This window comes from Arthrobacter sp. AL12 (assembly GCF_029960645.1).
Taxonomy (GTDB): Bacteria; Actinomycetota; Actinomycetes; order Actinomycetales; family Micrococcaceae; genus Arthrobacter.
Genome location: NZ_JASBQY010000013.1, coordinates 1 through 54,692, shown reverse-complemented (window position 1 = coordinate 54,692; position 54,692 = coordinate 1). Strand labels below are relative to the sequence as shown.

Genomic DNA, 54,692 nt, shown 5'->3' with positions numbered 1-54,692 from the left:
CGGAACGACCCGGTGGCCGGTGGCCGGGATCCCCGCCACGGCCCAGGCCCAGGACCGTCCGGGCTCGAACGCCGTCACGGTATACGGCAGCGCCGCGCCCAGGACGGTGCGGACCCTGCCACGGCTGCCCCGAGCCAGCCTCCCGGACGCCGGGTCGGCTCCGGGACCGGCAGCTGGCGCTGATGCGGGCCCCGTTGCTGGACCGGCGGGGATTCCGTCCCCTGCCGGCTCGACGCCGGTGATCGACGGACCCCAGGCCGGCCACTTCCCGGTATCGGTGAGCAGCGCCCAGACGTCCTCCGCCGGCGCGGCGATCCGGCGCGACACGGAGAAGGTCACCGGGGCCGTCCCAGTATGGCGAGGGCGGCGCGGTGGCCGCTGACCAGCGCGCCGTCAATGGACGCCGTCTCCCGGTGGTCCCCGCAGATGACCAGCCCGAACGGGCCCTCCACCGGCTGCCGGGACCGCAGCGGCGGCTGCAGGGGCAGGGCCTGCGGGACCTCGTGGCGCGCCACCAGCTCCCAGCCGGCCGTGGAGGAACCGAAAAGCTCCGCGGCGTGGCGGAGGACGTCGTCGTCGGTCGGGACCGGCCGGCCCGGGCCCAGCAGCGCGGAGGTCTGGATCAGGTGCCGACCGGCGGGGGCGTAGCTCGGCGCCGCGTTGGAGATGACGGCCGCGTTGACCAGCGGACCGCCCGGGTGCGTGCGGGCATCGACGTGGAGCATGTCCACCGCACTGGGAGCCGCGTCGGCAGCGAACCAGTGCGTCAGCACCCCCTTCATGGCCGGCGCAGCGCCGCCGGCCAGCCTGGCGGCGCTGACCGGATCGGCGGCGAGGACGACGTGGCGGGCCCGGAGCCGGGAATCCGCGGCGGTGACCAGGGCCGCGTCCCCGTCCGGAGCGATCGACTCCACCCGGGTCGAGGTGCGGACCGGTGTGGTGAGGCTGTCCGACAGCTGCCGGGGGAGCGCCTGCATGCCGTCGCGCGGCAGCCCGGGCACTCCGGTCGCAAAGACGCGCATCAGCTGCAGCGCGAAGTCGTTGGAGGTGCTGCCCTCGTCCTCGAGCAGGACTCCGGCGAGGAACTGGTCCACGGCCCGGCGGAGCTCGCCGGTGCATCCGGCCCGGTCCAGGGCCCGCCGCAGCGGAACGTCGCTGCCGGGATGCCGCCGGCGGCCGGCGAACGCCGGGGCGGCCCACCGCAGCAGCCCCGCGACAGAGCGGGGATCCAGCAGCCCGCTGCGCAGGGTCTGCAGGATCAGGCCGGGCTCGCGCACGGGGTGGGCGAGGACGGCGAGGGAGTCCTCGCGGCGGACCCGGAGGCCGGCGCCGAAATCCTGCAGCGCCAGGGCCTCGACGTCGACCCAGCGGCGGACCGCGGGGTAGGCGGGATTCAGCACCTGAAACCCGCGGTCCACCAGAAAGCCGTCGACCCGGTCGGTCCGGATCCGGCCCCCGACGTCGTCCGAGGCCTCCCACACCTGCACGTCGAGCCCGGCGGCCTGCAGCTCCCGGGCGCACTGCAGCCCGGCCAGGCCGGCGCCGACCACGAGCACGTCACATGTCACCGCTGCCACGTCCTGCCCTGGCTGGCCCGGACCGGGTGCGTGCTCACTTCCGCAGCGACTGGGCGATCTGGGCCATCACGGTGTTGTCGGCCAGGGTGGTGGCGTCGCCGACTTCGCGTCCTTCCGCGACGTCCTTGAGCAGCCGGCGCATGATCTTGCCCGAACGGGTTTTCGGCAGTTCGGGCACCACGAGGATGGTTTTGGGCTTGGCTATCGGCCCGATCTCCTTGGCCACATGGTTCCGGAGCTCCTGGACGATCGTGTCCCCGGTGTCCACGGCATCCCCGCGCAGGATCACGAAGGCCACAACAGACTGGCCGGTGGTCTCGTCCGCGGCGCCCACGACGGCGGCCTCCGCCACCGCGGGGTGGGACACAAGCGCGGATTCGATCTCGGCGGTGGAGAGTCGGTGGCCGGAAATGTTCATCACGTCATCGACCCGGCCGAGCAGCCAGATGTCGCCGTCCTCGTCCTTCTTGGCGCCGTCCCCGGCGAAGTACATGGTCTCGAAGCGGGACCAGTAAGTTTCCTTGAAGCGCTCCGGGTCGCCCCAGATGCCGCGCAGCATGGCCGGCCACGGTTCGCGGATCACGAGGTAGCCGCCGGAGCCGTTGGGCACGGACTCGCCGAGTTCGTCCACGACGTCCACGGCGATGCCGGGCAGCGGGACCTGGGCGGAGCCGGGCTTGGTGGCCGTCACGCCGGGCAGCGGCGCGATCATCTGGGCGCCGGTTTCGGTCTGCCACCAGGTGTCCACGATCGGGGCCGGGTTTTCCTTGCGCTCGCCGTTCTTGCCCGCGTTGCCGCCGATGACTTCGCGGTACCACATCCACGCTTCGGGGTTGATGGGTTCCCCGACGGAGCCCAGGACGCGGATCGAGGAGAGGTCCGACTTCGCGGGGATCTCCTTGCCCCACTTCATGAACGTCCGGATGGCGGTGGGGGCGGTGTAGAGGATGGAGACCTTGTACTTCTCCACGATCTCCCACCAGCGGCCCTGGTGCGGGGAATCCGGCGTGCCCTCGTAGATCACCTGGGTGGCGCCGTTGATGAGCGGGGCGTAGGCGACGTAGGAGTGGCCGGTGATCCATCCGATGTCGGCCGTGCACCAGTAGACGTCCGTTTCCGGCTTCAGGTCAAAGACGGCCTTGTGCGTGTAGGCGCCCTGGGCGAGGTAGCCGCCGGTGGTGTGCAGGATGCCCTTGGGCTTGCCGGTGGTGCCGGAGGTGTACAGGATGAAGAGCGGGTGTTCCGCATCATGCCCGACGGCGGTGTGCTCGGCGGAGGCGGTCCCGACCGTGTCGGCCCACCAGTGGTCGCGGCCCTCGCGCCAGTCGACGTCCTGGCCGTTGCGCTTGACGACAACGACGTGCTGCACGGTGTGCCCGACGGTGTCTTCCCCATGGGATAGCGCCTCGTCGACCGCCGGCTTGAGGGCACTGGGCTTGCCGCGCCGGTAGGTGCCGTCCGCGGTGACGACGAGCTTGGCCTCGGCGTCGTCGATCCGGGAGCGGAGCGCCTCGGCGGAGAAGCCGCCGAACACCACGGAGTGGATGGCGCCGATCCGGGCGCAGGCCAGCAGCGTGATGACGGCCTCGGGAATCATCGGCAGGTACACGGCCACGCGGTCACCTTTGGCGACGCCGAGGGACTCGAAGGCGTTGGCGGCCCGCTTCACCTCGTCGGTGAGCTGGGCGTACGTGTACGTGCGGGTATCGCCCGGTTCGCCCTCGAAGTAGATGGCGACCCGGTCCCCGTGGCCGGCCTCGACATGGCGGTCCAGCGCGTTGTAGGCGGCGTTGATCTCGCCACCGACGAACCACTTGGCGAAGGGCGGCGTGGACCAGTCCAGGGCCTGGCTGAAGTCTTTGCTCCAGGTCAGCAGCTCGCGGGCCTGCTTCGCCCAGAAGGCGGGCCGGTCGGCGTCGGCCTCGGCGTAGTCCGCGGCGGTGACCACCGCGTTGGCGGCGAACTCGGGGGAGGGGGCGAACTTGCGGTCCTCCTGCGACAGGTTTTCGAAGGCATCGCGCTGGGGAGCTTGCGCTGTAGTGGAGCCGGGGGTCTGCTGGGACATGGTGAACCTCATCATTCATCGATCCGTGCTGCGCGGGGACCCCCGTTCCGCCGCAGCGCCGGGCCGCTTGCGCGTCGTCGGGCGTCGGCTGGTCACGGGCGTACCGCAAAGAGCTGTTCCGAAATACACACTAACGCCTGCGCCGTTCGCAACGTGTGCCGCGTCACACACTGAACCGTGAGCGGTGTTTGTTAAGCGACGAATGGCGGTTCGGCGGACTGCGGGGCCCCGGCACGGCCCGGTTCCGTACCGCCGTCCCCGGCTTGTCAGCTAGTGATCGGCGAGCCACTTGACTAGGCTGAGATGGAATTGTGACATCCGATGGAGGCGACGGGACCGCGCGCGGTCCCGGCTCGGCCTGCCGTTAGACGGCGCTGTCCAGGGTGCCGCCATGCTAAGGAGAACCGAATGAACGAGCAAACAAACGGGCAGCTTAAGCCGCCCGCCCAAAGCCAGGGCAACAGCGGCGCGGACCGGTCCGGCGGCTTCGGGGAGGCGCCCCGGTTCACGGTTGACAAGGCCAGCGCGAAGGCGGCCGGCAAGACGAACCAGGCGGTCCTCGGTCCGTTCACGATCCGTGATCTCACGGTGTTCGGCTCGACGCTGATTCTCTTTGTGGCCTCGCTGATCCCGATGTTTGCCGTCCGCTACAACCTGTGGAACCTGGGGAGCCTGTTCTTCCTGGGCCTCGGGATCGTGTTGCCGGTGATTGTTTCCGCGCTGTTCGTGGCCCGCCGCGTCAGCCCCGGAACGAAAATCCGCATCGGCTCCCTGTCGGTGGACCAGTTCGGCTCCGTGGTGGCGTCCTTCGCTGTTGCGTTCTTCTTCCTGGCCGTCGCGGGCGCCTTTGTCCCCAGCATGCTGCTGGCCCTCGTCGGCGCCCTCGGGCTCCTCGCGGCCACCGTGCTGGGCCGCCTGGTTCCTTTCTTCGCCGGCGACTTCCTGGACCGCGCAGAAGTCCCCGCCCACGTCGTTGCCCGCGAGTCGGCGGTTCCCGTCCGCAAGCCGCAGGCCCCCAAGGCGCCCAAAGAGGCCAAGGACGAAACCGCACCGAAGGCCGTGGGCACCAGCGCCGTCGCCGGTTGGGCGAAGCGGATGACGCCGGGCGGAAAGTCCGGCACCTCGGGCGCTTCAGGCGCAGCTGCTCCCGGCACTGGCGCAGCGGCGGGAGCGGCCGCGGCGACACCGGCCCGGTCGGCCGCGCCCACACCCGTCGTCGGCTCCCCGGAAACCCAGGTCTCGGGCATCGTGCCCAACGCGACCGCACCGAAGCCGTCCGCGGCCGAGGCGACCCAGGCCGCCGTCGTGACCCCCGGCGCCGCTGCCCCTGCGGGCGGACAGCCCAGGGATGTCCGGGCTGCTTCGGCAGCTGAGGAAACCCGGGCCACCGAGGTTCCCGTCACGTCAGGCCACGGTGCCCCCACCACCGTGAACCCGCAGGTGCGCCAGCAGGAACCGATCGGCGCCACCGTCGACCCGGCAAACCGCCCCGAGGAACACGATGTCCAGGTCGTCCACGAGGCCTTCTGGTTCGCCGTCGCCCAGCCCCGCACCGCCGTGGAAGAGCACAGCGGCGTCGCAGCGTTCGTGATCGAACCCGGCGGCTGGGTGCTCGCCCTGGAGGACCGGGGCCACGAATTCCTGGTCCAGCACACCGATGGCCGCGTGGGCGTGCTCCGCGACCTCAGCAACATCGAACGCGGTTAGCCAGCGCCCGTGGCCAGCGAGTCCAGCATTCCAGTGCCCGGCAGCGCCGTTGCCGACACCGCGGGCGCGGGACCGGAAAGTCCCGGCATCAAGAGCACCGGCACTGGGGGCGCGGGCCCGAAAAATCCCGGCATCAAGAGCACCGGCACTGGGGGCGCGGGCCCGAGAAACGCGGGCGCCAAAGGCGCCGGCACTGGGGGCGCGGGCCCGAGAAACGCGGGCCCCAAAGGCGCCGGCGTTCGGGCTGCGGGGGAGTCGTTGCTGGGACTGAAGCGGCGCGCCCGCCGGATCAACAAGGCGCTGGCGGAACAGTATCCCTACGCCCATGCGGAACTCGACTTCCGCAGCCCGTTCGAGCTGGTGGTGGCCACCGTGCTGTCGGCGCAGACCACGGACGTGACGGTCAACCAGATCACGCCCCTGCTGTTCGCCCGTTACCCGGATGCGCGGAGCATGGCGGAGGCGGACCCGGCCGAGCTGGAGGCCATCATCAAGCCGACCGGGTTCTTCCGGGCCAAGACCCGGAACCTGATGGCGCTGTGCAACCGGCTCGTGGATGAGTACGACGGTGAGGTGCCCGGCCGGCTGGAAGACCTGGTGACGCTTCCCGGTGTCGGACGGAAAACCGCGAACGTCGTGCTCGGCAACGCGTTCGGCGTCCCCGGGATCACGGTGGACACCCATTTCGGCCGGCTCGCCAGGCGCTTCGGCTGGACCGAGTCCGATGACCCGGTGCGGATCGAGTCCGACGTCGCGGAACTGTTCGAGCCCCGGGACTGGACCATGCTCTCGCACCGGGTGGTGTTCCACGGCCGGCGCGTTTGCCATTCCCGCAAGCCGGCCTGCGGCGCCTGCGCCGTCGCCAACTGGTGCCCGAGCTACGGGATGGGGGAGACGGACCAGGAGAAGGCCAGGACACTGCTCAAATACGAGCTGGCCCCGGGGCAGGAGGAGCTCTTGTCCAAGCTCCTCTCAGAGACCCACCGAGCCGCGGAAATCCGGATGGAATCCCAGAGGAGGCCGCTGTGACGGCCCGCCAGGACCTCATCGACCTGGTCGCCGCGGTGGCGGCCGGCACGGCGCCGTCCGCCGACCCGCGCTGGCGGGAACTCGTCGTCGAGCCCGGCGAGCGGGTCCGCCGGGCAGCGGTACTGATGCTCTTCGGCTCCCTCGACGACGTGCCGGCGACCTCCGTCAAGCTGCTTGCCCCGGCCGATCTGGATGTCCTGCTGCTGCAGCGCGCCCAGACCCTGGATGACCATCCGGGGCAGGTCGCGTTCCCCGGCGGCGGCATCGACCCGGGGGAATCCGTGATCGCCGCCGCCCTGCGGGAAGCGGAAGAGGAAACCGGGCTGGATCCGGCCGGCGTCGAGGTCCTCGGTGTGATGCCGGAACTGGCACTTCCCCGCGGGAACTTCCTGGTCACCCCGGTTCTGGGTTGGTGGGCGTCCCAGTCGCCCGTGCGGGTGGTGGACTACGGCGAATCCGCCCAGGTCTTCCGCGTCCCGGTCCGGGACCTGCTGGATCCGGACAACCGCGTGATGGCGACGGTGACCCGGGTGGGGCAGACGTTCCAGAGCCCCGCTTTCACCGTCAACGACGTCGTGGTCTGGGGCTTCACCGGGATGATCCTCAACCAGCTCTTCGACCAGCTGGGCTGGGCGGTGCCCTGGGACCGGGACAGCCTGCTCGACATCGACACGTGGAGCAGGCTCGACGGCTGAGGCGGGACCTAGCTGCGGGCCAGCCCGGCGCCGGGCCCCGTGGCGGCTTTTGTAGGTCCTTGCGGGCTGCGGTCCCGGGACTTGTCGACGATCAGCCCGGTGGCGGCGTTCTCCCGCACGGCGTTGATGCCCGCAGCTGCGCCCTTGATCGTGTTGAACAGTGGTGAAACGGCGACCACCGTGCCGTCGGGTGCCGTGAGCTTGAAGAAGTACTTCTTCCCGCCGGCCTTGGCGATCTCAAAAATTCCAGCCAATTGTGCGGCCTCCCCAAGAAACTATGCGTCGTTGCATGGCCGGGATTGTCGGATTAATGCCCGGCCTTTTCGAGGGTAACGGCGATCGTACGCGGCGCACAACGCTACCGGCGGGTACGTTACGGCCGGCTGCCCCGGACGATTATTTGGCGTTGTCGTAGGAGTCCACGACCGCGACGCTGACCGGGAATTCCACCGGGATCCTGCCGAACAGCAGTTCCTTGGCGGCGTTCGCGGCTTCCTCGATGGCCCGTACGCAGTCGTCGACCGCTGCCTCGGGGCAGTGGACCATGACCTCGTCATGCAGGAAGAAGACCAGTTCCCCGGCGGGGCCGCCGTCCGCGCGCATGGCGCGGAGCCGGCGTCGGAGTTCGGCCAGCCAGCAGGCCGCCCAATCGGCCGCGGAACCCTGCACAACGAAGTTGCGGGTGAACCGGCCCCGCGAGCGGGCGATCGAGTCCGCCCGGCGCTGTTCCTCGGCGCTGGTCGACTGCTGGCTCTGCCGCCAGCGCTCGGACGGCGGCGGGCTGCTGCGGCCCAGCCGCGAGGTGACCGTCCTGCCGGCCTCCCCCTCGCGGGCTGCCTGCTCCACGAAGCCCACGGCGCGCGGGTAGGTGCGGGTCAGTTGCGGCATCAGGCGCCCGGACTCGCCGGTGGTGGCCCCGTAGATTGCGCCGAGCAGCGCCACCTTGGCTTTGGCGCGGTCCCCACCGAAACCCTGCGCGGCGATGCCGGCGTACAGGTCCTTGTCCCGCGCGGCCTCTGCCATCTTGGAGTCCTGCGCGAGCGCCACAAGGACGCGGGGCTCGAGCTGAGAGGCGTCGGCGACGATCAGCTTGTAGCCCGGATCGGCATGGACGGCCCCGCGGATCTGGCGCGGAATCTGCAGCGCCCCGCCGCCCCGGGAGGCCCACCGCCCGGAAACGACACCGCCGACCACGTACTCCGGCTGGAACCGGCCGTCCTTCACCCAGGCATCCAGCCAGACCCAGCCGTTGGCGGCGTGCAGGCGGGAGAGTTTCTTAAAGGCCAGCAGCGGCTCGATCGCCGGGTGGCTGGATTCCTTCAGTTCCCACTGCCGGGTGGTTTTCACCTCGATGCCGTTCCGGTGCAGGGCCCGCATGAGCTCCTGCGGGGAGTCCGGGTTCAGCGACGGGGAATTCAGCAGCTGCCGCAGCTCGGCGGTGAGGGCCTCCAGCTTGGCCGGACGGTGTCCCACAGGAGGCCGGGGGCCAAGGTAGTCCGTCAGAATCCGCTCATGCAGTTCCTCGCGCCACGGCACCCCGGTGTGCTGCATCTCCGCCGCAATCATGGCGCCCGCGGACTCGGCCGCGAGCAGCAGCTGGAGGCGCTGCTTGCGGTTGTCGCCTTCGCGTTCGACGCCGGCCCCGCCCGCCTGACCGAGCGCCTCCTGCTGGGCGGCGTATTCGGCGCGGAGGTCCTCGGGGCTGTGGCGGGGTGTCTTACGCAGGCCGGGATCATCGAACAGGGCACCCTGGTCAGCCGGCGGGGGAGGGGGCTGCAGCGCCCGTGGCGGCGGCTGCAGCTCATCGTCCTGGACCAGCTTTTCCGCGTCCTGCGCGTACGCGGTGTGGGCGCTGAACTCCGAATGGGCCAGGATCGCGCCGCACAACGTGAGGTCGTAACAGCGTTCCAGCTCGACCCCGGCGGTGAGTAGGGCGGGGTACCAGTCCTGGGTGCGGTGCCAGATCCAGCGCGGCCTCCGTTTTTCGAGTTCACGCACGACGCCGGCGAGCTCGGCGGCGCTCACGGTCCGCGGTTCCGGTGTGGCCGGGTGCGGAGCGCCGTCCGCGGTGAGTTCCTGCAGGGCTGCGCCGTCGGCGTGGGCGGCGAGCAACAGGTACATAGGGTCAATTCTGCCCTGCGGTGCGTTGTGCGTGCACCTGCCCCGCCCCGGCTTGTCCACATAGCAGCCGGAGCGGGTTACGGCAGGTTCCGGGGCCGGGAAGAGTGGGCGCATGAGCAGGCACGAGCTACCGCCGTCCGGTCACGGGTCTGGCACCGGACCCGGGGCAGGGGCTCTGCTGGGCACCGGTACCGGGCCAGGCACTCGGCCAGGCACTGGGGCCGGTGCTGGGACCGGGGCCGGTGCTGCGCCGTGGGTGCCGGACGGGTCGGCGGAGACGCTGCTCGTGACGGGGTCCGACGTGCTGCGCGGTGAAGTGGAACGCGTTGTGGCGGCGTCCGGCGGCCAGCTGCGCACGGTGGCGGACATCCGGCAAGCGGCGCCCTTCTGGGGCACTGCCGCGGTGGTGCTGCTCGGCAGCGACATACGTGAGTTGCCGCCGCGGGGACGTTCACCGGCCGTGCTCGTGGGCCTCACCGGGGACGGCGACAGCCTGTGGCACCTGGCCGCCGTCATCGGCGCCGAACGCGTCGCAGTGCTGCCCGAGGCCGCATCCTGGCTCGCCGAGTACCTCAGCCGCTCCCGTGCTCCCGAATCCGGCGGGTTCGTCCTCGGGATTGTCGGCGGTTGCGGCGGCGCCGGCGCCAGCACGGCAGCTGTCTGGCTGGCCCATGCTGCCGCCCGGGAAGGTCTGCGTGTCCTGCTGGTGGACGGTGACCCGTGGGGCGGGGGCCTGGAACTGGCGCTCGCCGCGGAGGAAACGCCCGGTCTCCGCTGGCCGGATCTGGCGGATGCCAGCGGCACGATCGACCCCCGCCAGCTCGCCGACTCGCTGCCGCTGGCCGGGGGATTCCCCTTCCTGTCGTGGCCCGGGAACAAGGAGCGCCACAGCGGCGTGGAGCAGACGGTCGTGGCCGGGGTGCTTGACGCCGCCCGGCGCGGCTTCGAGCTGGTCCTCGTGGACATTGGCCGGGGTCCGGAAGCGCTGCGGACTTTCGCCTGGGACTGCGACCGGATCATTGTCGTTGCGCCTGCGCTGCTGCGGGCGGCCGTGGCCACGGCCCGGCTCCTGCAGGACCTCCCTGCGGTGGAGACGGTGCTGGTGGTGCGCGGCAGACCCGGGGCCTCGCTGGACGCAGGGCTGATTGCCGAGTCCGTCGGGTTGCCGCTGGCCGGGATCATGCCGGATGTCAGGCGCGCCGCGGCGGCCACGGAACTCGGGCGTCTGCTGGACACCGGACGGCAGCGCAATGTCCGGCGGTTCGCCGGCATGGTCCTTGACTTCGGCGCCGGAGCCACCGGATGAGCGCCCACTCGGCACCGGGCCCGCCGGATGCCGGTGCCGGTCCGGGAAGCCTGCGCTACCGGCCGCCGGGCAGGGCCTCCGTCGACGCACGGCTGCTGGAATCCGTCCGCGAATCCGTGCTGTCCGACGCCGGGCCGGTGACCCCCTCCCGCGTGGCGGCCGCCGTGCAGGCGAGCGGACGCCTGCTGGGAACCGCCGGAGCGCTGGCCGCGGTTGAGGGGATCAGCGCGGAACTGAACGGCCTCGGGCCCCTGCAGGTCCTGGTCCGGGACCCAGCTGTGACGGACATCTTCGTCAACGGACCGGGCTCCGTCTGGCTGGACCGCGGCGGCGGACTGGAAAGGGCGCCGGTGGCGTTCTCCGGTGAACCGCAGGTCCGGGCACTGGCAGCGCGACTCGTATCGGCCGGCGGGCGGCGTCTGGACGACGGTTCCCCCTGCGTTGATGTCAGGCTCGACGGCGGGTTCCGGGTCCACGCCGTCCTTCCGCCGATCTCCACGGCGGGGACGCTCCTGAGCATCAGGATCCGGCGTGAACGGGTGTTCTCGATGGACGAGCTGCGGCGGAACGGGATGTTCGGGGCCGTGGTGCAGACCGTGCTGGAGCGGATGGTGGGACGGCGCCTGAGTTTCCTGATCAGCGGCGCCACCGGGTCGGGGAAAACCACACTGCTCGCCACGCTCCTCGGCCTGTGTCCGTCCGGCGAGCGGCTGGTCCTAATTGAGGACGCCTCGGAACTGAACCCGGTCCACCCGCACGTCGTCTCGCTGGAGGCGCGGCACGGCAACCTCGAAGGCGGCGGCGCCGTGGATTTGGGCGAGCTCGTGCGGCAGTCCCTGCGGATGCGGCCGGACCGGCTGGTCGTGGGGGAGTGCAGGGGTGCCGAAGTGCGTGAGCTGCTGGCTGCCATGAACACCGGACACAGCGGGGGCGGCGGGACCATCCACGCCAACACCGCGGCCGACGTGCCGGCCCGGCTGACCGCGCTGGGTGCCCTGGCCGGGATGGGGCAGGACGCTGTCCGGCTGCAGGCGGTCAGCGCGCTCGACGCCGTGGTCCACGTGGAACGGATGAACAACGGGCGGACCGTGGCCTGCGTCGGAGTGCTCGAAGACAGCCCGGCGGGCCTGGTGGTCGGTTCCGCGCTGGACATTTGCGCCGGTGATGTCCGCGGCGGGCCGGCCTGGCGGCGGCTGGCACTCCGCCTCGGTCTCGACCCGTCCCTGGTGGAGCCGGCATGACCGCCCTACTTGCCGGAGTGCTGGCCCTCGCCATGATCCTGGCTCTCTCCCCGGCCGGTGCCCCGCGTCACCGGATTCGCGCGGCGCTGGCCGGTGCACGGGGCTGTCCGCCGACAGGCTCTCCTGCGCGTGCGGGCGGTGCGGGCGGCGTGGCATGGTGGCGGAGACGGAGCGCCGCGACGGTTTCGATGACCCTGCTTGTGCAGCAGATGGCGGCTTTGCTGACGGGCGGCCGTGCTCCCGCGCGGTTGTGGGATGAACTGTGGCTCCTGCACGGGGGCGATCCTGCCGCAACCGTGTCCGGGGCCGTGTCCGGGACACGAACTGCCGCCCGGGGTCCGGTGCTGGCCCCGGGATCCGGGCCGATACTTGCCGCGGCCCGCGCCGCCGCGGTGCGCGGGTCACCGGTCGGAGCGGCGATCCGGTCCGCCGCGGCCAGGCCCGGGGGAACGGAGTCCGGTCAGAGCCGGGGAAACGGTGCCGGCGAACGCATCCGGGCGCGCCGCGTCTGGTTCCAGCTCGCCGCGTGCTGTGACGTTGCCGAGGCCAGCGGCTGCCCGCTGGCGGAGGTGCTGACGCGATTTGCCGCCCAGCTTGAGGCCGAGGACGACGCCGAGGACGCCCGGCAGACGGCATTGGCCGGGCCCCGTGCGACCGTCCGGCTGCTGACGTGGCTTCCGTTCCTGGGTCTGGGCCTGGGCGTGTTGCTGGGCGTCGATCCTGCCGCGGTCCTGCTGGAAACCCCGCTGGGTCTGGCGGCGCTCGCGGCGGGCCTCGCCCTCACCGCGGCCGGCCGGATCTGGTCGTCACGGCTTGTCCGGATGGCTGAGGGGTCTCGGCCGTGACATCGGGCGCCGAGGGTCTTGCGGTGCTGGCGGTATTGGCAGCCGCGGCCCTGACTGCGTGTTCGGGCCGCGGCATGGCCAGGCGGAGACTCCGGCGCCAGACGCTGCCCGCCCCGGACGCCGGAAACGGTCCAGAACGCAGCCTCGAGCGGGCCGGGGAGGCCGGCGGACCGGGCCTGGGTGACACGGCAATGCTGCTGGAACTGATTGGCGCGATGCTCGAGGCGGGGGCCGGACTCGGCCGTGCCCTGGAGCTCGTCGCCGAACTGGCAGCGCCCGAAATCCGTGGTCCGCTGCGGCCGGTCGTCGCGGCGCTCGCCGTTGGCGCCGATTGGGACACCGCCTGGGCCAGCTCCGATGTCCGCACGCCGGAACTCCTGGCCGTGCGCGATGCGCTGGGTTTCGCCGCGCTCACCGGGGCCCCCTCGTCGGCAATCCTCTGCGCTCAGGCTGCCCGCCTGCGGCGCGAGCGGTTCCGGACCGCGGAGAAACAGGCCGCAGCCCTGGGCGTGAGGCTCGTGGTGCCGCTCGGCTTGTGTTCACTGCCGGCCTTCATCTGCCTGGGCGTCGTGCCGGTGCTGCTGGCGCTGCTGCCGGGCTGACCCCGGTGGCGGAAAGGCGTTGGCGGCGGCGCCCTTCCTCCACAGTCCGCGTGGGGCGGCAGTTTTCCACTTGGCTGGATGGACGCCTTACGGGGCGCGGTCCCAGCCGGAAGAGTCTAGGAACAGCCGGCGGTCCCGCCGGAACCTAAGGAAAGGAAAACCATGTCACGCCATCCTGCTACGACTGCCGGAACCCGCGAGACGCTGAATGTCCATCCCGAGGCGGAGGACGCTGAGATCCGTGAAATCTATCCTGGAGCCAGTGCCGCCAGCCCGCTCAGAGTGCGGACCTCGAGAACGCCTCGATGGCTGAGGAGGCTGTTCGGCTCGGAGACAGGAATGGCGACGGCCGAATATGCCATTGCCACACTCGCTGCCGTGGGGTTTGCCGGCATCCTCGTGTTCATCATGCGCAGCGACGAAGTCCGGGGATTCCTGTTGAACCTGATCCGTTCGGCGCTCGCCTTGCCATGAGCTGCCGGCGGCCGCCGGGGGGCGTGAACGGGGCAGCGTCACCTCCAGCCGCACGGCGCCCCCGGCGGCGGCAGGGCGCGGACACATGCCGCGGCGTCGTAACTGCCGAATTCGCAGTGGCGCTGCCCGCCGTCCTGCTCCTGCTCGCGCTGCTTCTGGCCGGCTCGGCGGCGGGAGTCACCCAGCTGCGGCTGGAGGAGGCGGCACGGGCCGGTGCCCGGGCCCTGGCCCGGGGCGAGGATGCCGCCGCCGTGGATGTGATCGTCCGCCGGCTCGCGGGCGCCTCAGCGGCGTCGGCGGTGGCATCCGACGGCGGATGGCTCAGCGTCACAGTATCCGGCAAGGTTCCGGGTGCCGTTGGCGCGCTCCTTCCCTGGACTCTCACGGCCCGCGCCTGGACCAGGGGCGAATCGTCCGTGCCCCCGGCCGCGGCCCGGGTCCCCCCGGCCTGGCGCCATCAGCTGCAAGGCCCGGCCGCATGAGCCGCCCTGGCAGCCGCAGCACACGCCCGGGCGGGGAGCCCGGGGAATCCGGGGAGCGCGGCGCCGGCACAGTCCTGGCGCTCGGGCTGGGGCTGCTGGTCGTGCTCGCCGCGGTCCTGCTCGCACTGCTGGCCCAGTCGGCCGCGATGGCGTCCCGGGCGGCGGCTGCCGCGGACCTGGCGGCCCTCGCCGCCGCGGATGCGGCCCGGGGCATCGCTCCGGGCGAGCCGTGCGCGGTCGCCGTGGACGTGGCACACCGGAACGGGGCCCGGGTCCTGAGCTGCGCGGTCGGCGCCGGGTTCACGGTCCAGGTCCGGACTGAACTCGTCGTCCGCATTCCCCTGGGTGCGGCCACCGGTCTGGCCAGGGCCGGGCCGCCGCCGCCGTGAGCGGGTGGCCATGGCCGTGGCCGGGGACACAGCCGCGGCTACGCCTGCAGCGGCGTCGCGGCGTGGTCCGGCCGCCCGGTGAGCATCTGGTCTGTCGCGTCCTGGAGCAGCACGTCGATAAGGGTCACGGCGGCGTCCTTGTCGAGGGGATTGTTCTTGTTGCCGCACTTGGGCGACTGCACGCAGGACGGGCAGCCGGACTCGCATTCGCAGGCCTTGATCGCGTCGCGGGTGGCGGCGAGCCAGACCCGGGCCTTGTCGTAGCCGCGCTCGGCGAAGCCTGCCCCGCCGGGGTGGCCGTCGTACACAAAGATGGTCGGCACGCCGGTGTCGGCGTGAATGGCCGTGGACACTCCGCCGATGTCCCAGCGGTCGCTGGAGGCTACCAGCGGCAGCAGACCGATGGCTGCGTGCTCTGCGGCGTGCAGGGCGCCCGGGAACTGGGCCTCGATCAGCCCCGCGCCGGTCAGCGAGCGGTTGTCCATGACAAACCACACTGCTTTGGTGAACAGGTCCCGGGCGCCCAGCTGCAGCGGTTCTTCGCCGAGGATCTCATTGGAAATCAGCGCCTTGCGCTGGAAAGAGACCACCTGCGTTGTGACCTTCACGTCGCCGAAGTGAACGGCCACATCCCCCCACTGGGTGGTGCGCTGCGTTTCGAGCACCTCGATCTGCGTCACGTCCCGTGCGGTGGTGTAGTAGTCGGGGTTCGCCCGGCGCACCATCACGCAGTGATCGTCCTCGTTCAGGTCCTCCACCACGTAGCTCTCGCCCTGGTGGACGTAGATCGCACCTGTGTGGGCCTGGTAATGCGTCTGCGGGGAATCCATGGTCCCGAGCAGGGACCCCGTGTCGGCGTCCACGATGCTCACCGGGCCGCCGCCGTCGGCCCTCAGGTTAACCATGGCCGCGGCGCTTTGCGGGTGGGTCCAGAACCACCCCGCCGGGCGCCGGCGCAGGTATCCCTGGGCCACGAGTTGGTCCAGCAATTTCTCGGACGTCGCACCGAAAAGGCCCAGTTCGGCGTGCCCGATCGGCAGTTCGGCGGCGGCGGCACACAGGTGCGGACCCAGCACGTAAGGATTGGAGGGATCGAAGACCGTGGCCTCCACCGAGACGTCGAAGATCGCCTCGGGGTGGTTTACCAGATAGGTGTCCAGCGGGTCATCGCTGGCGACGAAGGCGGCGATGGCATCCTGCCCGGCCCGGCCGGCCCGGCCGATCTGCTGGAACAACGACGCGCGGGTCCCGGGCCAGCCGGCCACGAGCACGGCGTCGAGTCCGGAGATGTCAATTCCCAGTTCCAGGGCCGAGGTGCTGGAGACGCCCAGCAGCTCGCCGGAGCGCAGCGCTTTCTCCAGGGCCCGGCGCTCCTCCGGCAGGTAGCCCGAGCGGTAGGCCGCGACCCGTTGCGGCAGGCTGGGATCGACCTCGTCGAGGAGGCGCCTGGTGATGGTGGCAATGGTTTCTGCGCCGCGCCGGGACTTGATGAACGCAATGGTCCGCACCCGCGACGAGACCAGATTGGCCAGCAGGTCCGCGGTTTCCGCGACGGCCGTGCGCCGCTCCTTGGCGCCGTTCTCGCCGCGGACCTCGGTCAGGGCAGGCTCCCAGAACGCGACGGTCGTGGAGCCGTGGGGCGAGGAGTCCTTGGACACAGCCCGGACCGGAGCGCCGATGAGCCGGCCGAAGGAGGTGCCGGGCTCCGACGCCGTGGCGGAGGCTGCGATGAACACCGGTCCGGACCCGTCCGGGCTGTAGTAGGCGCAGATCCGGCGCAGCCGGCGCATCAGGTTGGCCACGTGGGATCCGAAGACGCCGCGGTAGCTGTGGGCCTCGTCCACGACCACGTAGCGCAGCCGGCGGAAGAACCGCGCCCACCAGGCGTGGTTGGGGAGGATACCGAAGTGCAGCATGTCCGGGTTGGCCAGAATGAAGTTCGCGTGGTCCCGGATCCAGCGGCGGGACGCGGGGTCGGTGTCGCCGTCATAGGTCTCGGCCCGGACGGTGGGGAGTTTCAGCGCCCGGATGGCGGCCAGCTGGTCGGCGGCCAGGGCCTTGGTGGGCGACAGATACAAGGTGACGGCGCCGTCGTCGTGGATCTTGCCCGGTTCGGCAAGGACCCGCAGTTCAGAGCGGTGGATCGCGTCCAGCGCCGGCAGCTGGTAGGCCAGCGACTTTCCGGAGGCGGTGCCGGTGGCGATCACCACGTGCTCGCCGGCGTGGGCGAGGTCGGCGGCCTGGATCTGGTGGCGGTACGGCTCGTGGATGCCGAGCGAACCGTAGGCGATCACCACATCGGGGTGGGTCCACTCAGGCCAGGGCGCGTGCACGGCCTCGCGGGCGGGAATGGTGCGCACATGGCGGAGCTGTTCCGGGTCCGGGCCGCGGCCCAGCAACGGAATCAGGGACTCATGTGGGTTCACTCGTACATTCTTTCACCCGGCCTCAAATCGTCCGGGGCGCGTGACCCTCCGGCCCAGGGCCTCAGCCCACGGACAGGTCCGAGCCCTCGTCGGAGGCGGAGAGCATCAGCACGCGGCTGACCGTGGTCCAGCCGAGGTGAGAGTAGAGCTGCTGCCCGTCGAGTGAAGCGAGCAGGAGCCCGGTTTCGACGTCGTGCTCAAAAGCCTGGGCGGCGAGGGCGCGCATGATGAAGCTGCCCAGACCCCGGCGCTGGTACCCGGGCTCGGTGACGATCTTGTCGAAGATTGCAGTGTGGCCCACCACGAACAGGCGCCCGCTTGCCGCCACCTCTTCCCCTGCATACACCACGGCATGGTGGACCCCGTCGATCCGGGACGGAACCCACCGGAGATCATCATCCGGAAGCCAGGGATCCTCGGCGTCCTGGGTCTCCATGTCCACGATCATCATCGTCTGCGAGGCGGACGTGACGTTGAGCCTGTGCTGCTGGGCCAGGAAGTGGTACCGCGCCACGTTATTCGTGAGGACCGTGAGGATCCGGGCGGGTACCTCGGCGGTGGCAGCGGCCAGGGCCGCGAACTCCGCATCGGAGGGATCATGGGCGAAGTATTCCCATTCGTGGGTTGTGTCCCCCCTGAACGCCGCCGGGAAGCGGCCCTCCCTGCGTGTCTCATATCCCCGGCAGCCGGCCCAGCCGGTGACCCAGATTTCCAGCAGATGAGTGGTGTCTTCCACCATGGCCTCAAGACTCATGTGATGAGCGTATTCCAGCCCCGCCGCAAGCAACAGTGGCCGGGTCCGGGAACAGGTCTTGCTTACGGAATTGTGACCGGACCGCCGCCCCCTGCGTCGGCGGGACGGGCGTCTGGACCGCTGCCACGGGTCCGCAGAACGGGCGTCCCCGCGCCCCGGCCCGCTGACCGGGGCTTCCAGTGACACCCGGTACCCTTAAAACGTGGCTTTGAACAGAATTGTGCTCTTTTACGGCTTTACCCCGCTCCCGGACCCGGACGCCGTCCGGCTCTGGCAGCGTGCGCTTTGCGAGAAACTCGGCCTGACCGGCCGCATTATCATCTCCAAGGACGGCATCAATGCGACCGTCGGCGGTCAGCTAAACGCGGTCAAGCAGTACGTGAAGACCACCCGTGAATACAAGGGATTCCACGGGATCGACGTGAAGTGGTCCGACGGCGGCGCCGCCGATTTCCCCCGGCTGAGCGTCAAGGTCCGCGACGAGATTGTCTCCTTTGGCGCCCCCGGAGAGCTCAGGGTCGATGCCGGCGGCGTCGTCGGCGGCGGTACCCGCCTTTTGCCCGAGGAACTGCACGAGCTCGTGGCCGCGCGGAAGGAGGCCGGGGAGGACGTCGTGTTCTTCGACGGCCGCAACGGCTTCGAGGCCCAGATCGGCAAATTCAAGGACGCGATCGTCCCGGATGCGGCCACCACCCACGACTTCATCAAGGAACTCGACTCAGGCAAGTACGACGCGCTCAAGGACAAACCGGTCGTCACGTACTGCACTGGCGGCATCCGCTGCGAGGTGCTGTCGAGCCTGATGGTCAAACGCGGCTTCAAGGAGGTCTACCAGCTCGACGGCGGGATCGTCCGCTACGGCGAAACCTTCAAGGACCAGGGCCTCTGGGAGGGGTCCCTCTACGTGTTCGACAAGCGCATGCACCTTGAATTCAGCGAGGACGCGAAGACCATTGGCGCATGCGTCCGCTGCTCTGCGCCCACGAGTAAATTCGAGAACTGCTCCAACGCGTCCTGCCGCACACTCACGCTCTATTGCTCGGACTGCGCCGCCAGCCCAGAGACGCTCCGCTGCCCAGACGGCTGCGCGGCCTGAATCCGTCCAGCCAGGGGCCAGTCCGCCTGAATCCGGCCAGCCAGGGGCCAGTCCGCCAGTTATCCTGCGGTCTGGGTTCGCAGACCGGCGTGTGGCCTCAGATGCGGGTTACCCGGTAGGCGAAGTTGGCTCCGGCGACGGCTTCCACCTTGATGGTGAGCACGGCGTCGGCGCTCAGATACACGACGTTTACGCGTGGGGTTTCGCAGCGCAGGTTAAGGTCCACCAGTTCCTGGTCCCCGTGTTCGATACTGAACGAGACCCGTCGCGGGCTCCGGCAGGCGAGGGTCAACGAATAGGTGCCGCTGGGCAGCTGGGCAGTTGTCTCCTCCCGTTCCTCATCTGCCTCAAGGGTGCCGTAGCCGGTGTGGAGCACCTCGCCTTCGGTGGCGGGGAGAACCAGGGACAGCCACGCATCCAGTTCGGCGCCGGAGACAGGCTGTCGCGTCGCCGGATCCCCTGGCAGCGCCGCATCGGTGGACCCCGGGGCGGATGCAGACTCCGTCCCGCTGGCAAAAGCGTCTTCGTATTCGTAGGCGCACCCAGCCAGGGCCATTGCCGCGGCCAGAATCAACGAAAGTCCCAAGGCTGATGCCTTGCGACTCCGTGCCACGCCCGTCACTGGAACAGTGGGCATAGCCAGACTGTAACCCCGCCCCTGCCTGAGCGCCAGAGTCTAATGGCGGGTGGAATTAGGGTGCCGCCGGTGTCTACTGCCCCGACTCGTTGAAGCTGATCCGGACACCTGCAACGGCGCCGGTCCGGGGCTCTGGACCGCCGTCGCCATACCGGATGAGGTGAGCCGATGCGGTCCCGGGTAGCAGGTCGATCAGCGCTTCCGCCACGCTCCCGCAGTCGAAGTTTCGCTCCAGGAGCGTGCCGCCTTGGCGGGCGCCCTGGGTGACGGACAGGTGCGCATCGGCTGCCCCGACGCAGGCTGCGGTGACTTTGTACTGCCCGGCCCGAGTGATAATGCCCGACGTCGCGAGTCCTCCGCTGCTGGTGTCGCCGATCCCGCCCGATCCGCCGAAGAGAAGGCCCTCCGGTGAGCCGAGCACGGCGTCCAGCTCCAGCAAGTTGCGGGCCTGGGCGGCAGCGAGTTCCGGGTCCAGGGCGGGCAACGGTGCCCTGGCAGGGTACGACCGGGCGGACGGCCCGGCCGCGGCCGGTGAGAGTCCGACGTCGTCGGCGACTTCACATCCGGCCAGCGACGCTGCAGTGGCGGCCACCGCCAGCAACAGTGCGGCCCGAACCGGCCGGTGCATACCCCCAGTAGCAGACATGAACCGAGCCTAGCGGCGGGGGCGATGAACACAAGTCCCGGCGCCACTGCCGTGTCGGATGCAGGCTGCTACGCCGCAGGCACCAGGTGGTAGGCGTAAATGAGCGGAGCATCCACACTTGAGGCGCCGATCTGAAGGGTGCCCGCGGCAGGTACTTTGATGCGTACTGTCTCGCGGCTGCCGTTGCAGGCCGCACCGGCTTCGGTCAGCCTGGTGCCATCGAGGGAGACGTCGAAGAAGGCCTTGCCTCCGCCCTCACAGGTGATGGTCAGGACGTAACTGCCCGCCCCAATCCCGGGTGCGGTCTTGACGACCGGATCGCGGTTGAGGATCTTTCCCGCATCCTCGACCACGACCCCCGCGGCGGCGGGAAGCGCCGTCGCCTTCCACTCCGGCACATCGGCCGCCTCGATGGAACCGGCCGGGGAGCACGCAGCTGCGGCCAGGACGACGGCGGCGCCCGCCGCCAGCGCGTGCGCGGTGCGCCAGATGGGCCGGGCTGTGTGCCGGATGGGCGGGGCGGCGCGCCGGATGGTCCGGGCACGCCGGGGGCCGGGGGAAAGGAAAAGCATGCCTCCAACTTACCGCCGTTGCGGCCGGCAGCTGATTCCCCGGCTGCCGCCCCGGACCGGCCCCGCGGCCCTAACCGGCGATCAGCTCGAGCACTTCGCCCCGGTGCAAGGCAAGGTAGACGCGGTCGCGCAGGCGGTTGGCCTCCCCGTCCGTCAGCGTCCGGTCCAGCGGCTGCAGCACCAGCCGCAGCAGCACGTTCAGCTGGCCCGGAGCGAGCCGGAGCCGTTCGACGGCGGCGGGCGGAAGTCCCGACGCCGGGGTGACGGCCCGAATCTCCAGGGCGGCCAGCGAATCGGACTCCGCCCCGAGGGCCGTGCGCGCACGGTCACCCAGCAGTTCGACGTCGGCCTCCGCCTCGGATCCGAGCACGAGGGACAGATCGCGCCTGACCTCCGGCATGACCGATACGGGCCGGTAGGGGTCCAGGTCCAGCAGCTGGGCCTGGACCTCGGGGTTCTCCGAGCGCAGGAGCCGGATGTCCCGGATGCCTTTGCGAAGCATCAGGGCACGGTCCAGCCCCAGTCCCAGGGCGAGGCCGGACCAGCGGCGCGGATCCAGGCCGGAGCCCCGCAGGACCTGCGCGGCGACGAGGCCGCATTCGGCCAGTTCCAGCCATTCCCGGCTGCCGTCGGGCTGGCTGACGAGCACGTCGAGCTGCCTGCCGGTGTCCGTGTAGTGGTGCCGTGCCTCGGTCGCGCGCCACTGGACGTCGGGGTGCAGGGCGGCCGGCAGCACGGCCTCCACGACTGCGGCCATCATCCGGTCCAGCTCGGCGGAACCCAGCAGGCCACGCGCTTTAAGCCGCCACAGATCCAGCTGGTGCGGGGCGCCCACGTGGGTGCGGTCGATCGAGTCCCGCCGGTACACCAGGCCCGGAAGCGCATGCAGTCGGTCGTAGTGGCCCATTTCCTGGCGCAGCGAATCCAGCAGGGCCGGGACACCCGACGAGGTGTGGCTCCGCAGCATCACCGTGGGGCTGACATGTCGGGAGTAGCGAGAATCGCGCGTGACGTCGTCGGGGGAGTAACCCAGTCGGTCGTAGTTGTCGGCTGTGGCGACGAGGGGGCTGAGCCGGTGCGCTGCAGTTCCGATGCCCCAGAGGTCTTCCAGGGCCGCGGTGACGTCCGCCAGTAGCAGGGACATCGCGTGCGGGCCCTGGGCCGGATCGGACAAATCGCGGAGCGCGAGGGCGGTCTGCAGTTCAATTGGGGTCAAATAGGTCTTCATGAGGGGTCCTTGGTCTGGAGTGCGGGAGGGGGAACTTCACCCTCAGCCGCTGCACCGGACGGACCCCGGCGGCTGCAGTTATGCGCCCGACAAGAAGCCCGTGCGGCCGGAAAGCGGCCGAGGGCTGATAAATCGCTGCTGCGTGTACATACGGCCAATGCTACGGCAGTCGGCCGGCGTCCCGGCGGAAGCGCCAGGTCCCGGCTGACCCCGCTCGTCCCGGCTGACCCCGCTCGTGCCGGCTGAACGCCAGGTCCAGGGGCGGGCCTTGACCTTGACGTAGCGTCAAGCCCTAGCATCGGGTTACCGGCCCGGACGCGGCCGGTTCCGGAACGTAAGGGGGCAGCCACATGGAATGGTCCGTGCAACAGATCGCCAGGATCGCCGGGACCACGAGCCGGACACTGCGCCACTACGACGACGTCGGGCTGCTCAAGCCCAGCCGGACCGGCGACAACGGCTACCGGTTCTACGACCAGGCCTCCCTAGTGCGGCTGCAGCGCATCCTGCTCCTGCGGGACCTGGGGCTGGGGCTCCCGGCCATCGCCGAGGTCCTCGGCCACGAGCCTGATGCCGTCAAGGCACTGGGCCGGCACCTGGGCTGGCTCCGGCAGGAACAGGACCGGCTGGCACGGCAGGTCGCCTCGGTCCGGCAGACGATTGAAGCACTCAGAGAAGGAGGACAGATCATGGCGGAGATAATGTTCGACGGCTTCGACCACACGCAGTACAAGGATGAGGTCGAGGAGCGCTGGGGCAAGGACGCCTACGCGCAGGGCGATTCCTGGTGGCGCGGGATGGGCCCGGCCGGGCAGGAGGCCTGGAAGCAGCGTTCCCGGCAGCTGGGCAGCGACTGGATCGCGGTGGCGGAGTCCGGTGCCGCCGCGGACAGCGCCGAGGCGCAGAAGCTGGCCCGGCGGCAGGTTGAATGGCTCACCGGAATACCCGGCACGCCCGCCTCGGCCTCCGCCGCCGGCAGTGACGGCGACGTGAGGGGCTACGTCACCGGCCTCGGCGAGATGTATGTTGCCGATCCGCGGTTCGCCTCGAACTACGGCGGCGAAGCCGGGGCAACCTTCGTCCGCGACGCCCTCCGGATCTACGCCGCGAAGCACCTCTAGGCCGAGGCCTCCAGCCCCTGCCCGGCGGCCCAGGGGCCGCCCCCCGGCCCCACGCCCCTGCCGGCGCCCCCGCGCGTCGGGCCCGCAAGCCCCGGGGCCGCCAGGCCGGGACTAAACTTGTCCGGTGACTCCCTCAACGCATTTCACGGCCGGCAACACCCCCGACGCCCCGCGCAGCGACCTCCCCGGACTGCTCGAAGCCCTGGCCGCGGACCTGCGCGGCATCGGCTACACCGTCGACGGCGTCGCCGGACTCCTCGGCGACGCCGCGCACAGCGCCCTGAGCCGGGACCAGCTGGTTCCCGCGCTGATCGCCACCGAGAGTGCCCGCCGCGGGGAGCGGACGACGGCGGCGCTCGCCGCCGTCGTCCGCTTCTGGCTGCTGGCCGAACCGCAGCCCGCCGCCACCCTCGACGCGGCGCTGCCTGGCATCCGCACCGCGGGCCTGCTGGAACTGGGCCTCGTGGAGCCGTCCGCCGACGGTCTGGTCCAGGCGAAGGTGGACCTGCGGCCCTACGGCTGGAACGGAACCGCCGGGGAAGGCACCCAGGGGGAAGGCGCCCAGAGGGAAAACACTTTCAGCAGCGGCGGCGCGGAGCTCTGGGTAGCCAGCGATCTCGCCGCCCACCAGCGCCCCGGAGTGCTGCGCCACGACCACGTCCTCGGGATCGGGCAGGCCTCCGCCACGCTGGTGCAGGTCACCGCCCGCCGGCACGTGGCCCGGGCGCTGGATCTCGGCACTGGCTGCGGCATCCAGACCTTCCACCTGCTCCACCATGCCGAGCACGTGACGGCCACCGACATCTCCGACCGCTCCCTCGCGTTCACCCGCTTCAACCTGCTGCTCAACGCCGGCGAACTGCACCTGGACCCCTCCGACCCGGAAGCCCGGGTGAGCCTGCGCCGGGGCTCCCTGCTCGATCCGGTCGCGGGCGAGGAGTTTGAGCTGGTGGTCTCCAACCCGCCGTTCGTGATCACGCCGCGCAGCCTTGGGGAGGCTGCCGCGGACCAGTTCACCTACCGCGACGGCGGCCTGCCGGGCGATGACATCGTCGCGTCGCTGGTCCGGGCCCTCCCGTCGGTCCTTGCCCCCGGCGGGACAGCCCAGCTCCTGGGGAACTGGGAGATCCCGGCGGGCGCGGCATGGGACGAACGGCCGCAGGGCTGGGCCGGCCCGGACGCGGACGCATGGTTCATCCAGCGCGAGCAGGTCAGCCCGGAACAGTACGCCGAGACCTGGCTGCAGGACGCCTCCGAGGCCCGCGACCGGCTCCTCTACCAGTACTCGTACGCCGCGTACCTGGACGATTTCGCATCCCGCAACGTCGAGGCCATCGGTTTCGGGATGATCTGGCTGCGGCGGCCGGCCCAAGGCGCCACTCCGGTGCTGAGGCGCTTCGAGGAGATCACCTATCCGATCGAGCAGCCCGCCGGCCCGCACCTGGGTGCCGCCGTGGAACGCGCCGACTGGCTGGCCGTCCATGACCTGTCGGCCGAGCACCTGCTCGTGGCCGAGGACGTCACCGAGGAGCGGCACCAAAGACCGGGAGCCGAACACCCCGGCGTCATCCTGCTGCGCCAGGGTGCGGGTCTGCGCCGCACGAACCTGCTCAGCACCGAACTGGCCGGCTTTGTCTCAGCATGCGACGGAGACCTGTCCGTCGGGCAGATCACCGGCGCCCTGGAGGCGCTCCTGGGCGGGGGCGAGGACTGGGACGCCGGGACCTTCCGCGCCGGGCTCCTCCACGAGGTGGCGAACCTGGTCCGCGACGGCTTCCTACTGCCCGCCTGACGCAGCGGCCGGTGCAGCACCGGCTGTGCCCAGCGCGGCCGGAGCTGCGGACTCCGCGGCCGGTGCAGCACCGGCAGCGGGGACCGCGGGAGTCGCCGCGCCCTCGCGGCCGTAGCGCGGCAGGACATACGCGGTGACGGCCAGGGCCGCCAGGACCCCGCCCACCCCGGCGACCAGGAAGCTCACCCGGATGGGGAGCAGCGCGCCGAGCAGCCCGCCCAGCGCGAGCGCCCCGATCGCGACGGCCCGGGTCATGCCGCCGATGATCGCCATGGCCTGGCCGCGGCCGCTTTCCGGGATCCGCATGATCGCAATCGCCCCGAAGCACGCATTCAGCATCCCGCAGCTTGCCCCCATGGCGGTGTAGGCGACGAACAACAATTCCATGTTCGGCACCAGGGACATGATCCCCAGGAAGGCCGAGGTCAGGGCCATCGAAACCAGCAGCGCGCGCAGCCGGATGGGATGGGTGGTGATCCGGCTGGCCAGCCCCGCCCCGGACGCCATCCCAAGGCCGAACGACGCGGCCAGCAGCCCGTACTGCGTCTCGGTGGCGCCGAGCTCGTCGCGGGCCAGAAACACCTCAAGGACGTTGGTCGCCTCGCCGACGGTGATGAAGAACAGCGCCCCAAGGACCAGAGCCCAGACCAGGCCGTCGCGCCGGATCAGGCGCAGCCCGTCCAGCAGGGCCGGAGGCTCCTTGCCGACCCGCTCGGCGGCCGTGCCACGGCGGGTCCGGATCAGCATGGCACCGGCGGCCATCGCCAGGTAGCAGCCGCTGGCCACGACAAACACCAGGCCGGATCCGCCCCAGCCGCTGAGCAGCCCGCCGGCCACCGGCCCCACCATGCCGGCGATCATGATGGTGGCCTGCATGGTGCCCAGCGCCCGCGGGGTCCGTTCCTCGCCCACGATCCGGGGCAGGAGGGCCTGCCAGGTCGGCCCGGCCACCGCCTGGGCGGTGTCGAGGAGGAAAGTCATGGCGAACAGCACCGGCAGGTAGTTGTCCAGATACTGCATGCCCAGCCCCATCCCGGCGACCGCCGCGGCACTGACCACGGAGGACGCCGTCGCCAGCGTCCTGGAATCCCGGGTGTCGGCCAGCCGGCCCGCCCACGGCGCCAGCAGCACCAGCGGGAGGGCCGAGGAGAGCAGATAGGCCGCGACGAGCCAGGGTCCGGCGACGGACGTCTGGCCGGCGGCGGCGAGGTTCTGAAGGTGTAGCATGACGCTGATGATGACGGCGCCCATGCCGGCGGTGGCAATGAAACGGGCACTGCTGGCCAGGACGAAGTCCCGGTTGCGCCAGAGGGGCTGCGCGGGCGGGGCGGCACCCGGCGCCGTATGAAATGCCTGTTTCATAAATAGCAAACTACTCTCCGGTACATTTTGGTGTCAAGCATTTCTTTCATAGTTTGCTGAAGCTCGGTAGACTGGTGGTGTGAATGCAGAAACCCCAACGGCGGAGTCACCGGTCCCGCCGGCGCCCAAACGCCGGCAGCGCCCGGAGAAGAAAGTGGAGATCACAGACCCGAAGGCGATCAGGGCGCTGGCCCACGCTGCCCGCCTGGAAGTCATCTCCGAACTGTATTCAACCCAGGTGAGCCGGACCGCCACCGAACTCGCCGCGCAGACCGGCCTCACCCCGAGCGCCATGAGCTACCACCTGCGCGCGCTGCAGAAGTGGGGCATCGTGGTCCCGGCCGCCACCGCCGGCGACGCGCGGGAGCGCCGCTGGAAAGCCGCGGGCACCGACTTCACCATCAACTCGGGCGGCGGGGTGGCGAGCCCAGAATTCGCCGTGCTGGACCTTGAACTGGACGCCTACCGCCGGCGCGTCAACGCCTACGCCAAGACCCGGGACGAGCAGCGCCAGCGCGGCGAGGCCGTGGACGGGCCCTCCTCCGTGGTGCTGGCCAGCAACCTGCTCTATCTGACCCGGGACCAGCGGGAGGAGCTGAACAACCGGCTCTTCGAGCTGCTGCGGGACTACGAGCTGGAGGATCCGGACCAGGTCCCCGACGGGGCGGAGCGGATGGCGACCCTGTGGTCGATGATCCCGGATGACCGCGGAAAGCCTCCGGCGAAGCCCTCCGGCAGCCCCGCCTGAGAGCGGCGCGGGCCGCCCTGGCCGGGCCCTGCGGAGGCCTGCCTGACGGGGGTTCATTACGTCCTCAAGTCGTGCCCGGGGCCCCTCCGTTTGGGGCTGGATGCGCGGTAATCCGCAAAATATGGTGAACTAGGCGGGTATGGGCGCATCTGCCCGAGCAACCTTTTTCTGTAGGAGCACCGTGCCAAGCAAGGCCAAAACCGGTAAGAAACTCGTGATTGTGGAGTCTCCCGCCAAGAGCAAGACCATCGCCAAATACCTCGGCGAGGGCTTCATCGTTGAGGCCTCCATTGGTCACATCCGCGACCTCCCGCAGCCGTCGGAACTGCCGGCGGAACTGAAGAAGACCTCGGTGGGCAAGTTCGCCGTCGACGTCGACAACGACTTCAAGCCGTACTACGTGGTGTCCCCGGACAAGAAGAAAAAGGTCGCCGAACTCAAGGCCCAGCTCAAAGACGCCGATGCCCTCTATCTCGCAACCGATGGGGACCGCGAGGGTGAGGCCATCGCGTGGCACCTGCTGGAAGTGCTCAAGCCCAAGGTGCCGGTCTACCGGATGACCTTCGGTGAAATCACCAAGGAAGCCATCCACCGCGCCATGGACAACCTGCGCGACGTCGACCAGGACCTGGTGGACGCGCAGGAAACCCGCCGTGTGCTGGACCGCCTCTACGGCTACGAGATTTCCCCGGTGCTCTGGCGCAAGGTGGCCCGCGGCCTCTCCGCCGGCCGCGTGCAGTCCGTCGTGACGCGCATGGTCGTGGACCGCGAGCGTGAACGGATGGCCTTCAAGTCGGCCTCCTACTGGGACCTGACCGGCCAGTTCGGCGCCGGGTCCGGGACTGCTTCTTCATTCAAAGCGAAGCTGGCCATGGTCGACGGCGCCAAGGTCGCCAGCGGCCGCGACTTCAACGACAGCGGCGAGCTCACCTCCCGCAACGCCGTGCACCTCAACGAGGACCTTGCCATCTCCCTCGCCGCCGGCCTGCAGGACGCCGATTTCCGCGTCCGCTCCGTCGACACCAAGCCGTACACCCGCCGCCCGGCCGCGCCGTTCACCACCTCGACGCTGCAGCAGGAGGCCGGCCGCAAGCTGCGCTTCTCCTCCAAGAGCACCATGCAGGTGGCGCAGCGGCTGTACGAAAACGGCTATATCACCTATATGCGTACGGACTCCTCCGCGCTGAGCAATGAGGCCGTCACGGCCGCGCGGCGCCAGGCCTCCGAGCTGTACGGCCCGGAATACGTTCCCGCCTCCCCGCGCGTCTACAGCGGCAAGGCCGCGAATGCGCAGGAGGCCCACGAGGCAATCCGCCCCGCCGGTGACTCCTTCCGCACCCCGGCCCAGGTGGCCAAGCAGCTCTCCGGCGACGAGTTCCGGCTCTATGAGCTGATCTGGAAGCGCACCGTCGCCTCGCAGATGGCCGATGCCAAGGGCTCGACCGCCACGATCCGCCTCGGTGCTATCGCTGTGGACGGCCGCGACGCCGAGTTCTCGGCCTCCGGCACCGTCATCACCTTCCCCGGCTTCCTCGCCGCCTACGAGGAGGGCAAGGACGAAAGCCGCGGCGACGACGAGTCCGACGAGGCCCGCCGGCTGCCGAACGTGGCGAGGGACGATGTGCTCACCGCCTCGGAGATTGCCGCCGTCGGGCACGAGACGTCCCCGCCGCCGCGCTTCACCGAAGCGTCGCTGACCGCCGAGCTGGAAAAGAAGGGCATCGGCCGTCCGTCGACCTATGCCTCCACCATCTCCACCATCCAGGACCGCGGCTACGTCCGGAAGCAGGGCTCCGCGCTGGTCCCGAGCTGGATCGCGTTCTCCGTGATCCGGTTGCTCGAACAGCACTTCCACGACTACGTGGACTACGAGTTCACGGCCGACATGGAAGCGGACCTGGACAAGATCGCCAACGGCCAGGCCCAGGGGCCCGCCTGGCTCAAGCACTTCTACTTCGGCGAGGATTCCAACCCCGGGCTGCTGAGCATCGTCAACAACCTCGGCGAGATCGACGCCCGCGAAATCAACTCCATTCCAATCACCGAGGGCATCACCCTGCGGGTCGGGAAGTTCGGCCCGTACCTGGAAAGCTCCGTGCCCACCGTTGATCCGAAGACCGGCGAAGTGGTTGAGGCCGCCCGCGCCAACGTCCCCGAGGATCTGGCCCCGGATGAGCTCACCGCGGCCAAGGCGGTCGAGCTGATGGAAACCGCCGCCCCCGAGGAAAGGGTGCTCGGCGCGGACCCGCACACCGGGCACACCGTCGTCGCGAAGAACGGCCGCTACGGCGCTTACGTCACCGAGGTCATCCCGGAGATGACCGAGGAACAGCTCGCCAACCAGCCGGTCGAGTACTACAAGAACGGCAAGCCCAAGCCGCCGAAGAAGCCGGTGAAGGCCAAGCCCCGCACCGGGTCGCTGTTCGCCTCGATGAGTGTGGACACCATCACCCTGGACGAGGCGCTGCAGCTGATGAGCCTGCCCCGGGTGCTCGGCCCGGACGCCGAAGGCACCCCGATCACGGTGCAGAACGGCCGTTTTGGCCCGTACCTGAAGAAGGGCACGGACTCCCGGTCCATCGGCTCGGAAGAGGAAATCTTCACGATCACCCTGCAGCAGGCCCTGGAGATCTACTCCCAGCCGAAGCAGCGCGGCGCCCGCGCCGCCGTCGCGCCGCTGGCCGAATTCGGTCCGGACCCGGTCTCGGAGAAGAACATCGTGGTGAAGGAAGGCCGCTTCGGCCCGTACATCACCGACGGCGTCACCAACATCACCGTGCCGCGCTCCACCTCGCTGGAGGAGCTCACCCGGGAACAGGCCGTCGAACTCCTCGCGGAGAAGCGCGCCAAGGGCCCGGTCAAGCGCACGACGACGGCGCGCAAGGCCCCCGCCCGCAAGGCTGCCGCCAAGAAGTAGGCCCGCCGCGCCCGGCCGCCCCCATGCGCGCCGGAGTCGCCGGCAGGAGTAGCCCTGGTGCGCCGGAGTCGCCGGAAGCGTGCGGAGTCGCCGGCAGGAGTCGGCCCTGGTGCGCCGAGGTCGCCGGAAGCGTGCGGAGTCGCCGGAAGTTTCCGGCGAATCCATGCGTTTCCGGCGATTTCGCGTTTGCGGACCCGGGCGCAACGTGATCGAGTAGAGACATGACTGAACAGCCCGATCACTTGGACCTCCGGCCGCTGAACGACCTCGAAGAGCAGCTTGCCAAGGGGGAGGATCCCGACGCCAACCCCGTTGACGTCATCCTGGCCTTCCTCAACAACGAGGTTTACATCGTTAGCTCCGACGCGCTCGAAGGCGCCGATGACCAGGTCGAGCCGCTGGTGCTGGCCAACTCCGCCGGCAAGCCTGTCCTTGCCGTGTTCTCCCACCCGAGCCGCGTCACCGAGCAGTACCTGGCCGCCGCCCCCAACGTGCTCGGCACGCAGGGCGCCGCGATCCTGGGCAACCTCGGCGACGACCTCGGCATGGTCATCAACCCCGGTGCGGCCTTCGGCTTCGAAATCGATCCGGAAGGCGTGGCGAACATCCGCCGCGACTTCAAGCCCACGGACGACGCCGAAGACGCCCCCGGCCCGGAACACCAGGCCTGAGCCGATGACAGGGGCGCTTCCGGCCCGTTAGGCGGGCCGTGTGCCCCGGGGCAATAATGGCACTATGCGTCTTGGCGTCCTCGATATTGGATCAAACACCGTCCACCTCCTGCTCGTGGATGCCCACCCCGGTGCGCGCCCCGTGCCCTTCGCCTCGCACAAGCGCCCGCTCTCCCTCGTGCAGTTCCTCGAGAGCGACGGCAGCATCAACGACGAAGGCCAGCATGAGCTGATCGAGTTCGTCCTCGAAGCGTGGGAATTCGCAGCCAAGCACAAGGCCGAAGACCTGCTGGCGTTCTGTACCTCCGCCATCCGCGAGGCAACCAATGGCCCGGCCGTGCTGGCGCGGGTCAAGCATGAGACCACCGTGACGTTGCGGGAACTGACCGGCAGCGAAGAGGCCTCGATGACGTTCTTCGCCGTCCGCCGCTGGTACGGCTGGGGCGTCGGCCCCATCCTGAACCTCGACATCGGCGGCGGCTCCTTCGAGATGGCCTACGGGGAGGATGAACTCCCCGAACTCGCGACCTCCGTCCCGCTCGGCGCGAGCCGGCTCACCCGGGACTGGCTGCAGGAAGACCCGCCCTCGGCCAAAAGCGTGAAGGAACTTCGCCGCTATATCCGGACCACGCTCAAGCCTGTGGTGCGCGACTTCGCGAAGCTGGGCACGGCAAACCACGTCGCTGGCACCTCCAAGACCTTCCGCTCGCTGGCACGGATCGCCGGGGCCGCGCCCAGCGCCGCGGGCCCCTACGTCAAGCGTGAACTGTTCGCCACGGACCTGGGCCTCTGGGCGCAGCGCATCTCGGCCATGGAGGTGGAGGACCGGCTGAACCTTCCCGGTGTCTCGGAAGCCCGTGCCCCCCAGCTCCTGGCCGGGGCCCTGGTGGCCGAAGCGGCCCTGGAGATGTTCGAGTTCCCGAGCATGGAGATCTGCCCCTGGGCACTCCGCGAAGGCCTGATCCTCCGCCGGCTGGATCAGCTGGTCTTCGAGGGGCCCCTGGATCCCGCACCCCACGTGACCCAGACCGACCATCCCGCGAGGCCGCAGTCGCCCGATACAGAGGCATCGGACGCATCGAAATCCCAGTCAGCCGGCGCCCGGTGACGGCTTCCCCGGAGGCCTGACTGCCGGCAGTGATTTGTAGATCCGGGGGCAGGCCGTTCGTCTAATGGGTGAGAGGCCGGTACTGGACCGGCCGAATCGTCAAGGAGGACAGCACCATGGCACAGTACCTGCTCAGCGTGTACCAGCCCGTTGGCCCGGCCCCGGCCCCGGAGTTCCTGGAGCCGATCATGCGGGACGTCGAGGCCCTGAACGGCGAGATGAAGGAAGCCGGCGCCTGGGTGTTCGCCGCCGGGCTGCATCCCGCCGAGGCCGCCACCGTCGTGCGGCAACGGGGCACCGACGTGCTCATTACCGACGGTCCCTTCGCCGAAGCCAAGGAGCACCTCGGCGGGTTCACCATCATCGAGGCCGAGGACCTCGACGCAGCCCTTGGCTGGGCCGAAAAACTGGCCCGCGCCGCCACCCTTCCCATCGAAGTGCGACCCATCCAGCACTAGGCACGCCCCGGATGGTCAGCGAAACAGCGCCTGCGCCGCCGCCGGAACACACCGGGGCGCCAGTGCCCGCCGGGGGAACGGCGACGGAGGCGGACATTGCCGGCGTCTTCCGGAAGGAGTACGGGCGGGCCGTCGCCGTCCTGACCCGCGTCCTCGGGGAAATCGACGCCGCCGAGGACGCCGTCCAGGAAGCCTTCACGCTCGCCGTCCGGCACTGGCCCTTCACCCGGCCTCCCGCCGAGCCCCGCGGGCTGGATCATCACCACGGCCAGGAACCGGGCGACCGACCGGCTGCGCCGGGAAGCCGGGCGCGGCGACTCACGGCCGCGCGGCTGCAGGCCGCCCGGTCCCCGGCGCGCCTTCCTGGTGCCCGAACCCACCATGGCCCAGCGCCTGGTGCGGGCCAAGGCGAAAATCCGGGATGTCAGGATTCCGGACGGGGTGCCGGGCGGGGCGGACCTTCCGGCGCGCCTGCCGCCGGTTCTCGCGGTGGTGTACCTCATCTTCAACGAGGGTTACTGCGCCAGTTCCGGCGGTCCGCTCATCCGGGAGGACCTCTGCCCGGAAGCGATCCGGCTGGGCCGGCTGCTGGCCACGCTGATGCCGGACGAAGCCGAAGTTATGGGCCTGCTGGCACTGATGCTGCTGACCGAGTCACGGCGCGCCGCGCGGGAAGCCGGCGGCGGCCCGGTGCTCCTGGCGGACCAGGACCGACGCTTGTGGGACCGTGCCCTGATCGCGGAGGGCCAGGACCTGGTGCGGCAGTGCCTGTGGCGGAACCAGCCCGGACCGTACCAGCTCCAAGCAGCCATCAGTGCGGTCCACAGCGATGTGCCCGACGGCGGCGCCACGGACTGGCGGCAGATCCTCCGGCTGTACGACCGGCTCCTTGAACTCGCGCCCGGAGCTGTCGTGGCCCTCAACCGGGCGGTCGCACTGGCCGAGCTGGAGGGCCCAGAACCTGCCCTGCGCCTCGTCGACGCGCTCGGGCTCGAGGGCTACTCCCCGTTCCACGCAGTCCGGGCCGAATTCCTGGCCCGGCTGGAGCGCAACGGTGAGGCGGCCGCAGCGTACGACGCGGCGCTGCAGCTGGCCGGAAACGCCGCCGACAGGACATTCCTTGAGTCCCGGCTGCGCGATTCCCGGCAGCGTGAGTCCAGGTTGCGCGGGGCGAGGCCGGACCCGGACTGAATCGGTCAAGCGCCGAAAACTCAGGGCTTCCGCAATGGAGCCGTATGTCTGCCGGGGAGGCTGCCGCAGGACTGCCGGGGTGGCCGCCCGTTAACGGCGAAGGCACCGGCGGTCCGCTGCGGGAAAATGGGGGAAACCCGCTGCAGACCACCGGTGCCGGGCAGACATCCGCATGCCTGCCGCATCACTCGCACCCTCAATGAGGTAAGCACTACGTTAGTTCCGGAGTTTGTGAAGACCCTGACCCGAAGATGGGAGCTGGCTGGGAATCGGGCCGGACTGCAATGATGGGGGCATGAGCAACCGAATCGCATTCCTGGGCTGTGGATCAATGAACGAGGCCATCCTGGGCGGCCTGATCGCCGGCGGCACCGACCCGGCGGACATCGTCGCCACGGTCCGCCGCGCTGAACGCGCCGACCAGCTGGCCAAACGGCATCACGGCATCACGGCCATCGCCGGCGCCGAAGAGCCGGATAACAATAGACAGGCGGCCACCGGCTCCGGCGTCGTGATTCTGGGCGTCAAACCCGTGGGCATCGCGGATCTGGCCCGTGAGATCGGCGGCTCGCTGGCACCGGACACGATCGTCATCAGCGTCGCCGCCGCCGTGTCGCTGGAGCAGCTGGAAGCGGCCCTGCCGGCAGGGCAGCCCGTGATCCGGAGCATGCCCAACACCCCGGCGCAGCTGGGCCGGGGTGTCATCTCCGTGTCGGCGGGCACCCACTGCTCCCCGGCCCAGCTCCAGCTCGCCAAGGACCTCCTGGCCTCGGCGGGCACCGTCGTCGAAATTCCCGAAGACCAGGTCGATGCGCTGTCCGCGATCAGCGGCTCCGGCCCGGCATACGCGTTCTACCTGGTCGAAGCGATGGCCGACGCCGGCGTCGAACTCGGACTGGACCGTGAGCTGTCGCTGCTGATTGCCCGGGAAACCGTCGCCGGGGCGGGTTTCATGCTGGCCGAAGCGGGTGCGGATCCGACGGCGCTGCGCAAGTCCGTCACCAGCCCCAACGGAACCACCGAACGGGCCATCGCGACCTTTGACGCGCGCGGCCTGCCCTCGATCATCGCCGACGGCGCCCGCGCCGCCGCCGAAAGGGCCGCGGAGATCACCAAGCAGCTCGGCTAACGATGGCGCCACCGATGACGCACAGCGGACCGGATGGCAGGATGGGACGCATGGAACTGCACATCACAGGGGACCCCGCGGCCGACAAACTACTCAGCGACGACGCGTTTGCGCTGCTCACCGGCATGCTGCTTGACCAACAGGTGACCATGGAATCGGCCTTTGCCGGTCCGGAGAAAATCCGGACCCGCATCGGCTCCATGGATCCGGCCGCGATCGCCGGCTACGATCCGCAAAAGTTCGTCGAGATGTTCAAAGAGAGCCCGGCCGTCCACCGGTTCCCCGGATCCATGGCCGGCCGCGTCCAGTCCCTTGCCGAGACGGTGCAGAACGAATGGGGCGGCGACGCTACTGCCATCTGGACGCAGGGTGACCCCGACGGGCCGGAGGTGCTGCGCCGGCTCAAGGCATTGCCCGGATTTGGCGAGCAAAAAGCGAAGATCTTCCTGGCGCTGCTGGGGAAGCGGTGTGGCCTGAGGGCTGAAGGCTGGCGCGAGGCCGCCGGGCACTATGGTCAGGAGAACGCCTTCCTGTCCGTCGCTGACATTGTGGATCCGGAGTCGCTGAGCAAGGTGCGGGCCAGCAAGCAGGCGGCCAAAGCTGCTGCGAAGGCTGCGAAGACCGCCGGGCACTGACAGCGGGGTGGCTCGTGCCCCGGACAGCGCAGCGTCCACTCCGCGGAAACGACGCGGCGAAGTCGACGCGCAACCCGTCTCATGACGCGCGACCCGTCTCGATGCCGACGTGCGTCGGTCTTCCCGCACGGTACGGCGCCGCTACGGCCGGGCGGCGAACCTCTCCAGCAGGTCCACGTGCCCGGAAACAATGAGCATGTCCCGGGAGGACACCTTCGTCTCCGGCCGGGCGTAGGTGAAGTCCTCGCCCGGGGACTTGACGCCCACGATCGTGACGCCGTACTTGGACCGGACCTTGGATTCGTCCAGGGTGAAGCCCACGGTTTCGCGCGGCGGATACATTTTCACGATCGCGAAGTCGTCGTCGAACTCGATGAAGTCAAGCATCCGGCCGGAGACCAGGTGCGCGGCGCGGACACCGGCGTCGGCCTCCGGGTAGATCACGTGGTTGGCGCCGATCCGGGTCAGGATCTTGCCGTGCGAGGGCGTGATCGCCTTGACCCAGAGGTGCTCGATGCCGAGGTCCACGAGGTTCACGGTGATCAGCACCGAGGATTCAATCGAGGTGCCCACCCCCACGACGGCGGAGCTGAACTCCTGCGCGCCGAGCTGGCGGAGCGCATCGATATTGGTGGCGTCGGCCTCCACGACGTGGGTCAGGGTGCTGGACCACTTCTGCACGAGGTTCCGGTCGCGTTCGATGGCCAGCACCTCGCGGCCCTGCTTGACGAGCTGTTCGGCGGTGGAGGCGCCGAAACGGCCCAGCCCGATCACCAGCACGGGGGCATTGTGGGCGGGACGGTTGACGGCGCCTGAGGAACTAGCCAATGATCGGTCTCTCTTCCGGGTAGTGGTACAGCTGGCTGCGCTGGCGCAGGGCCAGTGCAGCGGCAAGGGTGACGGTCCCGACACGCCCGGCGAACATCAGGGCGGTGAGGACGTAAACGCCCGACGGCGGCAGCTCGGCACTGAGGTTCGTGCTGAGCCCCACCGTGGCGAAGGCGGAAATGGTTTCAAAGAGCACCCGGTCCAGCGACGCGCCGCTGATGTGGAGCAGCAGCATGGCCGAGACAGCGACGAGGGAGGCGCCGGCGACAATAACCGAGATGGCCACCCGCATGGTGCCCTCGGGGATGGTGCGGCCGTAGACCTTCACGTCGGAGTCGCCGCGGGCCTCGGCCGCGATAGCCAGGAACATCACGGCGATCGTGGTCACCTTGATGCCGCCCGCCGTCGACGCCGAACCTCCGCCGGCGAACATGAGGGCGTCGGTCAGGAGCATGGTGGTGGAGTCCAACTGGTTCTGGTCCACCAGGTTGAAGCCGCCGGAGCGGGTCATCACGGAAGCAAACAGCGAATGAGTGATCTTGTCCCCGACGCTCATGCCGCCGATGGTCCGCAGGTTATCCCATTCCATCAGCCCCCACAGCACGGTCCCGGCCCCCAGGAGGATCAGCGAGACCTGGATGGTCAGCTTGGTGTGCAGGTTCCACTTCTTCCAGTTCAGGCCGTTCTGCTGCAGCACCATCACCACGGGGAAGCCCAGGCTGCCGAGGAAGACGCCGAGCATCAGCGGGACGAGGATCCACAGATCGGTCTCGTACGGGACGATGCCGTCCGAGTGCGGGGTGAACCCGGCGTTGTTGAACGACGAAATCGAATAGAACACCCCGTGCCAGACGGCCTGGCCGAAGCTCTCGCCCAGCATCAGGAACCGGGGGACCAGCGCCAGCGCCAGCACGGCCTCGATCACCACCGAAGTCACGATGACGATCCGCAGCAGGGTGCCCACTTCACCAAGGCGGCCGGCGTTCATGGCCTCCTGGGCGATCAGCTTGCCGCGGACACCCAGCTTCTTGCTCACCATGAGGGCCAGCAGGGACGCCAGGGTCAGGGTGCCCAGGCCGCCCACGAAGATGCCGACCAGGATGACGAGCTGGCCGAAGAAGGACCAGTGCACCGCCGTGGACACCACGGTCAGCCCCGTCACGCAGACGGCGGACACGGCGGTGAACATGGCCTGGTGCAGCGGGGTGAAATCACCGGTGGCGGAGGAAACCGGAAGGGACAACAGGGCAGTAAAGACAAGGACCACCGCGCCGAATGCGGTCAGGGCGAGGCGGGCCGGGGACGTGTTGGCGATGTTGTCGACAAAGTCGCGGAGGCGTGTGAAGATCCACAGGCCTTCCCGCTCCGGAGTGCCCGGCTGCCAGTTGGCCGGGCTCTGGGACCTCGACTGGCTCTGCGTCATGTGTGGCTTTTCCTCGCTTGAGACTGCTTCCTTCAGTAGTAAACCACTAAACCCCCCGCAATGACTGGGGGACGGGACCCCGCGCTCGGGTAGCCTGTGATTGATGACATACCTTCCCGGGCTCGCCAAGGCCGCACTGCCAACGACGGTGGTGTGGGATCCCTCCATGACCGCCTACAACTTCGGCCACAGCCACCCGATGGCCCCGGAGCGGATGGAGCTCACCGCCAGGCTGGCCGGAAGCCTCGGTCTGCTGGACCTGGAGCACGTCTCAGTCTCGGCCCCGCACGTCGCCAGCGACGCGGAACTGGCCACCGTCCACAGCCCCGAGTTCGTCGCGGCCGTGCGGCGCGTCAGCGCGGATCCCGGCACCCCGGACCTGGAACGCGGTCTCGGCACCGAGGATGACCCGGCCTTCGCCGGGATGCACGAGGCCAGTGCCCGGCTGGCCGGCGGCTCCCTCCTCGCCGCCGCCGCCATCCTGGACGGCAGTGCCGTCCGGGCGGTGAACTTCGGCGGGGGCATGCACCACGCGGCCCGCGAGCGAGCGAGCGGCTTCTGCATTTACAACGACGCGGCCCTCGCCATCCAGCGGCTGCTCGACGGCGGTCTGCAGCGCGTGGTGTACATCGACATCGACGCACACCACGGCGACGGAACCCAGAGCATCTTCTGGGACGACCCGCGCGTGCTGACGATCTCCCTGCACGAGACGGGGCTGACCTTGTTCCCGGGCACCGGCTACGCCAACGAGATCGGCGGGCCCAACGCGCAGGGCAGCGCCGTGAACATCGCCCTGCCGGCCGGCACCGGGGACGGCGGCTGGCTGCGCGCCTTCCACGCCGTGGTGCCGCAACTGGTGGGCTCCTTCGAGCCCGAGGTCATCGTGAGCCAGCACGGCTGCGACTCCCACCGGCTGGACCCGCTCACCCACCTCAACATCAGCGTCGACGCCCAGCGGGAGGCCGCCACCGCGATCGGCAACCTCGCGGCCAGGTACTGCGAGAACCGCTGGATCTCCACCGGCGGCGGGGGCTACAACGTCATCACCGTGGTGCCGCGGGCCTGGAGCCACCTGATCGCGATCGCTGCCGGGCGCCCCGTCCCGCTGCGCACCCCGGTGCCGGAGGACTGGCGCAGCTACGTGAAGGAAAAATACGGGGACAAGTACGGGGTCGCCGCGCCGGAAATGATGGGCGACGACGTCGATCTCTGGTGGCGCTCCTGGGAGGTCGGCTTCGACCCGAACGACGAGGTGGACCGGACGGTCATGGCCACCCGCAAGGAGATCTTCCCGCTCTACGGGCTGGACCCCTGGTTCGACTAGCGGGCTGGCCGTTGCGGCCGTTATGAGCCCTGAAAACGGCCCCTGCTGCGAGTTGGATGGGTACCCGGCTAGCCGGCCTCGGACGCCTGCGGGCTGGGCTTCTCGGTTTGGAACACCACGCCGGCCGCCCCGATGATCCAGCCCAGCAGCGAGAGTGAGAACGCGCCGATCAGGTCGGTTGAGGCGGTGCCTTTCGCCAGCCACACGCCGAGCACCAGCAGCCCGACCACGAGGTACACGATCAACGCTGCGATGACCCGGCCCGACAGCTTTGAAGTGAACCCGCTGGCCTCGAAGACGCCGGCCCGGGCCTGGCGGGCAGCCTCCGCGTTGCCACTCTGCTCCTCCCGACGCACCTCGGCCATGGTGAAGCCGAGTGCCGAGGCGGTCAGTGAACTAAGTGAGGTGGACAGTGCCCCGGCGGCGCAGACGACGGCGCCGTTCAGCGTGGGCGCCGTGTCCGGGACCTCAGGAACGAACACCCAGACCTGGACCAGCACGCTGCCCCAGACGATCACGAACAGGGCCAGGAACACGGCAGCGATGATGTTGAACAGCTGGTTACGGAAGAAATCCCCCATGGTGGTCCACTCCTCTGCGTCGGTAGGCTGCGGCCTGACCTGCCGGGTAGGCGGTGCGTCCGTTTTAGCACCGAGCCCGGAAGGGGGCAATGCCCGCCGCTCCAGCCGGGGTCATAATTGGTGGATGCCATCCGGCGTATATGTCGCTAGTGTGGAGGGCATGGTGACAGACGACGTATTTGCCGTCATTGCTGAGGCAACCCGGCGTGACATTCTGGTATCCCTCCGCAAGGGGGACAAGGCAGTGGGGGAGCTGGTCCAGGAGCTCGAGGCCAGCCAGCCGACCATTTCCAAACATCTGAAGGTACTCCGCGAAGCGGACCTGGTCAGCATGCGCGCCCAGGGCCAGAAGCGCTACTACACGCTCAACCCCAAGCCGCTGGCCGGGATCGCCAGCTGGCTGGAGACGTTCGACGTCGGCGCTGCCGCCACACCGGAACCGTCACCGACCAGGACGGCGGAACCACGGCTCCAGCCCGTCCCCGACACCCTCGCCGCAGCCGCCACGGCCACCCCGCCCACAGCACCAGCCGCGCCCGCCTCGCCGTACTCCGGCCCGGCGTCGCAGCCCGCCGCGGCGCTCGCCGGACGGCCCGCCGGAAGCCCGCTGAGCCCCGCCGTCGTTCTTCCGGTCGGCACGGCGGGCGAGGACAAAATGCCGCAGCAGATCGGCCGCACTGTCGGCCGGGCCGCCACTCGCGCCGCCGACCTTCTGGCTAGCCTGCCGAAGTTCGGCCGCAAGAAGTAGCCCAGGCCGTTCCGGGCCCGCCAGCTCGGGTGTGTGCCGCGCCACATCGCTCTTTGCTCGCCCAGGGGCTCATTTAGGACCCGACTCCGCCAAGGGCGCCGAGTGGGCAGTTCGCGGCGGTGTTCCGGTCGAACACCGCCGCGAACTGCCCACTCGCGGAACTGCAGGCTACTCGGAGAGGAGCCGCACGTGGTCCGGGGTCAGCTCCGAGATCCGGCTGACACCGAGCAGGGCCATGGTGCGGAGCATGTCTTTTTCCAGGATCTCGAGGGCCCGGTCCACGCCGGCCCGCCCGCCGGCCATCAGGCCGTAGAGGTAGGCGCGGCCGATCATCGTGAAGTCCGCGCCCAGGGCCAGAGCGGCTATGATGTCCGCGCCGCTCATGATGCCGGTGTCCAGGATGATCGCGGCGTCGCTGTTGTCAGCCCTCAGCGCAGCCTTCACGTCGGGGAGCAGGTGGAACGGGATCGGGGCGCGGTCCAGCTGGCGTCCGCCATGGTTGGAGAGCACCACGCCGTCGGCCCCGTGGTCCACAACCCGGCGGGCGTCCTCCACGGTCTGGATGCCCTTGACCACGAGCTTGCCCTGCCAGGTTTCGCGCAGCCAGTCGAGGTCATCGAAGGTCAGGGTGGGGTCGAACATCGAGTTGATCAGGTCCGCGACGGTGCCGGTGTAGCGGGACAGCGAGGCGAAGGTCAGCGGCTCGTGGGTGAGGAAATTGAACCACCACTCCGGCCGGTAGGAGGCATCCAGCACGGTTTTGATCGTCAGCGCCGGGGGAATGGTCATGCCGTTGCGGACATCGCGCAACCGTGCCCCGGCGACGGCGGTGTCCACGGTGACCATCAGGGTGTCGTTGCCGGCCCTGGCGGCGCGTTCGATCAGCTCCAGCGAGCGGTCCCGGTCGGTCCACAGGTAGAGCTGGAACCAGTTCCGGCCGTCCGGCGCGGCGGCGGCCACGTCCTCGATGGAGGCCGTGCCCATGGTTGAGAGCGTGTACGGGATGCCGGCAGCCGCGGCGGCCTGGGAACCGGCGTATTCGCCCTCGGACTGCATCATCCGGGTGAAGCCGGTGGGTGCGATGCCGACCGGCAGCCGGGACGACTTGCCGAGGATGTCGGTGGTCAGGTCTATTTTGGAGACATTACGGAGGATGCCGGGCCGGAACTCGATGTCCAGGAACGCCTCGCGGGCGCGGCGCAGGGTGATCTCCGCTTCGGCCGCGCCGTCGGTGTAGTCGAACGGGGCCTGCGGGGTGCGTCGCTTGGCCTGGTCGCGGAGGTCCCAGATGGTGCTGGCGCGCCGCAGCCGGGCGGCGCGGCTGAATTCGGGCTTCTTGAACTGCATCAGCGGGGCGAGGTCCGAGTACTTGGGGACGCGGCGCTTGAGGGCCGCCGGAATGATCCCCGGGGCGGCTGCGGCGGAGCGGGTGCCCGCGACGGTGTCTTCGGGTTGCGTGGGCGCCTCGGGGTTGCCGGGCTCGATGGTCTGCGTCATTGCTGCCTCCGGGCAGGTCTCATGTTCCTGGATGTCGGAATCCCCGCCGGACTCAGAACAAAATGCAGCCGCCGGGGTGTGGTCCAACCACAGTCTAGGCGTGTGGTCCAACCACATCAAGTAGGATGTGCCCATGCGTACGCACCAGCTTGTCCTGCAGTGGATCGAGAGCCAGCTCTCCAGCGGGCAACTGGCCCTCGGTGGACGGCTTCCGGCCGAGCGTTCCCTCGCCGAGCAGCTCCAGGTCTCCCGCACCTCCGTCCGCGAGGCCATCCGCGTGCTGGAGGCCATGGGTGTGCTCCGGGCCGGGGTGGGGTCTGGCCCGGAGGCGGGGACCGTCGTGATTGCCGACCCGACGGCGGCGCTGGGCTCGGCGCTCCGGCTGCACGTCGCCACCTCGCACCTGCCCGTCAGGGACATTGTGGAGACACGCGTGCTGCTCGAATCCTGGGCCGCTTCCCGGGCACGCCCGGAGTCGCCCGCGCTGGCCGAGGCGGCCCGGCTGCTGGAGCAAATGGACAGCTGCGCCGAGACGGAGGCGTTCCTGGCCCTGGATGTCCGCTTCCACCTGGCCCTCGCGGACGCCGCGGGCAATGCCGTCGTCAGCGCCATGATGGGCTCCCTCCGCGAAGCCATCCAGGATTATGCCGGACGGCTGACCGGAAACCTCCCGGACTGGGAGGCCACGGCGGTGCGGCTCCGGGCCGAACACCGGGGCATCCTGGCAGCCATCTCCGACCACGACGGCGGCCGCGCGGCGCAGCTGGTGGCGGACCACATCGAGGGCTACTACGCGGAAGCCGGGCTGGGGTCCGGGTCCTGATCTGCACGCTGCCCCGCGGCTGGTCTCCCGGCCAGGGACGGAATGTTACGACCCGGATTTTGCCGGGAAGACAACCGCCGGGCTATCGTCACAGCATGACAAACCGTTGGTATGCGTATTTTTCGTTGGCTCTGGAGGGGCCCGCGTCTAGCTGACACGCATCCAACCTTCCTTCAGAGCCAACAGGGCAGAGATCATTCTCTGCCCTTCGCCATTTCCCGGCGGGTTCTGACCAGGGCCCGCTCCGCACCCCGGAACAGGACCCCCATGAGCATCGAAGCAGCCCCCGCATCCCAGCAGTCCACGTCCAACCTGCGCGTCAGCGAGTTCACCCCACTGCCCACCCCGCAGGAAATCGTCGCGGAGCTGCCGCTGGATCCCCGCCTGGCCGAGACCGTGGCGCGGGGCCGGGACGAGGTCCGCGCGATCATGGACGGCGTCGATGACCGCCTGCTCGTCGTCGTGGGCCCGTGCTCCATCCACGATCCCAAGGCCGGCCTCGAATACGCCCGCCGGCTGGTCAGCCAGGCCGAGAAGCACAAGGAAGACCTGCTGGTGGTGATGCGGGCCTACTTCGAAAAGCCCCGCACCACGGTGGGCTGGAAGGGCCTGATCAACGACCCCCGGCTCGACGGCAGCCACGACATCGCCGCCGGGCTCCGCGCCGCGCGCCGCTTCCTGCAGCAGGTCACCGCACTCGGGCTGCCGGCCGGCACCGAGTTCCTGGAACCGATCAGCCCGCAGTACATGGCGGACCTCGTCTCCTGGGGCGCCATCGGTGCCCGCACCACCGAAAGCCAGATCCACCGCCAGCTGGCGTCCGGGCTGTCCATGCCGATCGGGTTCAAAAACGGGACCGACGGCGACCTCCAGGTCGCGCTCGACGCGTGCAGCGCCGCCGGCGCAGCCCAGGCATTTCTCGGCATCGACGGCGAGGGCCGGGCCGCCCTGGTCTCCACCGCCGGCAACCCCGACACACACATCATCCTGCGCGGCGGACGCAAGGGACCGAACTACTCCGCCGCCGACGTGGAAGACACCACCGCCAAACTGGCCGCCAAGCAGCTCAACCCGCGGCTCATCGTTGACGCGAGCCACGCCAACAGCGGCAAGAACCACCACCGGCAGGCCGAAGTGGCCTTCGAAATCGGTGCGCAACTGGAAAACGGCGGCACCTCGGCAGGTGCCATCGCCGGCGTCATGCTGGAGAGTTTCCTCGTCAGCGGGGCGCAGAACCTCGACGTCGCCGAGCACGCCGCCGGAACCGATGATCTGGTCTACGGCCAGAGCGTCACGGACGCCTGTATGGACTGGGATGTCACGGCCTCGGTCCTCGCACAGCTGGCAGCCTCCGCACGTGTCCGCCGGACCCGGGGCTAGGCGAAACTGCGGGGCCCGTGGTGCGGCGGCCCGAGTGGTGAGGCGGGGGTGGTGCGGCTAAAGCCGGTGCGGGGCCCGGGGGATTCCTGCGCAACTCTTTCACATTGGCACCATCAGCCCCTAGAGTATCTAACACATGGTTGTTTGATGGCTCAGCATCGGCACACCGCCATGTCTTTCAGATGAGGCTGCCGTTCGCTTGAGCAAAGGAATAAGGAAATGTCTTCGGAGGCTAACTTCTCCAATGCGCGCTTCTTGACCGTGGCGGAAGTCGCGGATGTGATGCGCGTGTCCAAAATGACCGTGTACCGACTAGTTCATTCCGGCGAGATGCCGGCTGTCCGTTTCGGTCGCTCCTACCGGGTGCCGGAAGCAGCCGTCGAACAGTACCTAAAGGGTGCTGTGGTCGACGGGAACACGGAAACAGGCTGAGCATCCACCGTCTTCTGCGGACGGAATTAGGATCTGCAGGCCCGGATGGTGCCTGCGGTCGTGGTGTGCCCCCGATAGGCGGTACCCTGTTAAGGAACGTTTTACGTCATTGTAAGAACCTGTCAGTTGTACAGTCTGCTGCTTAGCCCGCGGACCCTTTCCAACAGGCAGGGACTGCATCTAGCCGGTAAGGAACTTTCGTGGGTTCAGTTATTAAGAAGCGTCGCAAGCGTATGGCCAAGAAGAAGCACCGCAAGCTGCTTCGCAAGACGCGCCACCAGCGTCGCAATAAGAAGTAGAGATACTTCGCATCATGTGAATGCCCGTTGCCTTTCCGGCAGCGGGCATTTTCTTTTGGCATTTCCGCGCCTGGTTCGGACCGGCGACGCGCTTTCGGAACGGCGACGCGGGTGGGGACGGGCGCTACGCGGATCCGCGTAGCGCCGGACCAGAAACGTAGCGCGGAGCCGTAAGTGTGGCGCTGGACCGGAAACGCAGCGCTGAGCCGTATGCGTGGCGCCCAGCCGTAAGTGTGGCGCTGGACCGGATAGGTGGTGCGGAAGGTGGCGCTTGGGGTCAGACCGTGGGGCCGCGGAAGCGGGAGAACCCGCGCCAGAGGCCGTAGATGGCCCCTCCGACGGTCGCGGCCTTGAGCCCCAGGGTGGCTGCGCGGCGTCCGGCGCGGAAGTCGTAGACCGGCCAGTTGTTGTCGCGGGCGTGGCGGCGGAGACCGGAATCCGGGTTGATGGCCACGGGGTGCCCCACCATGCTCAGGAGCGGGATGTCGTTGCGCGAATCGCTGTACGCCCAGCACCGGGCCAGGTCCAGGCCCTCGGCCTCGGCCATTGCTTGGACGGCCACCGCCTTGGCGGGGCCGTGCAGGATCTCGCCGACCAGCCGGCCGGTGTAGGAGCCGTCGATGATTTCGCCGACCGTGCCGAGCGCGCCGGTGAGGCCCAGCCTGGTGGAGATCACCGTGGCCACCTCGATGGGCGTGGCGGTCACGAGCCAGACCCTGCGGCCCACCCGGAGGTGCTGCTCCGCCAGTGCCTTGGCTCCCGGCCAGATCCGGGATTCAATCATTTCGTCATAAACCTCTTCGCCGAGGACTTCAATGTCCTCAACGGTGAAGCCGGCGGCCAGGCCCAGGGCGGTGTCGCGGACGGCATGGACGTCATCCATCTTCTCGCCGCGCACCACGAACATGAACTGCTTCCAGGCAATACCGAGCGCCTGCGGAATCGTGAAGGCCCCGCGCTGGTGCATCTTGCGGGCCACGTGGAACAGGCTGGCCCCCCGCATGAGGGTGTTGTCGACGTCGAAGAACGCGGCTTCGCCGTGCTGCGCTACTGCAACAGGCTGTGCAGCAACGGGCTCGGTGACCACAACGGCGTGCTTCTCTTCGGGCATGGCACGAGTCTAGTCAACCCCGGGCCCGGTTCCCGTCGCGGGCCCGCGGCGGCGGCGCCGGACATCTCGAGGGCTTCGACGCGGGAGGGGCTGCCGGGCTACCGTGGAGTCATGCCCAGCCCCGACGTCGTCCTGATCACCAAAGCTGACTGCCATCTGTGCTCTGCGGCACGCGCCGCCGTCGACCGTGTCACCCAGGGTCTCGGGATCAGCTGGCGTGAGCAGTCCATCGATGACGACGCAGACTTGCGCGAACGTTTTGCGGAGGAGATCCCTGTGGTGCTGGTGGACGGCGTCCAGCGGGACTTCTGGAAGATCGACGAAGCCCGGCTGGAGCGGACGCTGCGGCGGGCGCTGGGCCAACAGGCTTGAGGCGCGGCGGCTTTGTTCGCTGAACTGCCGGGGCCCTAGAGTGGAGGTCATAACGCGACTCAATGGAGCTGATAGTGACTTCGCTGGATTCATCCCCTGACGCGATGCCCGGGGGAGCTGGGACTGCCGCCAAGCAGATCCCGCCCGCGGCCGTGGCCCGGCTGACCATTTATCTGCGCGCCCTCAGCATCCTGCTTGCCGAAGGCATTGATAGGGTCTCGTCCGAGTCCCTGGCCGAGGCCTCCGGGGTCAGTTCGTCCACGCTCCGCAAAGACCTGTCCTACGTCGGCTCCTACGGAACCCGTGGCGTCGGCTACGAGGTGCAGTACCTTAACCGGCATATCGCCGCTGCGCTGGGCCTGACTCGTGACTGGAAGGTCGCCATCGTCGGCGCCGGCAACCTCGGCAAGGCGCTGGCCCGGTACGGCGGATTCGAATCCCGGGGCTTCGACATTGTGGCGATCTTCGACGCGGACCAGATGGTGGTGGGCAGCGAGGTGGGCTGGCTGCGTGTCAGTGACGCTGCCGATCTCGAACCGGTGCTGCAGCGGACCGGCGCCAACATGGTGGTGCTGGCACTGCCGGCCGCCGTGGCGCAGGACGTCTGCGACCGGGTCATTGCCGCCGGTGTGCGGAGCATCCTCAGCTTCGCCCCGGTGATGCTGCAGGTGCCGCCCGGGGTGAACCTGCGCAAGGTGGACATGGCCACCGAACTGCAGATCCTTGCCTATCACGCACAAAGGGCGCAGGAGCCGGAGGATGCCGACTAGTCAGTCGGCCACTCCGGCTCCCGCGCCCGCTGCGCTGGTGCCTGCGGCTTAGTACGGTCCGCCCGGCTGCCCGTACGGGTTGGCGAACGGCTGCCGCTTGGCGAAGTACGGCGACGTGGCCGGCAGGTACAGCATGACAATGCCTGCGATGCCGAGCAGGACGGCCAGCGTGCCGAGGCTCAGCGGAGCGATGCTGAGGAGGGACAGGGCGGCGAAGACCGTCCCGAGGATCCGCGCCCAGTTCTTGCCTTTGCGCACGTTCAAGGCCACGAGCGCGTAGAGCCCGGCGCCGATCACGGCGAAGACCACGATGCTGCCGACCAGGAATCCTTTGACGTCTTCGTACCTGATCTCAGCGCCGCTCCCGGCCATCTGCTCCTCGAACTGGGCCCGCATCGCGGGGGAGTCGATCATGCCGATCGCCATCAGGAGCGACAAAACCCATACCGCGCCGGCAGCGACGATGAGCCAGAAGGCCGTGTTGACGAGCTTGGGCGTGCCAGCCGTGCCCGCCATGGCCTGCGGCTGCTCGGACGGGAACTGGGCGTAGGGGGACTGGCCGTACCCGGGCTGGCCGTACTGGGGAGCCTGCTTGTTGTACTGCGGCGGGTTCTGGCCGTACTGGGGAAGCTGCGGGGCGTTCTGGCCGTACTGCGGAGCCTGCTGTCCGTACGGCGGCGCGGACGGGGCCTGGCCGTACTGCGGCGCGGAAGGTGCGTTCTGGCCGTACTGCGGGTTCGACGGCGGCTGCTCGCCGTACTGCGGCGCGGAGGGTGCGTTCTGGCCGTACTGCGGGTTCGACGGCGGCTGCTCGCCGTACTGCGGCGCGGAGGGTGCGTTCTGGCCGTACTGCGGGTTCGACGGCGGCTTTTCGCCCGGCTCGGGGGAGTCCGGGTTCGACGGCGGGACTGGGGGGATGCTCATGGGCGTTCCTTTGCGTGGCGGTCTGATTCGGATACCGGAAACAGCTTCCTGCCCTGCCCCCAGCATGGTTTACGTACACCGTACCGCGGGCGGTCGCCCGCGCGGATCATTCCGGAGAGGTATTCTCACCGGGGCCCCGGCGCCGATCAGGGGGCCGGTTCCCCGGGCAGCCTAGATTGCCCGGAACCTGCTAAGGCGCAGGTCAGGTCCGGATCAGGCGCAGGTAGGGCGCAGGTCAGGCCCGGCCCCGCAGCGAGGAGAACCACGCCTGGGAGTTGGGCAGCCACATCAGCACGGTGGCCACCAGACTGATGGTGAAGCTCGGCCAACTGCCTGCTCCACGGCCGTCCGCCGCGCTGGTGTTGAGGACCGCAAGAATCAGGGAAATGCCGGCGACAATCGTGAGCGCGAAGCGGGCCCACTCGCGGCCCTCCTTCATCTTCATCGCCAGGATGACCTGTGCCCCCGAAAGGGCCAGTGCCACCAGCACCAGCAGGAGCACCAGGAAGCCCAGGCCCGGAACGACTGCGAGGAGCACGAACGCCTTGAAGAGGCCGACGACGCCGCCCAGCAGGCCCAGCAGTCCGCTGACGAGCCAGATCCAGTAGGCGATTTTGAGCTCGATTGGCAGCCAGCTGACCGTGAACATGCCGGAGAATCCGCCGTGGGGCATCACGTCATTGAAATTTCGGGGCCGGTCCGTCGGCATCTCAAAGCGGAATCCGCCAATCGTCTTGCCCGCAGGCTGGCCCCGCGGCCGGTTCGAGGACTCCTGGCCTGGTGCCGGCTTTCCCGGCGTCGGGTCGCCAGGATGCTGCGGCTGAGGTACCTCACGGGGGTTGCTCATGGCTCCCACTTTAGACCGCGGGTACGCCGGTCTGGAGGGAACTTCGGCATGTTGCGGGGCATGTCGGGGCGCCCTCAGCCGCGGGCAGTCCGCGCTCCGCGGGACTTGCATTTCCGGGGCGCCGCCGCCCCGACGCCGCAGCTACGACGCCGTCGTTCCCCGGCGCCGACTCCCGGGTCCGCCCCGCCGCCGCCGCGCTCCCCGGAAAACCCCCGGATTAAGTACAGCACCCCGCTCCGTCACACGGACGGAGCGGGGTGCCGGCGGCTCGAGACCGCGGGTCCGGCCAGCCCCTGGGGCCGGCCGGTCAAGCGTTGGGTGACTAGGCTGCGGGAGCGATGAAGGCCAGCTCGAGGTTGACGGCAACCTTGTCGCTGACGAGCACGCCGCCTGCTTCGAGGACGGCGTTCCAGGTCAGGCCGAAGTCCTTGCGGCTGATCGTGGTCTCGGCGGACAGGCCGGCGCGGGTCATGCCGAACGGGTCCACGGCAACGCCGTTGAACTCGGTCTCGAGGGCCACCTGGCGGGTAACACCCTTGATGGTCAGCTCGCCCTGGAGCTCGTAGCTGTCGCCCTTGGGGACGATGCTGTGGGAGACGAAGGAGATTTCCGGGAACTTCTCGACGTCGAAGAAGTCCTCGCCGCGGACGTGGCCGTCGCGGTTGGCGTCGCCGGAATCGAAGCTCGCGGTCTGGATCGTGGCGCTGACCTTGGAGTCGGCCACGTTCTCGGCGAGGTCCAGGCTAGCCTCGGCGTCCTTGAACTGACCGCGGACCTTGCTGATGCCAGCATGGCGGACGGTGAAGGCGATCTCGCTGTGCGAGTTGTCGAGGGTCCAGGTGCCGGTGGTGACGTTAGCGGGAAGTGCCATGGTGTTGCTCCTTGAGTCGGGTGGGTCGTGCGGGTGGTCTAATCGTCAGTTGAAGCATCATTTGTTGAAGTCTCAACTAACTGCTTCACCCAGTATAAACATGCATTTGCATCTTTTATTCCAACTCCGGGGAACATTTCTTCAAACTCTTCAGTTCTACTTCGTGTAGAAGATTTCGTCATTGCCCCTGCCCTTTGAGAAACTGGTACACATGCCCCAAGCCACTGTTCATTTGCTCCGCCACGGCGAGGTCTACAATCCCGACGGCGTCCTGTACGGCAGGCTGCCCGAGTTCCATCTCTCCGAACTCGGCCAGGAGATGGCCCGGGTGCTTGCGGAGCACTTCAGCGCGCGGGCCGCTCAGGGGGCCAACATCGTCCACCTCGCCGCCTCGCCGCTGACCCGAGCGCAGGAAACGGCGCAGCCCATCGCCGAGGCGCTCAGCCTCGGGATCACCAGCGAGGACCGGATCATCGAGGCGGCCAACTACTTCGAGGGCCTCCACGTCAACAAGGGCGAGATCCTCAGGCCCAAGCACTGGCCCATGCTGCGCAACCCGTTCCGGCCCTCCTGGGGCGAGCCCTACAAGGACCAGGCCGCCCGGGTCATCGCCGCGGTGCAGGACGCCCGGCTGCGCGCCATCGAGCTCGGCGGCGACGGCGCCGAGGCCATCCTCGTCAGCCACCAGCTGCCCATCTGGGCCACCCGGCTCAGCGCCGAGGGCCGGCCGCTGTGGCATGATCCGCGCCAACGCGAATGCACCCTCACCTCGGTCACTTCGCTGGTGTTCGACGACGCCGGGAACCTCCTGCGCGTCGAGTACAGCGAGCCTGCTGCCGCCCTTCTCCCCGGTGCCTCCAGCACCCCCGGAGCCTGAGCATGACCGCAAACCACGGCAACGCATTCCCGGTGTCCCGCCGCAGCGTCCTGACGGCGGGCGGTGCGGCGCTCGCCGTCGTGCTGGGACTCTCCGGCTGCGCCCAGGAGGACGCGCTGGCGCAGCAGGCCAAGGCCGGCGACAACAAGAACTACGTGGCCGGGGACGGTTCGGTGACCGAGTTCGCCGCCGCGGACCGTAAGAGCGCCATCCCTATCGAGGGCACGCTGTTTGACGGCACCGCGGTGACACCCGAGGCCTTCCAGGGCAAGGTGACCGTGCTCAACTTCTGGTTCGCGGCCTGCGCGCCCTGCCGGGTGGAGGCGCCCGAGCTGGAGGCCCTGCACCAGGAGTTCAAGACCCAGGGTGTGCAGTTCTTCGGGGTCAACCTCCGCGACGAGAAGGCCACGGCGGAAGCGTTCGAGAAGAGCTTCAACCTGACCTACCCGAGCTTCAACGACAAGGACGGCGCTGTGCTGCTGGCCGTGTCCGGGCTGGTTCCGCCGGGGGCCGTGCCCACCACGCTGGTGCTCGACAAGCAGGGACGCGTGGCCTCCCGTGTCCTCGGCGAGATCCAAAGTGGGACCCTGAAGTCCCTCATCGCCGCTGCCGTGGCCGAGTAGCGGACGGACAGCCACCGTGAACAGCCCCTTCGCCGAAGCCATCCTGAGCGGATCGCTGCTGCTGGCCATCCCCGTGGCACTGCTCGCCGGCTTCGTCTCTTTCCTCTCGCCCTGCGTGCTGCCCCTCGTGCCGGGGTACCTGGGCTACGTCACGGGACTGACCGGCGTCGACCTCCAGAAGCAGAAGCGCGGCCGCATGCTGGCCGGCATCGGGCTTTTTGTCCTGGGCTTCTCGGTGATTTTTGTGCTGCTCGGCGGGGCTTTCGGGCAGCTGGGGACGCTGATCACCGGCTCGCAGAATGCCTGGATCACCCAGGTCCTGGGCCTCCTCGTGATCGTCATGGGCGTGGTGTTCATGGGCGGCTTCGGCTGGCTCCAGCGTGACGCCAAGATCCAGTCGAAGCCGCCAGCCGGGCTGTGGGGCGCGCCGCTGCTGGGCATCACCTTCGGCCTCGGCTGGGCGCCCTGCATCGGCCCGACCTACTCCGCCGTCCAGCTGCTGAGCCTCTCCGGCGGGTCCTCGGCCGCGAAAGGCGCGTTCCTGGCCTTCGTCTACAGCCTGGGCCTGGGCATCCCGTTCCTGCTGATCGCCCTGGCCGTGCGCCGCGGGATCGGCGTGATGTCCTTCTTCCGCAAGCACCGGCTCGCCATCCAGCGCATCGGCGGCGGCATCCTGGTGGGGCTGGGCCTGCTGATGGCCAGCGGCGTCTGGGGAACCTGGGTTTCCGAATTGCAGTACTGGTTCCAAACCGATGTGAAATTGCCGATCTGATGAGCGAGCGAGTGAACGAAGAGAAGAAGTCCCCGGCCCCCGGCGCCACGTCCGGCGGCAGCCAACCCGACGGCGCGTCCGCCGGGAAGTCCGGCACCAAGTCCGGCTCCATGTCCGGCGGCAGCCCTGTGGCCGCCGCCAAGGCTGAAGCTGTCCTTCCCACGCTCGGGCCGCTGGGCATGCTCCGCTGGGCCTGGACCCAGCTGACCAGCATGCGCACCGCGCTGTTCCTGCTGCTGATGCTGGCGGTCGGCGCGGTTCCCGGTTCGCTGTTCCCGCAGCGGCCCGCGAACCCCTCGATCGTCACGCAGTACATCAAGGACAACCCGGACTACGGCAAAATCCTCGACTCGCTCCAGCTCTACGACGTGTACTCCTCGGCGTGGTTCTCGGCGATCTACATCCTGCTCTTCATCTCGCTGATCGGCTGTGTGGTCCCGCGCGCCATCGCGCACTACAAGGCCATGCGCTCCCAGCCGCCGCGGACGCCCGCGCGGCTGTCCCGGCTGCCCGAATACGGCACCCTCGTGCTCCCCGCCGGGGCCGGGGTCCCGGCGTCGCGCGCCATTGACGACGCCGCCGGGCTGCTGACGAAGCGCGGCTACCGCGTCGACGTCCGCGACCGCGACGGCGCCCGGCCCTCGATCGGTGCCGAGCGCGGCTTCCTGCGCGAGGTCGGCAACCTGGTCTTCCATACCGCCCTGATCGGTGTGCTCGTCTCGGTCGCGGTCGGCGGGCTGTTCGGCTACAGCGGGCAGCGGATCCTCGTGGAGGGCGACACCTTCGTGAACACGCTCGTCGGCTACGACCAGTTCACCCCGGGCAGCAATTTCCAGAGCAGCCAGCTGGAGCCGTACTCGGTCCAGCTGGACAAGTTCCAGATCACCTTCGACCGGGAGTCCCAGGGCAAGATAGGCCAGCCCATCGACTTCCAGGCCGACGTCACCACCCGGGAATCCCCGGACGCACCCGCCCGGAAAGAGGTGCTGAAGGTCAACGACCCGCTCACCCTCGGCGGCACCAGTATGTACCTCACCGGCAATGGCTACGCCCCGGTGGTCACCATCCGCGACGGCGCCGGCAACATCGCCATGCAGGGCCCGGTCGTGGCCAAGCTGCAGGGCGACAACTACTACTCCTCCGCCGTCATCAAGGTCCCCGACGCCAAACCGGATCAGCTCGCCTTCGCCGGGTTCTTCCTGCCCACCGCGTTCGTCACCGAGGAAGGCGTGTCCTTCAGCGGCGATCCGGAGCTGTTCAACCCGCAGCTGACCCTGAACTCGTACTACGGCGACCTCGGCCTGGACGACGGCGCCCCGCAGAACGTCTTCGAGCTCGACGTCAAGAAGCTCACCCCGCTCAACGCCCGCAACCTCGACGCCGGCGGCATCACCCTCTCCCCGGGCACCAGCTACACCCTCCCGGACGGCAAGGGCACCATCAGCTTCGGCGGCGTGAAGCGCTACATCGGCGTCGACATCCACCACAACCCAGGCCAGCTCTACGCCCTGATCTTCGCGCTGCTGGCGGTGGCCGGCCTGGTCACCTCGCTGTACGTGAACCGCCGCCGCGTCTGGGTCCGGACCGGAACGCACGCGGACGGCCGCACCATGGTCGAGTACGGTCTCCTGGCCCGCGGCGAGGACCACCGGCTGGCCGGGGAGGCCGCCGCGATCCGCAGGCTGCTCGCCGGGGCCTGGGATCTCGACGACGACGGCGGCTCCCAGTCGGCTCCCAGCGGGGGAGCGGATAATAACCGGGCGGACACCACACGGCCCGGTGCCAGTGCGGGTGCCAGTGCCGATGTCGGGCAGGCCTCCCCGGACCACCCCGCAGCAGACTTCATCCAGTCAACAGCAGGCTCTTCCGAGTCAAAGAAGGAACAGTAATGCTCCCCATCAACGAAACCATGGGCCAGTACAGCGAGTTGTTCATGCTCCTCGCCGCAGGCACCTACACGGTGGCGTTCATCGCCTTCGCGTGGGACCTGGCCAAGAGCAGCAAAACGCTGCGCGCGGTGGACCTCAAGGCCGCCGGGCTCGCCGGTGCCGCGGCCGCCCGCGTCCCGGTGGCCGCCGGCGTCGGGGCCTCCTCCTCCGCCGGTACTGTTGACCGCGCCGACGGGGACGTGGCCGGGCCTGTGGGCCGGGCCGAGCGTCCGACATCGTCCGTGGCCGGCGGTTCCGGCGGGAACGCCGCCGGGATCGGCCACACAGCCGACGGCACCATGCGCTACGCCGCCGAGCGCCGCGCCCCCGCCCGGGTCGCCGTCGCCCTGACCGTGCTCGGTGCCGCCATCCACGCGGCCGGCGTCATCACCCGGGCCCTCGGCGCGGGCCGGGTGCCGTGGGGGAACATGTACGAGTTCCTCACCACCGGCGCGTTCGTGGCCGTGGCGGTCTTCCTGCTGGTCCTGGTCCGGCGCGACCTGCGCTTCCTCGGCACCTTCGTGGTGGGCCTGGCGATCATCATGCTCGTGGCTGCCTCCGTGGCGTACTGGACGCCGGTGGGGCACCTCGTTCCCGCGCTGCAGAGCTACTGGCTGATCATCCACGTCTCGATCGCCGTGCTGTCCTCGGCGCTGTTCACCCTGACCTTCGCGATGTCCGCGCTGCAGCTGGTCCAGACGCACCGGCAGAAGACCATCGCGGCCGGGGGTGCCGACAAGCTGGGCTTCATGCGCCTCGTGCCGTCCGCGCTGAGCCTGGAGAACCTCTCGTACCGGATCAACGCCATCGCATTTGTCGGCTGGACCTTCACGCTCATGTTCGGCGCCATCTGGGCGGAGAAGGCCTGGGGCCGGTTCTGGGGCTGGGACACCAAGGAAGTGTGGACCTTCGTGATCTGGGTGGTCTACGCCGGCTACCTGCACGCCCGCGCCACCCGCGGCTGGACCGGAACCCGCGCGGCCTGGCTCTCGATCGTCGGCTACCTCTGCGTGGTCTTCAACTTCACCATCGTGAACCAGTTCTTCAACGGCCTGCACTCCTACTCGGGGCTGTAGCCCGCGGCCCTTACCCTCCGCGGTTCGCCCGCCACGCATCTGTCACGCATGGCCGCTAAGCCTCCCCGCTTAGCGGCCATTCGTGTCAGATGGGTGCCCGGCGTGCCACCGCCTTGCGTCGATTTGCCACGAGTGGCCGCTATTCCGGCGTGCGTGGCG

At 69.3% G+C, this 54,692-nt stretch carries 55 protein-coding genes (1 of these 55 running past the window's edge); 34 read left to right on the top strand and 21 right to left on the bottom strand.

Going from position 1 to position 54,692, the window contains the following annotated elements:
- The 3 genes in view from QK291_RS13990 to acs are tightly spaced (at most 43 nt apart) and all read right to left on the bottom strand, a layout consistent with a single transcriptional unit that may run on beyond the window.
- Positions 1–339: the 5' portion of an SRPBCC family protein gene (locus QK291_RS13990; protein ID WP_282382928.1), read on the bottom strand. 108 nt of this gene lie to the left of the window's left edge; only the first 339 of its 447 coding nucleotides appear in the window; its start codon is at positions 337–339; its stop codon lies off the left edge, out of view.
- On the bottom strand, positions 336–1,568 hold the full coding sequence (locus QK291_RS13985) for an NAD(P)/FAD-dependent oxidoreductase (RefSeq protein ID WP_282382926.1): 1,233 nt from the start codon (positions 1,566–1,568) through the stop codon (positions 336–338). The genes QK291_RS13990 and QK291_RS13985 overlap by 4 nt, the downstream gene beginning before the upstream one ends.
- Before the next feature lie 43 nt (positions 1,569–1,611).
- Positions 1,612–3,642 (bottom strand): acetate--CoA ligase, encoded by a 2,031-nt coding sequence (gene acs / locus QK291_RS13980; protein ID WP_282383051.1) that lies wholly within the window; start codon positions 3,640–3,642, stop codon positions 1,612–1,614.
- 408 nt (positions 3,643–4,050) lie between these two features.
- Here acs and QK291_RS13975 point away from each other — a divergent pair, with 408 nt between their 5' ends.
- The 3 genes from QK291_RS13975 to QK291_RS13965 all read left to right on the top strand — a co-directional run bounded on the left by QK291_RS13975 (position 4,051) and on the right by QK291_RS13965 (position 7,073).
- Complete coding sequence (locus QK291_RS13975; protein ID WP_282382923.1) at positions 4,051–5,349, top strand: hypothetical protein; 1,299 nt, start codon at positions 4,051–4,053, stop codon at positions 5,347–5,349.
- A gap of 258 nt (positions 5,350–5,607) precedes the next feature.
- Positions 5,608–6,378, top strand: coding sequence for an endonuclease III (nth, locus tag QK291_RS13970; RefSeq protein WP_282382921.1), 771 nt, complete (start codon positions 5,608–5,610; stop codon positions 6,376–6,378).
- Complete coding sequence (locus tag QK291_RS13965) at positions 6,375–7,073, top strand: CoA pyrophosphatase (RefSeq protein WP_282382919.1); 699 nt, start codon at positions 6,375–6,377, stop codon at positions 7,071–7,073. Before nth ends, QK291_RS13965 begins: the two co-directional genes overlap by 4 nt.
- 8 nt (positions 7,074–7,081) lie before the next feature.
- On the opposite strand, the gene QK291_RS13960 is transcribed toward QK291_RS13965, so the two are convergent.
- Together QK291_RS13960 and QK291_RS13955 are read right to left on the bottom strand one after the other, a co-directional pair.
- Complete coding sequence (locus tag QK291_RS13960; protein ID WP_282382917.1) at positions 7,082–7,327, bottom strand: YegP family protein; 246 nt, start codon at positions 7,325–7,327, stop codon at positions 7,082–7,084.
- Positions 7,328–7,469: 142 nt separating this feature from the next.
- Positions 7,470–9,194, bottom strand: a complete 1,725-nt coding sequence (locus QK291_RS13955) for a bifunctional 3'-5' exonuclease/DNA polymerase (protein ID WP_282382915.1) — start codon at positions 9,192–9,194, stop codon at positions 7,470–7,472.
- Positions 9,195–9,480: 286 nt separating this feature from the next.
- Between QK291_RS13955 and ssd the strand changes: the two genes are divergently transcribed.
- The 7 genes from ssd (at position 9,481) to QK291_RS13920 (ending at position 14,533) form a co-directional block, all read left to right on the top strand.
- Entirely contained in the window at positions 9,481–10,500 is a 1,020-nt protein-coding gene (gene ssd, locus QK291_RS13950; protein WP_282382912.1) for a septum site-determining protein Ssd, read from the top strand.
- Positions 10,497–11,741 (top strand): TadA family conjugal transfer-associated ATPase, encoded by a 1,245-nt coding sequence (locus QK291_RS13945; RefSeq protein WP_282382909.1) that lies wholly within the window; start codon positions 10,497–10,499, stop codon positions 11,739–11,741. The genes ssd and QK291_RS13945 overlap by 4 nt, the downstream gene beginning before the upstream one ends.
- Entirely contained in the window at positions 11,738–12,586 is an 849-nt protein-coding gene (locus QK291_RS13940; RefSeq protein ID WP_282382906.1) for a hypothetical protein, read from the top strand. Before QK291_RS13945 ends, QK291_RS13940 begins: the two co-directional genes overlap by 4 nt.
- On the top strand, positions 12,583–13,188 hold the full coding sequence (locus QK291_RS13935) for a type II secretion system F family protein (RefSeq protein WP_282382903.1): 606 nt from the start codon (positions 12,583–12,585) through the stop codon (positions 13,186–13,188). Before QK291_RS13940 ends, QK291_RS13935 begins: the two co-directional genes overlap by 4 nt.
- Positions 13,189–13,350: 162 nt before the next feature.
- Positions 13,351–13,662, top strand: coding sequence for a DUF4244 domain-containing protein (locus QK291_RS13930; RefSeq protein ID WP_282382901.1), 312 nt, complete (start codon positions 13,351–13,353; stop codon positions 13,660–13,662).
- 23 nt (positions 13,663–13,685) lie between these two features.
- Positions 13,686–14,144, top strand: a complete 459-nt coding sequence (locus tag QK291_RS13925; protein WP_282382900.1) for a TadE family type IV pilus minor pilin — start codon at positions 13,686–13,688, stop codon at positions 14,142–14,144.
- Positions 14,141–14,533 carry an Rv3654c family TadE-like protein gene (locus QK291_RS13920; RefSeq protein WP_282382898.1) on the top strand — a complete coding sequence of 131 codons (393 nt, stop codon included), beginning with the start codon at positions 14,141–14,143 and terminating at the stop codon, positions 14,531–14,533. Before QK291_RS13925 ends, QK291_RS13920 begins: the two co-directional genes overlap by 4 nt.
- A 38-nt stretch (positions 14,534–14,571) precedes the next feature.
- Here QK291_RS13920 and QK291_RS13915 read toward each other — a convergent pair whose 3' ends face one another.
- Positions 14,572–16,959, bottom strand: a complete 2,388-nt coding sequence (locus QK291_RS13915) for a DEAD/DEAH box helicase (RefSeq protein ID WP_282382896.1) — start codon at positions 16,957–16,959, stop codon at positions 14,572–14,574.
- 61 nt (positions 16,960–17,020) lie between these two features.
- Entirely contained in the window at positions 17,021–17,713 is a 693-nt protein-coding gene (locus QK291_RS13910; protein ID WP_282382895.1) for a GNAT family N-acetyltransferase, read from the bottom strand.
- A gap of 202 nt (positions 17,714–17,915) precedes the next feature.
- Here QK291_RS13910 and QK291_RS13905 point away from each other — a divergent pair, with 202 nt between their 5' ends.
- Positions 17,916–18,809, top strand: a complete 894-nt coding sequence (locus QK291_RS13905; protein ID WP_282382892.1) for a rhodanese-related sulfurtransferase — start codon at positions 17,916–17,918, stop codon at positions 18,807–18,809.
- 97 nt (positions 18,810–18,906) lie between these two features.
- Here QK291_RS13905 and QK291_RS13900 read toward each other — a convergent pair whose 3' ends face one another.
- The 4 genes from QK291_RS13900 to QK291_RS13885 form a co-directional block, all read right to left on the bottom strand.
- Positions 18,907–19,395, bottom strand: a complete 489-nt coding sequence (locus tag QK291_RS13900; protein WP_282382889.1) for a hypothetical protein — start codon at positions 19,393–19,395, stop codon at positions 18,907–18,909.
- A gap of 124 nt (positions 19,396–19,519) precedes the next feature.
- The gene (locus tag QK291_RS13895; RefSeq protein ID WP_282382887.1) at positions 19,520–20,092 is read right to left on the bottom strand and encodes a hypothetical protein; all 573 of its coding nucleotides are present in this window, start codon (positions 20,090–20,092) and stop codon (positions 19,520–19,522) included.
- A gap of 68 nt (positions 20,093–20,160) precedes the next feature.
- A complete protein-coding gene (locus QK291_RS13890; RefSeq protein ID WP_282382884.1) occupies positions 20,161–20,664 on the bottom strand; it encodes a hypothetical protein in 504 nt (167 codons plus the stop codon).
- A 70-nt stretch (positions 20,665–20,734) separates the two neighbouring features.
- Positions 20,735–21,892, bottom strand: coding sequence for a hypothetical protein (locus QK291_RS13885; RefSeq protein ID WP_282382882.1), 1,158 nt, complete (start codon positions 21,890–21,892; stop codon positions 20,735–20,737).
- A 350-nt stretch (positions 21,893–22,242) separates the two neighbouring features.
- On the opposite strand from QK291_RS13885, the gene QK291_RS13880 reads away from it, so the two are divergent.
- Both QK291_RS13880 and QK291_RS13875 read left to right on the top strand, forming a co-directional pair.
- On the top strand, positions 22,243–23,013 hold the full coding sequence (locus QK291_RS13880; RefSeq protein ID WP_282382880.1) for a MerR family transcriptional regulator: 771 nt from the start codon (positions 22,243–22,245) through the stop codon (positions 23,011–23,013).
- Positions 23,014–23,137: 124 nt separating this feature from the next.
- Entirely contained in the window at positions 23,138–24,805 is a 1,668-nt protein-coding gene (locus QK291_RS13875) for a methyltransferase (RefSeq protein ID WP_282382878.1), read from the top strand.
- On the opposite strand, the gene QK291_RS13870 is transcribed toward QK291_RS13875, so the two are convergent.
- A complete protein-coding gene (locus QK291_RS13870) occupies positions 24,791–26,167 on the bottom strand; it encodes an MFS transporter (protein WP_282382876.1) in 1,377 nt (458 codons plus the stop codon). The genes QK291_RS13875 and QK291_RS13870 overlap by 15 nt on opposite strands.
- Before the next feature lie 79 nt (positions 26,168–26,246).
- On the opposite strand from QK291_RS13870, the gene QK291_RS13865 reads away from it, so the two are divergent.
- The 5 genes from QK291_RS13865 (at position 26,247) to QK291_RS13845 (ending at position 32,069) form a co-directional block, all read left to right on the top strand.
- Positions 26,247–26,915: a winged helix-turn-helix domain-containing protein gene (locus tag QK291_RS13865; protein WP_282382874.1), complete on the top strand. Its 669-nt coding sequence runs from the start codon at positions 26,247–26,249 to the stop codon at positions 26,913–26,915.
- Between the two features lie 181 nt (positions 26,916–27,096).
- Complete coding sequence (topA, locus tag QK291_RS13860; RefSeq protein ID WP_282382872.1) at positions 27,097–29,832, top strand: type I DNA topoisomerase; 2,736 nt, start codon at positions 27,097–27,099, stop codon at positions 29,830–29,832.
- Between the two features lie 221 nt (positions 29,833–30,053).
- Positions 30,054–30,503 carry an SseB family protein gene (locus QK291_RS13855; RefSeq protein WP_282382868.1) on the top strand — a complete coding sequence of 150 codons (450 nt, stop codon included), beginning with the start codon at positions 30,054–30,056 and terminating at the stop codon, positions 30,501–30,503.
- A gap of 64 nt (positions 30,504–30,567) precedes the next feature.
- Positions 30,568–31,611 (top strand): Ppx/GppA phosphatase family protein, encoded by a 1,044-nt coding sequence (locus QK291_RS13850; protein WP_282382865.1) that lies wholly within the window; start codon positions 30,568–30,570, stop codon positions 31,609–31,611.
- Between the two features lie 116 nt (positions 31,612–31,727).
- Positions 31,728–32,069, top strand: a complete 342-nt coding sequence (locus QK291_RS13845) for a YciI family protein (protein WP_282382862.1) — start codon at positions 31,728–31,730, stop codon at positions 32,067–32,069.
- Here the strand turns inward: QK291_RS13845 and QK291_RS19065 are convergent.
- Entirely contained in the window at positions 32,066–32,452 is a 387-nt protein-coding gene (locus QK291_RS19065) for a hypothetical protein (protein WP_348994579.1), read from the bottom strand. The genes QK291_RS13845 and QK291_RS19065 overlap by 4 nt on opposite strands.
- Here QK291_RS19065 and QK291_RS13840 point away from each other — a divergent pair.
- The 3 genes from QK291_RS13840 to QK291_RS13830 all read left to right on the top strand — a co-directional run bounded on the left by QK291_RS13840 (position 32,436) and on the right by QK291_RS13830 (position 35,024).
- Positions 32,436–33,260: a DUF6596 domain-containing protein gene (locus tag QK291_RS13840; RefSeq protein ID WP_348994578.1), complete on the top strand. Its 825-nt coding sequence runs from the start codon at positions 32,436–32,438 to the stop codon at positions 33,258–33,260. The genes QK291_RS19065 and QK291_RS13840 overlap by 17 nt on opposite strands.
- A 295-nt stretch (positions 33,261–33,555) precedes the next feature.
- A complete protein-coding gene (gene proC, locus QK291_RS13835) occupies positions 33,556–34,389 on the top strand; it encodes a pyrroline-5-carboxylate reductase (RefSeq protein ID WP_282382860.1) in 834 nt (277 codons plus the stop codon).
- Positions 34,390–34,439: 50 nt separating this feature from the next.
- Positions 34,440–35,024 (top strand): HhH-GPD-type base excision DNA repair protein, encoded by a 585-nt coding sequence (locus QK291_RS13830; RefSeq protein ID WP_282382858.1) that lies wholly within the window; start codon positions 34,440–34,442, stop codon positions 35,022–35,024.
- Between the two features lie 141 nt (positions 35,025–35,165).
- On the opposite strand, the gene QK291_RS13825 is transcribed toward QK291_RS13830, so the two are convergent.
- Positions 35,166–35,852: a TrkA family potassium uptake protein gene (locus QK291_RS13825; protein WP_282382856.1), complete on the bottom strand. Its 687-nt coding sequence runs from the start codon at positions 35,850–35,852 to the stop codon at positions 35,166–35,168.
- Positions 35,845–37,275 (bottom strand): potassium transporter TrkG, encoded by a 1,431-nt coding sequence (locus QK291_RS13820; RefSeq protein WP_282382855.1) that lies wholly within the window; start codon positions 37,273–37,275, stop codon positions 35,845–35,847. Before QK291_RS13820 ends, QK291_RS13825 begins: the two co-directional genes overlap by 8 nt.
- A gap of 103 nt (positions 37,276–37,378) precedes the next feature.
- Between QK291_RS13820 and QK291_RS13815 the strand changes: the two genes are divergently transcribed.
- Complete coding sequence (locus tag QK291_RS13815) at positions 37,379–38,602, top strand: acetoin utilization protein AcuC (RefSeq protein ID WP_282382854.1); 1,224 nt, start codon at positions 37,379–37,381, stop codon at positions 38,600–38,602.
- A 68-nt stretch (positions 38,603–38,670) separates the two neighbouring features.
- Here QK291_RS13815 and QK291_RS13810 read toward each other — a convergent pair whose 3' ends face one another.
- On the bottom strand, positions 38,671–39,183 hold the full coding sequence (locus tag QK291_RS13810) for a hypothetical protein (protein ID WP_282382852.1): 513 nt from the start codon (positions 39,181–39,183) through the stop codon (positions 38,671–38,673).
- Between the two features lie 160 nt (positions 39,184–39,343).
- Between QK291_RS13810 and QK291_RS13805 the strand changes: the two genes are divergently transcribed.
- On the top strand, positions 39,344–39,931 hold the full coding sequence (locus tag QK291_RS13805) for a metalloregulator ArsR/SmtB family transcription factor (RefSeq protein WP_282382848.1): 588 nt from the start codon (positions 39,344–39,346) through the stop codon (positions 39,929–39,931).
- A 168-nt stretch (positions 39,932–40,099) separates the two neighbouring features.
- On the opposite strand, the gene QK291_RS13800 is transcribed toward QK291_RS13805, so the two are convergent.
- A complete protein-coding gene (locus QK291_RS13800) occupies positions 40,100–41,428 on the bottom strand; it encodes an alpha-hydroxy acid oxidase (protein WP_282382846.1) in 1,329 nt (442 codons plus the stop codon).
- Positions 41,429–41,561: 133 nt separating this feature from the next.
- On the opposite strand from QK291_RS13800, the gene QK291_RS13795 reads away from it, so the two are divergent.
- From QK291_RS13795 to QK291_RS13780, 4 genes are all read left to right on the top strand, one after another.
- A complete protein-coding gene (locus QK291_RS13795; protein ID WP_282382843.1) occupies positions 41,562–42,251 on the top strand; it encodes an FCD domain-containing protein in 690 nt (229 codons plus the stop codon).
- A 267-nt stretch (positions 42,252–42,518) separates the two neighbouring features.
- Positions 42,519–43,631 carry a 3-deoxy-7-phosphoheptulonate synthase gene (locus QK291_RS13790; protein WP_282382841.1) on the top strand — a complete coding sequence of 371 codons (1,113 nt, stop codon included), beginning with the start codon at positions 42,519–42,521 and terminating at the stop codon, positions 43,629–43,631.
- A gap of 219 nt (positions 43,632–43,850) precedes the next feature.
- The gene (locus tag QK291_RS13785) at positions 43,851–44,063 is read left to right on the top strand and encodes a helix-turn-helix domain-containing protein (RefSeq protein WP_282382838.1); all 213 of its coding nucleotides are present in this window, start codon (positions 43,851–43,853) and stop codon (positions 44,061–44,063) included.
- Positions 44,064–44,263: 200 nt separating this feature from the next.
- The gene (locus QK291_RS13780) at positions 44,264–44,362 is read left to right on the top strand and encodes an AURKAIP1/COX24 domain-containing protein (protein ID WP_003792170.1); all 99 of its coding nucleotides are present in this window, start codon (positions 44,264–44,266) and stop codon (positions 44,360–44,362) included.
- A 277-nt stretch (positions 44,363–44,639) separates the two neighbouring features.
- Here QK291_RS13780 and QK291_RS13775 read toward each other — a convergent pair whose 3' ends face one another.
- Positions 44,640–45,473, bottom strand: a complete 834-nt coding sequence (locus QK291_RS13775; RefSeq protein WP_282382836.1) for an HAD-IB family hydrolase — start codon at positions 45,471–45,473, stop codon at positions 44,640–44,642.
- A 111-nt stretch (positions 45,474–45,584) separates the two neighbouring features.
- On the opposite strand from QK291_RS13775, the gene QK291_RS13770 reads away from it, so the two are divergent.
- Both QK291_RS13770 and QK291_RS13765 read left to right on the top strand, forming a co-directional pair.
- A complete protein-coding gene (locus QK291_RS13770) occupies positions 45,585–45,845 on the top strand; it encodes a glutaredoxin family protein (protein WP_282382833.1) in 261 nt (86 codons plus the stop codon).
- A 74-nt stretch (positions 45,846–45,919) separates the two neighbouring features.
- Entirely contained in the window at positions 45,920–46,615 is a 696-nt protein-coding gene (locus QK291_RS13765) for a redox-sensing transcriptional repressor Rex (protein ID WP_282382831.1), read from the top strand.
- A gap of 48 nt (positions 46,616–46,663) precedes the next feature.
- Here QK291_RS13765 and QK291_RS13760 read toward each other — a convergent pair whose 3' ends face one another.
- The 3 genes from QK291_RS13760 to QK291_RS13750 form a co-directional block, all read right to left on the bottom strand.
- On the bottom strand, positions 46,664–47,539 hold the full coding sequence (locus tag QK291_RS13760; protein ID WP_282382830.1) for a hypothetical protein: 876 nt from the start codon (positions 47,537–47,539) through the stop codon (positions 46,664–46,666).
- Between the two features lie 235 nt (positions 47,540–47,774).
- A complete protein-coding gene (locus tag QK291_RS13755; RefSeq protein ID WP_282382828.1) occupies positions 47,775–48,386 on the bottom strand; it encodes a hypothetical protein in 612 nt (203 codons plus the stop codon).
- A 322-nt stretch (positions 48,387–48,708) separates the two neighbouring features.
- Positions 48,709–49,257 carry a YceI family protein gene (locus QK291_RS13750; RefSeq protein ID WP_282382826.1) on the bottom strand — a complete coding sequence of 183 codons (549 nt, stop codon included), beginning with the start codon at positions 49,255–49,257 and terminating at the stop codon, positions 48,709–48,711.
- 211 nt (positions 49,258–49,468) lie between these two features.
- Between QK291_RS13750 and QK291_RS13745 the strand changes: the two genes are divergently transcribed.
- The 5 genes from QK291_RS13745 to ccsB are packed head-to-tail and all read left to right on the top strand — an operon-like array spanning position 49,469 to position 54,533.
- Positions 49,469–50,134: a histidine phosphatase family protein gene (locus QK291_RS13745; RefSeq protein WP_282382825.1), complete on the top strand. Its 666-nt coding sequence runs from the start codon at positions 49,469–49,471 to the stop codon at positions 50,132–50,134.
- Positions 50,135–50,136: 2 nt separating this feature from the next.
- On the top strand, positions 50,137–50,757 hold the full coding sequence (locus QK291_RS13740; protein ID WP_282382822.1) for a TlpA disulfide reductase family protein: 621 nt from the start codon (positions 50,137–50,139) through the stop codon (positions 50,755–50,757).
- Positions 50,758–50,773: 16 nt separating this feature from the next.
- On the top strand, positions 50,774–51,529 hold the full coding sequence (locus QK291_RS13735; RefSeq protein ID WP_282382820.1) for a cytochrome c biogenesis protein CcdA: 756 nt from the start codon (positions 50,774–50,776) through the stop codon (positions 51,527–51,529).
- Positions 51,529–53,418 (top strand): cytochrome c biogenesis protein ResB, encoded by a 1,890-nt coding sequence (locus tag QK291_RS13730; RefSeq protein ID WP_282382818.1) that lies wholly within the window; start codon positions 51,529–51,531, stop codon positions 53,416–53,418. The genes QK291_RS13735 and QK291_RS13730 overlap by 1 nt, the downstream gene beginning before the upstream one ends.
- A complete protein-coding gene (ccsB, locus tag QK291_RS13725; protein ID WP_282382816.1) occupies positions 53,418–54,533 on the top strand; it encodes a c-type cytochrome biogenesis protein CcsB in 1,116 nt (371 codons plus the stop codon). Before QK291_RS13730 ends, ccsB begins: the two co-directional genes overlap by 1 nt.
- Positions 54,534–54,692: the final 159 nt, after the last annotated feature.

Excerpts from the sequence above, each read along its gene's own strand:
- QK291_RS13730 (WP_282382818.1), top strand. The coding sequence starts at position 51,529 with ATGAGCGAGCGAGTGAACGAAGAGAAGAAGTCCCCGGCCCCCGGCGCC.
- QK291_RS19065 (WP_348994579.1), bottom strand. The coding sequence starts at position 32,452 with ATGGTGGGTTCGGGCACCAGGAAGGCGCGCCGGGGACCGGGCGGCCTG.
- QK291_RS13790 (WP_282382841.1), top strand. The coding sequence starts at position 42,519 with ATGAGCATCGAAGCAGCCCCCGCATCCCAGCAGTCCACGTCCAACCTG.
- QK291_RS13810 (WP_282382852.1), bottom strand. The coding sequence starts at position 39,183 with ATGGGGGATTTCTTCCGTAACCAGCTGTTCAACATCATCGCTGCCGTG.
- QK291_RS13740 (WP_282382822.1), top strand. The coding sequence starts at position 50,137 with ATGACCGCAAACCACGGCAACGCATTCCCGGTGTCCCGCCGCAGCGTC.
- QK291_RS13775 (WP_282382836.1), bottom strand. The coding sequence starts at position 45,473 with ATGCCCGAAGAGAAGCACGCCGTTGTGGTCACCGAGCCCGTTGCTGCA.
- QK291_RS13850 (WP_282382865.1), top strand. The coding sequence starts at position 30,568 with ATGCGTCTTGGCGTCCTCGATATTGGATCAAACACCGTCCACCTCCTG.
- QK291_RS13945 (WP_282382909.1), top strand. The coding sequence starts at position 10,497 with ATGAGCGCCCACTCGGCACCGGGCCCGCCGGATGCCGGTGCCGGTCCG.
- QK291_RS13940 (WP_282382906.1), top strand. The coding sequence starts at position 11,738 with ATGACCGCCCTACTTGCCGGAGTGCTGGCCCTCGCCATGATCCTGGCT.
- QK291_RS13755 (WP_282382828.1), bottom strand. The coding sequence starts at position 48,386 with ATGAGCAACCCCCGTGAGGTACCTCAGCCGCAGCATCCTGGCGACCCG.
- QK291_RS13805 (WP_282382848.1), top strand. The coding sequence starts at position 39,344 with ATGGTGACAGACGACGTATTTGCCGTCATTGCTGAGGCAACCCGGCGT.
- QK291_RS13910 (WP_282382895.1), bottom strand. The coding sequence starts at position 17,713 with ATGAGTCTTGAGGCCATGGTGGAAGACACCACTCATCTGCTGGAAATC.
- QK291_RS13880 (WP_282382880.1), top strand. The coding sequence starts at position 22,243 with ATGGAATGGTCCGTGCAACAGATCGCCAGGATCGCCGGGACCACGAGC.
- proC (WP_282382860.1), top strand. The coding sequence starts at position 33,556 with ATGAGCAACCGAATCGCATTCCTGGGCTGTGGATCAATGAACGAGGCC.
- QK291_RS13815 (WP_282382854.1), top strand. The coding sequence starts at position 37,379 with ATGACATACCTTCCCGGGCTCGCCAAGGCCGCACTGCCAACGACGGTG.
- ccsB (WP_282382816.1), top strand. The coding sequence starts at position 53,418 with ATGCTCCCCATCAACGAAACCATGGGCCAGTACAGCGAGTTGTTCATG.
- QK291_RS13930 (WP_282382901.1), top strand. The coding sequence starts at position 13,351 with ATGTCACGCCATCCTGCTACGACTGCCGGAACCCGCGAGACGCTGAAT.
- QK291_RS13785 (WP_282382838.1), top strand. The coding sequence starts at position 43,851 with ATGTCTTCGGAGGCTAACTTCTCCAATGCGCGCTTCTTGACCGTGGCG.
- QK291_RS13890 (WP_282382884.1), bottom strand. The coding sequence starts at position 20,664 with ATGCTTTTCCTTTCCCCCGGCCCCCGGCGTGCCCGGACCATCCGGCGC.
- QK291_RS13745 (WP_282382825.1), top strand. The coding sequence starts at position 49,469 with ATGCCCCAAGCCACTGTTCATTTGCTCCGCCACGGCGAGGTCTACAAT.
- QK291_RS13845 (WP_282382862.1), top strand. The coding sequence starts at position 31,728 with ATGGCACAGTACCTGCTCAGCGTGTACCAGCCCGTTGGCCCGGCCCCG.
- QK291_RS13820 (WP_282382855.1), bottom strand. The coding sequence starts at position 37,275 with ATGACGCAGAGCCAGTCGAGGTCCCAGAGCCCGGCCAACTGGCAGCCG.
- QK291_RS13895 (WP_282382887.1), bottom strand. The coding sequence starts at position 20,092 with ATGTCTGCTACTGGGGGTATGCACCGGCCGGTTCGGGCCGCACTGTTG.
- QK291_RS13760 (WP_282382830.1), bottom strand. The coding sequence starts at position 47,539 with ATGAGCATCCCCCCAGTCCCGCCGTCGAACCCGGACTCCCCCGAGCCG.
- QK291_RS13955 (WP_282382915.1), bottom strand. The coding sequence starts at position 9,194 with ATGTACCTGTTGCTCGCCGCCCACGCCGACGGCGCAGCCCTGCAGGAA.
- QK291_RS13750 (WP_282382826.1), bottom strand. The coding sequence starts at position 49,257 with ATGGCACTTCCCGCTAACGTCACCACCGGCACCTGGACCCTCGACAAC.
- QK291_RS13870 (WP_282382876.1), bottom strand. The coding sequence starts at position 26,167 with ATGAAACAGGCATTTCATACGGCGCCGGGTGCCGCCCCGCCCGCGCAG.
- QK291_RS13855 (WP_282382868.1), top strand. The coding sequence starts at position 30,054 with ATGACTGAACAGCCCGATCACTTGGACCTCCGGCCGCTGAACGACCTC.
- QK291_RS13800 (WP_282382846.1), bottom strand. The coding sequence starts at position 41,428 with ATGACGCAGACCATCGAGCCCGGCAACCCCGAGGCGCCCACGCAACCC.
- QK291_RS13770 (WP_282382833.1), top strand. The coding sequence starts at position 45,585 with ATGCCCAGCCCCGACGTCGTCCTGATCACCAAAGCTGACTGCCATCTG.
- QK291_RS13795 (WP_282382843.1), top strand. The coding sequence starts at position 41,562 with ATGCGTACGCACCAGCTTGTCCTGCAGTGGATCGAGAGCCAGCTCTCC.
- QK291_RS13885 (WP_282382882.1), bottom strand. The coding sequence starts at position 21,892 with ATGAAGACCTATTTGACCCCAATTGAACTGCAGACCGCCCTCGCGCTC.
- acs (WP_282383051.1), bottom strand. The coding sequence starts at position 3,642 with ATGTCCCAGCAGACCCCCGGCTCCACTACAGCGCAAGCTCCCCAGCGC.
- QK291_RS13975 (WP_282382923.1), top strand. The coding sequence starts at position 4,051 with ATGAACGAGCAAACAAACGGGCAGCTTAAGCCGCCCGCCCAAAGCCAG.
- QK291_RS13830 (WP_282382858.1), top strand. The coding sequence starts at position 34,440 with ATGGAACTGCACATCACAGGGGACCCCGCGGCCGACAAACTACTCAGC.
- QK291_RS13920 (WP_282382898.1), top strand. The coding sequence starts at position 14,141 with ATGAGCCGCCCTGGCAGCCGCAGCACACGCCCGGGCGGGGAGCCCGGG.